The organism is Micromonospora sp. 15K316, assembly GCF_004348525.1.
Taxonomy (GTDB): domain Bacteria; phylum Actinomycetota; class Actinomycetes; order Mycobacteriales; family Micromonosporaceae; genus Micromonospora.
Genome location: NZ_SMKG01000019.1, coordinates 1 through 55404 on the forward strand (window position 1 = coordinate 1; position 55404 = coordinate 55404).

The window sequence follows — 55404 nt, forward strand, 5'->3', positions numbered from 1 at the left end:
GGTTGGGCCGGCCCCGCTTCCTGCTCTTTCGGCACCGACGAATGGCATGGATCACGACGATTCGCCGGGGCTCGGAAACTTAACCCATCATTGAAAACGTGAGCACCTGAGAATGCATCGGCCCGATAGGTGATGTTACTCGTCTTCCACGTCAATAGGCCCGCCTGAATAAGCTTCGACGAACTTAAGTTCGCGGAGTCGTTTCCGAGTCAGCCATTCGAGTCGCTGGGTCTGCAGGTGTAGGGTGCGACGTAAACCACCGCCACGGAGTTGGCGCTCGCTCACCAGTTGCGCAGTCCCTCCGGCATGTGCCGCTCGTCCAGCGATGCGCACATCTTCTTACCCAATCCGATTTTCCTTACCTTTTTCCTTCATTAATGGGCGGATGGGTCACGCTCGGATTCGTGCGCGACACATATGGGGGCGTCAAACGAGCGCCATCAGCGGCGTAGTGGTCTGATCAGTCAGACAGCCTTAGGGATTCCCAGGCAGATCGTACCATCCCGCTCGCAGTTCCTCAGGCCAGCACTGATTCTCGACGTAGTGTGTGAGGCGTCGGTCAATCTCGCGAACCCATTCGTTGCCCTTGGCTATTGCGTCGTTAGACGCTTTACTGGATTCCCGAACAACGCTGTGCGTCTCCATTAGCCACTCGAACACGTCGCCGATTTTTTCGAGTGAGAGCAGTTCCGGCTTCAGCTTTGCTATGCCCGTCATCCTCGGCTTCGCCGTCGAAAGAGCGAAAGCGGCTACGGATCGAGCAAGATGGAAACGCACATTCAATCGGTCCGGCCGAGTCATGTCTGAGTGAGAAGCGGCCAGATACTCGTCCACTCGCTTCATCAAGCTTATACAATTCAGGTAGGACGCAAAGTGAGCCTTAGAGTTAAACACTCTCTGGTACTCTCCATCCCGCACTAGTGCCGATGGGCGGGCTCGGGCCGAGTCTGGCGCGTGAAGCGCGATCGATGCGACAGCTTGAGCTAGCTCCAGCACTTCGACGATCTTTGCCCGGGGCTTTGTCTGATTTTTGTAGTAGTTCTTTTTCCGCTCGTAATAGAGGCCGTGCTTACCGAAAAACTCTTCAATATCGCGTTGAAAGGGCTCGGTGGCTCGAAGTGAAGCTACGGATACGCGATTCTGGCTGTTGGTGGCCTTGATGATCTGAGCGGCGAGCGATTCATTTGCGGCTTGGATCACCCGTACCAGCAACTGCCTATTGTCGTTATCTGATGAGCCCTGGGATTTCAATGCGATCGTGTGGAAGTGTTGAAAAATTGTTCGTGACGTTTGGTGACCGTTGACGATCTGAGGGTCTTCAATCTTCAGCTTTTTTCCGTTAGGTTGCAACCGCTTTGCCAAAATGGTGACACCGTTATTCAACCACCAGAAGTCAGCGAGGCTCTCATTGCCTTGCTTAAGAGACTCCGCTATCGCCTTGTTGATCGCGGTCGCGCCTTCAAACCCTCGAACATTCTCCTCAAAGATTTCGCCGCGCAGCTTTCCTTCTTCGTCGGTGATGAATTTGTAGTAGTCGGCCAGTGATACGAGGCAGACGAGTCCGCCCATCTCAGCGTTGATTGGCCCTTCGGAGACTCGCAGCTCCAATACCGCTGCTACGCGTTGCCGTGCTCGCGCATTTAACGAGCCAGCACCGACGAAGTCAATTTCCGGTGCCGCAACCGAAAACTCTTCCTTGATCTCCTTCTTGACCCGCTCGGCCTTCAGGAGAACTTTCTCGTTAGGTTCCTCCACCGACTTGGTAACGTAGCGAACGCGAACTGTCAGATCAGGGAATCGATCGGATGCGCGAACGAAGAGGGCTCTGAAAATTGCAAATCGTTCCAAAACCCTCTCGTTGAATTCGAGCCGAAGCGCGGGATTTTCCTCTAAGCGCAGGAGCAGAGGAAGATGGTCTATTAGCTTCTGAAGCGCTACCTCTTTGAACCCACGTTCGTTTTTGGCCTGAATAATTTCTAGCTCGATTTGCGGATTGTCGCGGCCTCCCGGGTCACTGTCGTCCTCCACCAGTTCACCATTGTAAAACGTGTACACCGCATCAATTCCGCCGTCGTCGGAGCCTTCTACGATCCCGTCCTCGATCTGTTGGTAAGAAAGGCCGTAAGGTCGAAGAATCGTATCGACAGCATTCAGGAGGAAGTATTCGTCGTCGGAAGCGTTTGGATGAGTCTCTTTCTTGCGTTGTTGAAGGCGAGCCTCCAACAGAAGGACTTCGTTCGGGGTGGAGGGCTGTGGACGCGACATCCGAGTGTCCCCTTGTGAATTAGAGGTAGGTCAACTATCGCTACGGCCAGCAGTGACCGCTCAACGTACCGCAGTCGAAAGGCTGTCTAGGGTCCGCGGCAGATCGCTTTTGCCCGGATGGGGCGTGAACATGCCGTATGCTTTAGTTATCAGTAACTGGAGGCGGCGGTCGTCGTGCAGCCCCCGACTCAGTTGAGCGACGGTTGAGAACCTGTGGTGCGAGTTCTCTGCCGCCGTGCTACTTCGGTCACTGTTTCCTGAACCAACTTGGCCGCTTGAGACGCGGGGAGATGTTCCCATACCCGTACGACAGTCCACCCGGCGGCCTTTAGGGATTCATCAACAGCAGCATCTCGAGCTCGATTGCGCTCCATCTTCTGATGCCAATATCCCGTTGGATCGGAGGGCATTCTTCCGTGTTGAGAACAGCCGTGCCAGAAGCATCCATCCACGAATACGGCCACTCTACGGCGCGTGAATACAACGTCAGGGCGCACGCTCCGTCCTGGTACGTTAAGACGCATGCCAACGCGGTATCGCATTCCATTGGCGAACAGTGCGCGTCGTAATGCGAGTTCGGGTTTGGTGTCTTTGCTTCGATTCGCCTTCATTGCGCGTGTAGCCGATGAAGGTGGCGGCGTTGGTGCAAGTCTTTCAAGCTTTGTCTGTGATTCCATGTTAAGAGCCGGAGAAGAGGTCATCAGGCTCCTCCACTACGCCTTCGGCTCCTTCGTTCTCGATTGGGCCGCCTAATGCTTCAAAGCGCCTTTTAGCCAAGGCGTTGAGCCGCTCGGTTTGGGTTACGAGAGTGCGACGCAGGCCCTTTGACACCTTCCGCTCGCTGATGTTCCTAGCAAGCAGTGAAATCGTCTGGGCGCGTCGAGCGATCCTCACGTCAGGATGGCTCCGATCGGGAAAGATCTCGTCGGGGATGATTACCCGGGTCACCGGCTCTGGCAGTTCCTGGAGAGCTCCCTCTGGGATGTCACCTTCGTTGAGAATTGCACCAAAGGCGCTAGCTGAGAGCAGCTGCCGGTACACGGTGTACTCGTAAGGGTCCAATGCGGCTTTTCGTTGCCTAGCTGGCATATCTCCGATATGCGGAAGCGACCACATGGAAATTGTGTGCACCTCGAAGGGGTCCAGGACATATTTGGCTACCGCGTCGGAACGTTGGCCAGTTAGATGCCGGCCCAGCCGGACGCCGAACCCCTCGGCCGTCTGGCCCACGTAGATTGGCTCGCGGTCGTAGTCGTAAAAGGCATATATGCCCGCCTTGGCCTGCCCGATGGTTTGGCTAGGACGCTGAGGGTCCGGCACCTTCAACGCTTGGGCGATGGCCTCGCGGATCGCTTGGACCTCGCGGGGGAGGACGTTCGTACCGAGGTCGATCTGGCGCGGCAACATGGGTGCCTCCGGGACAACGGGGAGTGATGTCCCGGAGAGGCTACCCGGCGCTCGTCACGCTGTCCGGCCGCAGGACCGGTAGGAGGTAGTTGTTACCGATCCATTCGATTACGTCTACCACCACGGCGTCGCCGAACCCGAAGAGCTGCTGGTTCGGCGTTCCAGCCAGGAGCTTGTAGTCGTGGGCACCCATGAGGTTGGCGTACTCGCGTGGCGTCATCCACCGTATTGCCTTGCTGCCCTTGCCGACGCGAACCAGAGCCTGCTTGCTCGACCCGCCGCCGGTGGTCCGGAGACACCCGGCGATACCGTCCTTGCGTAGCTCCCATACCGAGACGCCCTGCCGGGTGCGCCGGTAGGCGGTCCGGTGCGTGATGCTGTCGGCGGTGAGAAGGGCTTCGAACCGGGCCTTCTGGATCTCGCTCAGCGACTTGACGAACGCATCTACGCGGTCGTCGTTCCACCAGAGGCCGGGGTTGACATCCGCCTCAACGAAGCCTTCTAGGTCTTGCGGTCCCTCTGGCAACGACGGGAGGTTGATGTAGTGCATGCTGAGCGTCGCACGATGCTTTGCGTGAATGGCCTGCACCCAGGCTGGCCTTGTGTCGCTGGTCGGGGGGACCTCGGCTCGCGCGTGGGTCGGAAGTCTGTCCTTCTGGATGCCGATGATGAACATCCGTGGCCGTGATTGCGGCACGAAGTGCCGGGCATCGATCGCCAGGACATCCAGTGAGTAGCCGAACTCCGACAGGCGTCGCATGGCATCCTCAAGGTCCTTGCCCTTGTGGCTGGTCGCGAAGCCTTGGACGTTCTCAAGAAGGACCACCGACGGCCGTGGGCTCATGCCCTCCAAGATCCTGGCGAATTCCCAGAACATCCCCGACTGCTCGCCGACCAGACCGCGCCTGTTCCCGGCCAAGGAGAGGTCGATGCAGGGGAAGCTGCTGGTTGCTAGCTCGATACCCGTGGGTAGGTCGGCTGCCTCGACCTCGCGGATGTCCCGAACCTTGAAGTGATCGAAGGCGTCGGGGTAGTTGGCGGCGTAAGCATCGTACTTGGCCTGTTTGATGTCATTTGCCCACGCCACCTCGATCTGAGCGCCTTTCACACGCTCAAGGGCGGTTCGGACGAGTCCGATCCCGGCAAAGAACTCCGCGGCCCGGATGGGCGCACTCTCCATGCTTCCTCCCTCGCCCATCATCGCTGCAGCCTATAGGCGGCCTCGTCATGACCCCCCGGCGCGACACCCATCTGTGATGTTTCGATCATCCGTTCGACTGTTGGTGACCGCGTGGGTGCGGATCGCTGTGGCGCGTCTGCGCCGTCAACCTGGTCCGTCGACTGACCTGCCGGTGGTAGGGCTGCTGGCAACAGTGCCCGCCCTTGACGACGACTCCGGCCGTGTGGGCTGCGACTCGGACTAAAGTCCACAGCCGAGTCGGGGTGGGCGCGGACAGGTCGCGCAGCCGGCCAGGCGTCCGGCGGCGAGACCGTAGGCCAGCGGACGATGCTTGCGATGGTTGAAGTGCTCTTTCCAGGCTGCGTGGTGCTGGTCGGCTGGTTCATGGCACTCTTCTCGCTCCGGGCGGTACGGACGGTGACGTGCTTGCCCGAAGACTTCCGCATGCGTAGCCGTTGCGGGCACCCGTGACGCCAAATCGGGGTATCACGCCTGGGCGCTTGGCCGCGCCCGATGTCAGCCCGCCCGGTTGCTGCACTCCCACCGGCTTCCCTCGCGAGGTCGGTCCTCCTGCGGGCGCGCCGCCGGATGGCTATCCAGGCATCCCTCTCCGCCCGGCCATCTGAGTCACTTGGGGGCTGCCGGCCACTGCCTGGATTTCTGCGATCGGAACAGCTGGGCTCCCTTGGGCGATGCGGGTGTTGATGCAGGGCGTTGCGGCTTCTTGCCTCCGCGGCTCCTAGTGCTCAGCGACGAACGTGCCTTTGCCCTGCTGCCCTTCCACAAGCCCTCGGTCCCGAAGGATCCGTAGTGCCGCCTGCGCGGTCGACACGCTGACGCTGTACTGGTCGGCGAGCTGGGCATACGTGGGCAGCTTGTCTCCCACGGCCAGCTCTCCGCTGTTGATCTGCTCGGTGATTCCGTTGACGACACGTAGATAGTCCGCAGGTCGGTTGGGCATGTGATGGCACTCCTCGCTCGGCTCTCTGATTTGAGCACGAGGACCCCGCGAACTACAAGGAGCATGTTGACTTAGGTAAGTACGTCACCTAACCTCAGTGACGCGCAGTCCTCGCTCGGCAGCCTGGTGCTTGCGCTTGGGCGATTGCCCAAAGGTGTCGGGGCAGCGGCCGTGACAGATGTTGCTGCCTATCCAGGAGCTGTCCCGACACCTGCGCGGCCGAAGCCTGTTGGTTCGACGAGCGACTACGTGGCACTGGTCCGCAGAGACATCTAGCACAGCTCGCACCTATCGGGATGCGTGATGCGAACCGAAAGGCAGGCCCGGGGTGGGTGCTGGGCTCCGCCCGGTACGGACGCGCGGTCGGATCGGGCGACCCCGCCCGCCTCGGCACCCCAAGCGGTGACGGGATCCGTCGTCAGATGAAGGAGGGACATGGACGCGATCGAGGAGATCCTCGGAGAGCTACCACTACCGCCCTACGTGACCGCCGAAGACATCGGCTTCGCCGTCAAGGCGGTCACCGTGCACGCCGCCGAGCAGTGGCCCGACGGCCAGCGATGCCGCAACGACCACGCTGCACATCCGTGCCGGCTGCACCGCTGGGGCCGTCGAGTGTTGGACCAGCGCGGCCTCACCGACCGGCAGGTCCAGGTGCTGATCGCCGAGCAGGAGGCACCACAGCCATGATCTACGTGACCGGGGAGCGTCTTCAGCCGCCGCACGTCAGGCTGGCTTCGTTCGATCGCCGCTGGCGGGGGCTCGACCCGGCGCAGGTGCATGACTATCTCGATCGGGTCGCCGACGAGTTGGAACGCCTGCGCCGCGAGCTGACCACGGCGAACACTGAGGCCGAACGTATTCGCCAGGGGTTGCGCCAGTGGCAGTCGCGTCACAAGAGCTGCCACCATGCGCCCAACGGCAGGTGGCCGAGATGACGGTGCCCCGCTGGATCATTCACCTGCCCACCACGCTGACCAGCCTCGACGGCGTGCTCATCCTCACCACCGCTCTGCGTGAGTCGCTCGGTCACGTCACGGCCATCGACTTCGGGGAGACCACGCTCAGCGAGGAGGACAGTCAGTTTGTGCGTACCCGGATCTGGTGTGACGCCAGAGTCGACGACGGCGGCCGCTGCCTGCGGCGCGAGGGGCATGCCGGGCCGTGCGGCAGCGCCGGCGAGGAGCTGTCCCGATAGCTGCGACGGGTGGCGCCGAGGAGGCAGAACCCGTCGTCTGACGGATTCCATTACCCCGGCATCCACCAGCTGTGGCATCGGTCGAACTTCTCGCCGGTGCTACTTGAGGAGCACCTTCGGTGGGCTCGTGGTGGTGCCAGGCACCTGTTATCGGCGACGGAGCTCCGGGAAGGCTTGTTCGATGATCTCAACGAGCTGACGGGCGGACTCCGAGTTCAGCTGGATACTCTGACTCGATTTGCGCTCGCTGGCACGGTCGTCACTTCCGAAGGTGCTCAGGTGAAGCAGACGCTCCGAGCCGTCGTCGATTACGACGTGTTCACAGTCCACCTCTGTCGGATGTGCCTTGACTCGCTGCTGGGACGGCCCGAACGAACGTACGCGTGCCACAGATTCCTCCTCGACGCCAGCACGAATCACAGGGCAAAACTCATGATCTCCGCAGCAACGCGAGCAGGACAAGGTTCTGAACCCAACTGCCCTGCACAATGCTGACGGACGTAGCTTGGGCTGCCGGCCGCTGCGGGCGGCGCGACCAGCACGACGGCCCGTGCGGGGTGGCGGGGGAGTAGCTGCCGACGAGGCCACGTACTCACGCGTCTTTGCTGATTCGTCCGACGCGAGCGGGCGGGTTTGGCTGCGGTGTTCTGACGAGGACCAGAAACGTCGGCGCATTTTCCCAGGCCGGCTGGAGGGTGGTGATCGATTGCCAGCCCCAGGAGCGGTAGACGTTCCGAGCGGCGGTGTTGTCCGGGCGTACGAGAAGGGTGGCACGTTCCTCGGCTCGGCTGCTCATCAGCTCGTCATGCAGGGCCCGGGCGATGCCCTGCCGCTGCCATGCTCGGCGCACCAGTAGCTCGCTGATCGCGAAGGTGCGTCGCCCGTCTTCGCTCGTGAAGCCCTCGGGAATGGGCTTCTGAATGCCGTCCCACCACCGCGTGTCCGTAGGCAGCGGAAAGCCGTAGATGTAGCCGACGAGCTTTCCGTCGGTCGTCGCCGCCACGAGTTGCCACCCAGCCCTGGGCATGTGCATCGCGAGCTGGTGCCGGTATCGATCAGCGTTGTAGAGCGAGCCGTCCTCCGCGTGGGCGTCCAGGTATACGTCCACGAGCTGGTCGAGTAGATCCTCTGCCTGCTCCGCCGTGTAGTGCCGCACCTGCAGGTTTTCCAGCATCACACCAACGCCCTGTCGTACGCCTCGACGAAGTCGCGCGCCGGCGGGGCCGAACGACCTGCCACGGCGAGTCGGGATCTGACGTCTGCGAGGAGCCGGACTACCCGACCTGGTCGCACCTTACCTACCTCTGGCGGCGCTCTCATCCCTGTCAGCACTGTCTCACCCACCTCGTCGTGCTGACCCGCTGCCCGTGCGAGCTGCACGGTGTAGTAGACGCCGCTGTGATCCTTGCGACGGCTCTGCGTGATTCGCTCGGTCACGTCACGGCCATCGACTTCGGGGAGACCACGCTCAGCGAGGAGGACAGTCAGTTTGTGCGTACCCGGATCTGGTGTGACGCCCGGCTCGACGGCGGCGGCCGCTGCGGGCGGCGCGACCTGCACGATGGCCCGTGCGGGGGTGCGGAGTAGTAGCCTCCGGGAATGCCCGCCGCCTTGATCGACGACCTGCTGGCCGGTTTCACACCTGCCGAGCCGTACACCGCAGACTCCGCCGCCAGCGCGCCGCCGGCGCGCGGCGTGCACGTGGTCCTCGACGCGGGCACAGTCGTCTATGTCGGCTGGACGGGGAACCTGCGTCGCCGGCTGCGGCAGCACCTGACCGGCAGCCGGGACTCGTCGGTGCTGCACGAGCAGGTCGGCCAGCTCCTCGACACGCCGACCCGGGCGGCGACCGCCGAGGACATCGCCGACTGGCTGGGTCGGCGTGAGGTCCGCTGGCAGGAGACCGAGAACCCGGAGGGTACGAAGGACGCGCTGGTCCTGGCCCTCATGCCAGTCTTCAACCGTCAGGTGCCCAAGCCCCGCCGGACCACCTGACGGGTCGAGCTGCCGCCGAACCGGCCCGCACAAAGGACGGCCCGAAGGGACGCGGCAGCCGGGGCGCCACGGGCGCGCTACCAGCCCGACTACGCCACCCGGAGGCCGAGCAGGTCGGCGGTACGGTCCCAGAGGCGGGCCGCCAGCTGGGCGTCCGTGGCGTGCGGGTGCACCGGCCCGTTGGGCTTGAGGCAGTGGTAGTAGCCGCCGTTGGCCGTCTCCGGGTCCGGCATCGTGGCGAGGTGCACAAGCGGCGCGGCCCCCTCCGCGACGGTGGCCACCCGGCCCAGCAGGCGGTACCGGCAGAGCGCGGCGATCAGCGGGCTGTCCCGGTTGATCTCGGTGCCGGGCACCACGCCGGGGTGGAACGCCGTCGCGGTCAACCCGGTGCCCCGCGTACGGCGGGCCAGCTCGCGGGTGAAGAGAATGTTCTGCAACTTCGTCATCCCGTACCGGAGCAACTCGGATCGGGTACGCGCGCCTTCGAGGTCGTCGAGGTCGATGCCGGCGGAGCGGTTGGCCTTGCTGGAGGTGGAGATGACCCGGGCCGGGCCGGCGGTGGTGAGCCGGTCGAGCAGCAGGTTGGTGAGCAGGAACGGGGCCAGGTAGTTGACCTGGAACATCGTGTCGTGGCCGTCCTCGGTGCGGCTGCGCCGGGTCAGCACGACCCCGGCGTTGTTGGCGAGGACGTCGATGCGGGGGTAGCGGTCGAGCAGGGTGCCGGCGAGCGCGCGTACGTCGGCCAGCCGGGTGAAGTCGGCGACCAGGGGCTCGGCGCCGATCTCGCGGGCGACGGCTGCGGTCTTCTCGGGTGACCGGCCGACCACCGCCACGGTCGCGCCGAGCCGCACGAGTTGGCGGGCCGCTTCGGCGCCGAGGCCCGTGCTGGCCCCGGTGATCACGATGGTCCTGCCTGCCATGGGCCGATCGTTCACGGTATCCATCCTCGCGAATGAGAAGACGGCTCATCGTAGGAGATCGACCGGGGCGCCGGCCACCGACGTGACGGGCGTTTGAGACCTACAGCAGAGAGGGCGCCTGCCACCGGATCGGTGACAGGCGCCCTGGGAACGGCTCAGGTCAGCTGGTGCCGCCCGGCTGGACGACGCCGTTGACCTTCAGGGTGTACGGCGCGTACTGGGTGACCTGCTCGGTCGGCTCGTCGTAGGCGACCACGGCGACGACCTTCGGGAAGAGGCTCAGCAGGGCCAGCTGCACCCGGTTGAGGCTGAGGCTGGACTTGCCGTCGAACTCGAACTGCCAGGCCCGCGAGTGCTTCTCGTCGATGCCGATCAGGCGCACGTTCCAGTTGTCGACGGCGACCGGCTTGATCTCCGTGGGCGAGTCGAACGGGGCGAGGTCGCTGCCGTCACTGACCGTGGTGCCGCCGACGATGATGTCGTCGATCAGCCAACCGCCCTCGTTGACGCCGCCGTCGCTGAGGTAGCGGAAGCCGAGCAGGACGGACTTACCGGCGTACGCGGAGAGGTCGTAGCTGTGCGCCTCGAACCCGTTGGTGGTGCCGTTGACGCCCGGGCCGAGCGGCCCGTCGACGGTCTTGTCACCGGGGATGACGGTGTAGGTGGCGCCGCCGTCGGTGGAGACGGTGACGTAGCCGTAGTCGAAGCCGAACTCCGCGCCGTACTTGGCGACGAAGCGCAGCGTCGGGTCGGCGGTCGGCACGGTGACCGTGGTGACGGCATTCGCGTCGGTGTTGTTGCCGTTGCCGGAGAAGAGCACGGGGTTGCCCGCACGGTCCGGGTCGTTGTTCACCACGGTCCAGGCCAGCGGCTGCGCCGGCAGGGTCTTGGCGCCCTGGAACGACAGCGACCGCAGGTCACTACCGCGCAGCAGCTGCCCGTTGGCCTTCTGCAGCGGCACGTAGTCGGCGCCGTTCGGCGCCGCGCCCGGGGTGGCGTTCGCGGTCGGGTTCGCCAGGTTGACCGTGGAGCGCAGGCTCTTCGTGGTCACCCGGCTCTTCGACACGCCGAGCATGATCCCGCGGCGGGAGTCCCCGACGATCTTGTCGACCAGCGTCATCGTCTGGTAGTCGTGGATCACCTGGTACATGTCCTTGGCGCCCTCGGCCTTCAGCGCCGCCTTCAGGCTCGCCAGACCCTGCAGGTCACCGTCGTTGTGCAGGCGGTGGACGATGTCGTCGCCGTACCGGTCGTGCAGGAACTGGATGAACGCGTAGGCGTTGCCGTAGTCGGCCAGTACCGCGTTGGCGTTGGGGCTCTCGTCCCACAGGTTCAGCGAGTTCTCCGGGCCGCCGCAGTCACGCGGGTTCGCGTTGTACGGCGTCTGCACCGTGCCGAAGCCCTGCTGGCAGAAGAGGTGGCTGTCGGCGCCCGCGTCGAAGACCGTCGCCGTGGTGTCGACGTACCCGGTGATCGTCTGGGCGAAGTCGGAGAGGCCCTCGTTGAGCCAGACACCCTCGAACGGGTCGGTGTAGTACTGCGCCAGGTGCTGCCACTCGTGGGCGAAGGTGCCCTCGTAGCTGAACGGGCGCGCCGGACGGCTGGTGCACAGGTCGTCGGTCGGCTCGTTCGGCGGGTTCGCCCCGGTGCGGTGCAGCCAGTCGAACGCGTCGATGGTCATCACGTTGCGGTCGAACAGCTCGTTGAGCTGCGCCGAGAAGAAGCCGGCGACGTAGGTCGGCGCCTCCGGGAACTGGTAGAAGTTGTCGTCCCGGACGTTGTCGACCAGGGTGACGGTCTTGTTGCCCGCCCCGGTGTAGACGCCGCCGTTGCCGTCGGCGTCCGGCCCGACCTGGGCGTTGGTGCCGTCGCGGTCCGGCGGCCGGCTGAACGCCGCCGTCTCCTTCGGGTACATGTTGGTGTCGAACTCGTGGACGAAGTTCTGCACCTGCTCGTCGGTGATCTGCGTCGACGAGGCGACCTGGTTCCGGCAGTCGTTCGCCGGGAACGCGACGTCGTTGGCGACCCACACCTCGACGTTGTCGCCGACACCCCGCAGCGTGTAGTCCTTGCGGTAGTAGGTGCCCTCGATGTCGTCGAGCCCGAGCCACTGCCGGACGGTGCCGACCGCCGGCGTCTGCGCCGCGGCCTTGGCACCCGAGCGCGCCTGGGCGCGCGGCTGGTAGCGGGCCGGCGTGGCGACCTCGTGGCCGTCGACCTTGAAGTGCTTGCGCGCGAGTTCGCGGGTGTCGTCGCTGGGCCGGTCGTTCTTCGCAACCGGCTGGGCGGGAGCGGCCGACGCGGTGGACGCGGGAAGGACGCTGAGGAACGGTACGACGAGTGCGATGGCTGCGGCACCGGCTATCCGGGTGCGTGCCATGAGCCCCCCTTGGGTGTGCTGAATCCGGTGGACGGCGCTCCGTTGCAAGCCACCGGGATGTCATCCACGTTCGTACGCCGCTTGGTTGCCCTTGGCAATGACTTCCGCCCATGATCCACAGCACCGTCCACAAGGTAGGCCGAGCCCAAGCGTGCGTTGAGCCTGTCGTAAGCATCGAAGCATGTGAGAACGTTATTTCTTTGTGTGATCGCTTCGATGCAGGGGGTGAGCGGCATGGGGGTCGCCGGACAGCCGTCCCGGTGGTCGATCGAGAAGTTTGGACGAGAGCTGGCGCGGGACCTTCGATCCCGGATACCCAACGCTCTTCGCCGAGCGGTCGAGCTGGCGCAGGACGCCCGGAAGGCCTCCGCGCTGGACACCGACCATGCCTTCGGCCCGGTCCGCTGGAAACAGCAGTACGAGTCGCTGCACGAGCAACTGCGGGACCTGCCCGCCGTGACAGACGTTCATCCCCCTGGCACCCAGGTGCGCGTCACCATCTGCCAGGATCATTTACTCCTGCCCTGGCTGTACGCACGACGCCGCGGCGTCGACATGCGCAAGGTCGGCGGGCCGGTGAAGAGCCAGCTGGTTCGCGACCTGCTGATCCTCTTCGGCCCGAAGTCGGATTACGAAGAACCCACTCTGCCGGACATGCCGCTCAGCCCGGACGAGGCGCGCGATCGCACCCTCCTCCGCGAGGCGATCGAGCGGCTCACCCCTCGGCCGAAAGTGCTGCTCATCGGTTTCGCCTGCAACTCGGATGACGGGTTGCTCGCCGTCTCGTGGGGAGAGGCGGCGCTCGCGCCGGGCCGGAAACTGGAATGGGGTCCCGTCGAAGATCTGTCCACACCGAACTAATTCCGTACCACTTGTCACCTAGCTCGTCTCGCACAACCTTGCCGGGTGGTGTCCGACCAGCGCCCAACGGCTGCCGGATAAGCCCGCCTTAGACCACAGTTCGCCGCAGTGTCGATCGGTGTCGGGTAGATCGTTCCGTCTTGTCGGGAGGGTCAGGGCATGACTGCTTCCACTACTGGGCTCACCGGCTTCCGCCGGGCCGGCGCGATCGCCGCCGCCGCGCTGGCCGCGATCAGCCTCGGTGTCGCGCCGGGCGCGCGCGCCGAGGCCGCCACCGGCACGCTTCCCCTGGGTGACGTGGACCTGATCGAGGTCACCACCAGCAGCACCCTGGCCAAGGGCGTCACCCTGACCCGCATCGTGCGGGGCACCGAGCCGGCGCCCGCTGACCAGATCAACACCACCACACGCGGCCCGTGGGTCGTCAACGTCCTCACCATCGACCCGCGCAGGGCGCGCGGCCACCTGAAGGCCACCTACGGCCCGGACCTCGCCAAGGTCGAGAAGACCACCGATCTGGTACGCACCTCGGGCGCGCTGGTCGGCGTCAACGCCTCCTTCTTCACCTTCACCGCCAGCCAGCTCTACCCGGGCGACCCAGTGGGTCTGGGGCTGTTCGGCGGGAAGCTGCTCAGCGAGCCGGTCACCGACCCGGCCGAGGCGAACTTCATCGTCGACGCGAACACCAACAAGGCGATCACCGGCAAGCTGAGCTGGTCGGGCAGCGCCCGGAACCGGAAGACCGGGGCCACCCTGCCGCTGGAGTTCATCAACCACCCGCCGGTGGTCCCCGCGGGCTGCGCTACCCTCGCCGACCAGACGCAGTGCGCGCTGACCGGCGACGTCGTGCGGTTCACCCCCGAGTTCGCCGCCGCCACCCCGTCCGGCGCTGGCGTGGAGGTCGTGCTCGACAAGCGCGGCTGCGTGGTGCGTACCGCCACCACCCGGGGCACTGCGCTCGCCGCCGGGCAGACGTCGCTGCAGGCGACCGGCGCGGAGAGCGCCGCCCTGCTCGCCCTGGGGGCGAAGGGCTGCGTCGAGCAGACGTCGACAGTGACCGACCAGAACGGCGAGAAGCTCGCGCTGCGACCCGGCCTCTTCGGGGTTACCGGCCGGTACCAGCTGACCAAGGGCGGCCAGATCGTCGTGCCCGACGGCGCCCCCGGTGACAGCTTCTTCGGCCGGAACCCGCGCACCATCGCCGGCACCACCCAGGACGGAAAGATCGTGCTCGCCACCATCGACGGCCGGCAGACCACCAGCGTCGGCACCACCATGGACGAGACGGCGGCCGTCGCCCAGGCGCTCGGCATGACCGACGCGATCAACCTCGACGGTGGCGGCTCCACCACGATGGCCGTCGCCGGTTCCCTGGTCAACCACCCCGGCGGGTCCGAGCGGGCCGTCGGTGACGCGCTCGTCTACGTGGACGGCCGGTACCACAACGGGAACTGAGCCATCGGCACCAGCACGCGGGTGCGGCCGGCCTCACGTCGGCCGCACCCGGGCGTCGTTGCGGGACGTGACCTCCGGAGGCGGTCTCGACGGAGGTTTCGGTGCGGGTGGTCTGACGGGAACGCGATAGGCGCCGGGCGCGAATCCGACACGCAGCAGAATGAGGGGAGTTCACGCCGCCGTTGATCCCTGACATTCATGTCAGGGTGCCGATAGAACGGCGATTTCTTCGATCAGTCTCCGTCGATAGCGTGGCGCGCAAAGGCCGTCACGAAAGGCGGACGATGAGCTACCGAATCCCTTCACTGTCCCGGCGGCGCGTCCTGGTGGGCGTCGCCGCCGCGGCTTCGGCGGCGACTGTCGCCGGGGCGAGCGCGGCGCACGCCGCGCCACCCACTGCCCGCCCCGCGCAGCCCCTGGTCACCCGGGACCGCATCGCGGGCGCTCGCCTGACCAGCGGGCCGGTCCGCGTCGAGGCGGACTTCGCCGACCGGCTCGACGACTGGTTGGCGTTCTGGTCGGCCAACTCACCCCGCCGGTTGAGCAGCCCGGTGGAGGTGGACGGCGAGGCCGACGCCACCGGCGCGGCGTTCACGCTGCGTGCCATCCGGGTCGTCCGCGACGACCAGCCGGTCGAGGCGTTCACCGCCGGCCGGGTCGACGCCGCGCACCTGGCCACCCTCGCCAGCCTCCACCACCACTTCCCGCTGGTCGGCGTCGAGGCCGGCGGCGGGCTGCGGGTGACCGACGGAGCCGCCGGCTTCACCGGCGGGCCCGAGCAGCTGGCGTTCGCGGTCACCGCCTGCCGCGAACTGTGGGGTGTGCGTACGGCCGACTCCGCCGCGTGGCGCGACCAGGTCGGCGGGCGGCGGGCCGACGCGTGGGCGGCGTTCACCAGGGAGAGTCTGCGGCGCGGGCTGCGGACCGAAGCGTAACGACCATCGGAGGTAGACATGGCACGCAGCGAGTTCCGGTTCGTCGTGGACGGCGTCGAGCTGACCACCGAGCAGCAGAGCCTCATCGCCGGTGAGATCCAGAAGGCGGGGCTGAAAGCCCTCGCGGTCGCCGGCACGAGACTGACCAACCCGCTCTCCGTCGGGCACGCCAACCTGAAGCTGCGCCCCGAGTGGTACGGGCTCTGGGTCCTCGACGGCCCGTTCGCCGACGAGCTCGGCAAGAAGATCAACGACATCGGTTTCTGGGTGCAGCGGTGACCGAACCGGTCCACCGGCCGGACCCGCCGGAGCGGATGTGCCCGAGTACGCCCGCGGCCAACGCCACGGTCTTCCTCGGCATGATCACTCCGGCGGGTCAGGTCGCCTACGTCACCCCGCAGATGCCCGCCGACGTCGCCCTCGCCGCGGCCGATCCGGACCGGCCGGTGGAGTCGCAACTGCGTCTCGCCGGGCCCTGCGTCACCACCTCGTGCGGCTTCTGGACCGGCGCCCACTGCGGGCTCGGCGAACGCCTCGCCGCCTCGTACCAGGAGACCACCGGCGAGACCGAGGCCGACCTGCCGCGCTGCGCCATCCGGCGCAGTTGCCGCTGGTACGCCGAGCAGGGCCGCTCCGCCTGCGCCGCCTGCTCCTACGTGGTCACCGACGCCCGCTGACCTCCCGGCCGGCCGCCCACGGATCGGGGCGGTCTCCGGTCTCTCGCTCGACAGCGCTCCCCGTGTCGCCCGGGGGCGAGGGTCAGCACCTCGGATGCTTCAGAGCTGAATCGTTTGCGACATCAGGTGTCGGGCTGGCGCAAGGACGGTGTCGGGGTTGGTGCGAAGGACGGTGTCGGGGGCTGGTGCGCAAGAACGGGCCGTAGCCCGTCCAGTCGCTGCGCCCGAAGAGCGCCTGCGACAGCCCGTCCGTGATGCGTTCGCGACCTCAGCTCTGAAGGAGACGAGGTGGACGTCCCCGCGCGACCAGCCGGGACCTGCCATGCCGTTCTCCCGCAGCCCCGACCGTGGTCGGGGCTGCGGCGACCCGAGCCGCCGTCGACGGTCGGCCGGTCAGGCGCCCGGCGCCTGGTACTTGAGCTGCTGACGGGTGGCCTCGTCGACCTCCTCCGGCGTCAACAGGGGGGTGACCCGGGTGTCGACGCCACCGGCCGCCCGGATGGCGATGGCCAGCGCGGCCGCCGTCTTGTGGTCGGGCAGTTCACACACCACGTACGTGTCGTACTCGCCGAGGCCGAAGGAGAGCGACTCCACCCGACCGCCGAGATCCTCGATCGCCTTGGTCGCCACCTCGGCCCGCTTGCTGCCGCCGTCCTTCATCAGGCCCTTGATCCCGTCAAGGGTGAAGGTCGACCAGAGCAGGAACTTCGCCATCTCGACGTCACCTCTCACGCATCGGGCCGCCACGCGCGGGCACCGGGTCGGCGTACCACGCTCGTGGTCAGCTGCCCTGGCGCTGCACCCGTCCGCTGCCCTCGACCTTGGCCCGCCCCTGGTTCCGCTCCGAGCCGGAGGTGCCGGTCGCTGCCCGCAGGTGCCGGCGTTCCGGCGAGCGCTCCACCTCCGAGCCCTGCCGGCCCCGCGCGCCGCTGCCCGGATGCCGCCGGCCGCGCGCCGACTCGCCGCCAGGATCATGCTTGTTCGGCTTCTGGCTACCCATGGCCGGCGCGTACCCGGTCCGCCGACGGCTAGTCCTCCGCCGCGGCCGACGAGCCAACCCGCGCGCCCCCGGCCTCGCAACCGTGGCTCCCCTCCTCCGCTCGCTGTTTACCGATGCCCAGGCCGGGAATGGCCGGCTGGTCGGAGGTGCAGCCCCGGCACTCCGCAGGTAGGGAGGAGGGGCCAGCAATGCAGCAACGGATCGAGCACCACCGGGCAACCGTTGACGGCGTCGCCCACCACTACCTCATCGCGGGCGACGGTCCGACCCTGCTCCTCATCCATGGGTTTCCGCAGACCTCCCGCGAGTGGACGCCGCTGATCGAGCGTCTGGCGCCCCGGTTCCGGGTGGTCGCACCCGACCTGCGCGGCCTGGGTGGATTCCCCGGTCCGGCGGGCGGCTACGACAAGATGACCCTCGCCGCCGACGTTCACGGCATCGTCGAGCAGGCCGATGCCGATGGCCCCGTTCTCATCTGCGGCCATGACATGGGCGCGTACGTCGGCTTCGCGTACGCCCTGAGCTACCGCGACGAGGTCGCCGGTCTCGTCACCGTCGACGCACCGTTGCCGGGCACGGCACTCGGCGACAGCCTCTCCACCAATCCGCGTACCTGGCACATTCCGTTCCACTCAAACGTGGACGTGGCCCACCTGCTCATCAGCGGACGGGAGCGGGAGTACATCGACTACTTCGTCTCGTCCCGCAGTTACGACCGCTCCGCGATCACGCCGGAGGACATCGACTCCTACGCCGCCGCGTACCGGGCCCCCGGCGCGCTGCGGGCCGGCCTGGAGATGTACCGGTCCCTCGCCCAGGACAGCACCGACAACAAGGCGGCACTGTCCAAGGGCCGGCTGAGCGTCCCGGTCGTCGTGGTCGCCAGCGGCGTGACCGCCGTGCCGGACGCGCTCGAGGCGATGGCTGGGGAGATCGCCGAGCACCCTCGGGTGGAAATCGTCGCGCAGGCCGGTCACTGGATCCCCGAGGAGAAACCCGACGAATTGGCGAGGATCATCACCGACCTCGCCGGTGGGACCACGGAAGCCGCACGATGACCGGTCAGACCGCGGAGCTCATCTTCTGGCCGGGCAGCCTGGGCGAGCGCGGCTTCGAAGCGGTGCTGGACGCCGCGCAGGCCGGAGGCTTCGCCGCCGCGGCCCTCAGCCCGCTGATGATTCACAACCTGCTTGACTCCGGCCGGGACGGGCCGCAGCTGCGTGCCGAGGCCGCCGCGCGCGGCGTCCGCCTGGCGCAGCTCGACGGCGCGACCAGTTGGGCGCCGATCTGGTACGGAGAGGAGATGGCGGCTCCGCTGCGGGAACGGTTCGACTTCTCCGAGGACCGGATCCTCGACCTGGCCGAGGCCGCCGGCATGGATTCCGTCCTCGCCGCCGGAGCCTTCGACCCCGGCGCCGTGCCGCTGGACGAGCTGGTCACCTCGTTCGCGACGTTCTGTGACCGGGCCGCCGAGCGCGACATCCGGGTGGAGCTGGAGTTTGTGCCGTTCTGGGGCGTTCCGAGCCTCGCGGTCGCCTGGGACATCGTGCGCGGTGCCGACCGGCCGAACGGAAACCTGATGATCGACACCTGGCACCTGCTGAAAGGCTCGGCCGACCCGCAGGCCGCCCTGGCGCTGCTCCCCGACATTCCCGGTGAAAAGCTCACCGGTCTGCAACTGGCCGATGCGCTCACCGCGCCACAGGCCGAGACGCTCTACGGCGAGGGCCGCTTCCGTCGATTCCCCGGCGACGGTGAGTTGCCACTGGACCAGGTCGCCCGGCTGCTGCTCGACAAGGGTGGTCTCGTCCGCGTGGGAGCCGAGGTCTTCGGCGAGGCCGTGGACAGCCTGGACCCTGCGGCCGCGGGTGCTCGCGCGGCGGCCACCGTCACCGCGACGTTGGCGCGTGCCGCCGCATGAGCATCCCGAGCGCTGACCGCGCAGCCCCACGGGACACGAAGCGAGGAGACGGACGCGATAGCTCTGCCCTGACGGGCTGTCCCGCGCCGCCGACGCCGTAGCTCGACCGGCCCGCGCCGGAAGGTTGCCGGTAGGGTGCGGGCAGCGGCGAGTGGGGGTGAGGGCGCGTGCTGGCTGGGCTGACGTTGCCGCCCGCGGTGGAGGCGGAACGGGTCGTCGGGGCGGTCCTCGACGATCTGCGCTCCGGCGAGCACCGCGGCGTGGTCGTCGACTCGCCGCCCGGCGCCGGCAAGTCGACACTGGTCGTGCGGGCCGCCGCCGAGCTGGCCGAGGCCGGCGAGCCGCTGATCATCGTGGCGCAGACCAACGAACAGGTCGACGACCTCATCGACCGCCTCGCCCGCAAGGCACCCGAGCTGCGCATCGGCCGCCTCTCCGCCGCCGACTACCAGCCCTCGGAGCGGGTGCGGGACCAGGCGACGGTGCGGGTGGCCGCGAAGGTCGCGGACCTCGGCGACCCGGCCGTCATCATCGGTACGGCCGCCAAGTGGGCCACGGTCACCGAGGGCCGCTGGCCGTGGGCGATCGTGGACGAGGCGTACCAGATGCGGTCGGACGCCCTGCTGCGCGTGGCCGGCAGGTTCGAGCGCGCGCTCTTCGTGGGCGACCCCGGTCAGCTCGACCCCTTCTCCACCGTGGAGACCGCCCGCTGGACCGGCCTCAGTTGGGACCCGATGCAGTCCGCGGTGGCCGTGCTGCTGCGCCACAACCCCGACCTGCCCGTGCACCGGCTGCCGGTCTCGTGGCGGCTTCCTGCGTCGGCCGCGCCGGTGGTGGCCCGGGCTTTTTACCCCTTCACCGGCTTCCGCGCCGGAACCGGCCCGGACGACCGGGTGCTGTCGCTGACCGGGCCGGGGAGGGGGGACGCGGTCGACGCCGCGATCGAGGTGGCCGCCGCCTCCGGCTGGGGGCTCTACGAGCTGCCCGAGCGGCACACCCTGCGTACCGATGAGGAGGCCGCCGCGGCGTGCGCGGCGCTCGCGGTGCGGCTGCTGGAACGCGGCGCGGTCGCCGTCTCCGAGCATCGCCCGGAGGGTGCGCCGGTGACCGCCGACCGGATCGCCGTCGGGGCGGCCCACCGGGATCAGGCGGCGGCGATCCGCGCGCGGCTCGGCGCGGCCGGTGCGGGCATCACCGTCGACACCGCCAACCGGCTCCAGGGCCGGGAGTATGACGTGACGATCGTGCTGCACCCGCTCTCCGGCCGGCGGGACGCCACAGCGTTCCACCTGGAGTCGGGGCGGCTCTGCGTGCTGGCGTCCCGGCACCGGCACGCCTGCGTCGTGGTGGCCCGCGACGGGATCTCCGACCTGCTCGACGCGCACCCGTCGACCGAGCCCATGCACCTCGACGTGCCGGTCAAGTTCCCGGACGGCTGGGAGGCGAACCACTCGATGATCAACTATCTGCGGGAGCGTGGCCTGCGGAGCTGAGCCGCAGGCCACGCCCCCTGATCGGTCGGTCAGTGCCGGCCGACGAAGATGCCGATGCCGTTGGCGACCGCCCGCTCCGTACCGTCGGAGGGGTTGTTGCGGGCGGTGGCCGCCGACTGGCCCGGCTCCTTCACGGCGACCGTGGTGGAGCCGCCACCGTCGAGGTTCACGGCGGCGTCCGCGCCGAGCGTGCGCATCAGATCGGCCAGCTCGGCGATCGTGAAGCCGGCGCTGGCGGGCGCGCGGCCGGCCAGCGCGACCAGGTAGACCGTCCGGCCGTCGGCGCTGACGCCCGCCGAGCTGCGTACGGCGGCGGTCTTCGTGTCCAGACCGGCGAGCGGCTGCCCGTCCCGCAGGATCGGAGCGCCGCCGACCGCGAAGGTCAGCTTCGGCTTCCCGGCGGAGACGAGCTTCTCGTCCACCTTCACCCGGTCGCCGACGACCAGGTCGTCGAGCGCGTCCGCGCCGGCCTCGCGGCCGACCAGCACCTGCGTGTCGTCGGGGATCGCGCCCGTGCCGGGCGTGCTGCTCACCGAGGTAACCACGCCGTCGCGGACGGTCACCTCGTAGGTGTGGGTGCTGCACGGGTCGAGGCGGCTGGTGTCGCTGCCGCAGGTCGACCGGACCCGGTTGGCGCTGCCCCAGTCCGAGGTGAAGACGCCGACGCCGCCGACCGGCAGCGCGTACTGGTTGAGGCCGGCGAGGGTGATGGTGCCCTTCGCGGTGCGTACCTCACCGGCCAGGCTCAGCGTGTCGACGCGCGCCTTGCCGTTCACACCGACGCCGAAGACGTCGCGGGTCGTGGTGCCGGGGGCGAGTCCCGGGCCGAAGCGCTGGGCGTTCGGTACGGCGAACTTCAGGTCCTCGCCGTGGGCGATCTCCGGGCCGGAGGCCGAGCCGGTCGGCGCGACACCGGCGTGGGTCTCGCTGATGTTGAAGAAGTCGCCGTTCACCCCGGCGACGGCGCCCTGGTTGTTGGTCATCGCGGAGACGACCTGGCGCTGCGCCACGGCGTCGGGGTGCAGCAGGTCCAGGGAGACCTTGTTCTTGTGCAGGTCGGCGGTGAGCAGGTAGCCGACGGTGACGCCGCGCGGCGTGGCCACCTGGAACGAGCCGTACGTGACGCCCGGGGCGAGCTGCTCGGACGAGGTGAAGGTGATCGGGGCGTCCACCGATGGCGTGGCCGCGGGCGCGGCCTCGGCCTGGGCGGCGCCGGGCGCCACGAGTGTGCTCAGCCCGGCGGTGAGCAGCAGCGCCAGACCGGGGCGTACGAGGGTCGATGACCTCATCGCCGCTCCTCTCTTTCTCGGGATCCGGGTCGGTGCCCGGCGGGTCGAGCCGGCCCGGCCGAGGGCCGGACCAGCGGAGACGTCCCGATGAGCCGATCACGTACGGGTGAACGGGCGAGATGATCAAGCTGAACCGCGGGTGCCGTCTGCTGCCTCGACGCCGGTTACCGAGGGGGGCGACGGTCCGGTCAGGGCCGGCGGCGGTGGCGTTCGGAGGCCCGCGCGTGGGCGTGCCTGATCAGCCGCTCGACCTCGGCGAGGCTGCGCGGGCCCGGGTTGAGCACACACGCCCAGGCGGCCGTGCCGTAGACCGGGTGCGGCAGCACCTCGTCGAGCGCGCTGACGTCCACCGAGGCCCGTCGCTCGTCCGCCTCCGCCGGTGGGTAGCCGAAGATCCGGTGGAACTCGCGCCGGCCGAGCTCCAGGTTGAGCCGGAAGACGCCGGGCCGGTCGAGCCGGGACTCCTCGTCGAAGCCCGCCATGTCGCGCTCGCCGATCGTGGCGAACGGCTGGCGGCGGTCCGGGCCCACGTAGAAGAAGCGCCAGCCCCACGCCACCTCGGGGGCACCCGACTCCTCGGTGGCGACGAGCAGTTCGACGCCGGGCAGGGCGAGGATCCGCTCGGTGATCTCGTCGGCGGTGACTTCGTCGGTGTCGGGGGAGTGCGGTTCGGCAGTCATGGCCTAAACCGTATCGTTGAACCTGCGTTTGAGACTTTCGCCGGATGTTGAGCAGGAGACCTGCGTTGAACCCTCGAACCGCAGGACCCACCTACCGGCCCGTGGACCTCGCCCGTGAGCACGGCATCTCCACCCAGGCCGTACGCAACTACGAGCGCGACGGCCTCCTCCCCGCCGCCGAGCGCACCGCCAGCGGCTACCGGGCGTACACCCCGCTGCACGCCGCCGCGCTCCGTGCCTACCTGGCGCTCGTCCCCGCGTACGGCTACGGGGCCGCCGCCGAGATCATGCGGGCCGCGACCCGCGGCGACGTCGACGCCGCGCTGCGGGCCGTGGACCACGGCCACGCCCAGCTGCTGCGCGACCGGGAGACCCTCGACGCCGTCGAGGTGACAGTGGGCGTGCTCACCGCCGCGCCCACCGGGGATCGGCCCGCCCGGCCGCTGACCGTCGGCGCGCTCGCCCACCGCCTCGGCGTGACCCCGGCGACGCTGCGCAAGTGGGAGCGGGCGGGCATCCTGACCCCGGTTCGGGACCGGCCCACCCGGCAGCGCCTCTACGGCCCGGACGACGTGCGCGATGCCGAGCTGGCCCACCTGCTCCGCCGGGGCGGCTACCTGCTCGACCACATCGCGACAGTCATCCGGCAGGTACGCGCGGCCGACGGCCCCGGGCCGCTCGCCGCGTCCCTGGACGGGTGGCGGCAGCGGCTCGCCGCCCGGGGTCGCGCCATGCTGGTCGCCGCCGCCCGTCTCGGCGACTACCTCACGGCGGCCGAGCGCTGATGGTTCCGTTGAGTGCTCACCGGCCTCCAGCTACAGGGAAGGGGCCGGTTGCTCGGGTGGGCCCCCGCGGGCCCGGATGCCGTCCGCGACGGCGACGCCCAGCAGGACGAGTGTGGCGGTGAGGCCGGCCACCAATGCGGGTGCGAGCATCAGAGCGGGGCCGGCGACGATCAGCACGAGCAGCGCGACCAGTCGGGACGGTGACACCCGGCTGAACACCTCGTATTCGAACCGGGCTCGTCCGGCCATGAACAGCGCAGGGCCGCCGAGCATGATGCCGGCCAGCCAGGGCGTGGCGCGGTCGGCGGGGTGGGCGATGACGACTTCGAAACCAGCGGAGGCGACGACCACGCCGGCCACCATGAGCAGGTGGGTGTAGGGCGCGGACCGTACGAAGCCGCCCGGATCCCGGGAGGATTCGATGGTGGCTTGGAGCAGGGCGCCGGCGCGGTGGACGTAGATCTGCCACAGCAGCACGGTGGCGCCGAACGCGATCACGAGCGCCGCCGTACGGTCGGGCGCCACCCCGTGCTCGGCATAGGTCAGGGTGGTGACGAGGATGAGATCACCAAGGGCGAGAGTGAAGAATTGCTGGTAGCGCTCCGCCAGGTGGTCAGCCGCCACCCGGTACTGGGACAACGGCACCCGACCGAGCCGGGGCGTGGGGTAACGGAGCCAGGCTGCCCCGTAGTCGATGGCGAGCGCCGCGGCCCATAGCGAGCCCCGCGCCCAGCCCGTCACGAGCGCGCCGGCCAGCCACGGAACCGCGGACAAGGCGAACCAGAAGATGAACCGGCCGGCGTGCATTCGCGCCGCGCGTCTGCGTAGGGCGGCATTCAAGAAGATGCCACGCCCGACGTGGATCGCCACGTATGCGCCCGCGAAGACGAGCGCGTGATCGGAGAAGGCGGTGGGCAGCGCGCCTGCCATCAGGATGGTTCCGAGCATGGCCCAGAGCGTCATGACGAAGATGGGGGGCCGCTGCGCGTTGTAGAGGTCGGTTGCCAGTGCGGTGACGGACCAGACCCACCAGATCGCCATCAGCAGCACCGTGGTCTGGTAAGCCCCGGCCCAGCCGAGATTCTGCGCCAGGTTTCGCGACGTCAGGGCGAGCGCGGCGACGAACACCAGGTCCAGGAAGAGCTCCAGCAGGGTTGCCCGCTGTGGCCCCTCACCCTTCCGGGCCAAGCCCACCGCATGGTCGATCGTCATCAGTTCCCCGTCTACTGACTCCGGGTCTCGAGGGACTGGAGAGCGACCTGCGGCAGGCGAAACCGACCGAGTCGGGTGTCAAATCCCTGAATGACCTTATGTCGATAACACCGGGAAGGTTTCGTTATATTCATATCCGTGGTGGTCATAGCGCCACACGGATCGGCAGGGCGGCAACTGTGTGAGAGCTCGATCTGGTGCGGGTGCAGATCCCCGCGGTGAGGCGTACGGTGAGCTTGTCGCTCGGTTCCCCGGTTGCCGTCAGGTGCCGTCAGCAGCCCGCCCGAGCGTCCATCAATCGTCAATCCCGCGGCGACAGCTTGCTCGTCGTACCGGCTGATCGCCAATCACATCCCGGCCACCGGACCTGCCGGCCGGCATGTTCACGGCCTCCGTGCCTCCCGACCGTGGTGGGCTCCGAGCAGCACATCCGCACCGCCGTCCGGTCGTACGACCCTTCCGGGCGGCTTTCACAAGGGAGTATCGGATGAGGGTCGCCAGGCAGAAGATCGTCAGCATTCTTCGTCAACGCGGCCAGCAGGTCAGGGCCGACTGGGTCGAGCGCGAACTACCGGAGTTGGTGGACCTCGATGAGCATGCCGGGCTGCTCGCCACCCTGCGTCTCGATCCAGCGGATCTCGCCGGCGCATCCTCGCCGTGAATGTCGCTCTGCTCGCGCTGTGGGAAGATCCGCGACTCCAACCAGCATCGCCCCGCGCCGAGTAAGGGGCCCCTAACGTGGTCCGGTGCGCCGTTGTGCGACCTACGCTTCCTTTGGCGGACACGGCGTGCGGTGCGCTACCGGACGGTGCGTCTCGCGAAGGCCGGAGCAGGGCCACCGTGGCCCGAGCCCTGACGATCCGACCGTACTCGGGTGACGTCGGGTGGGACGGTGGCTCCGGCGGGCACGCACTGTCGGACGGTTCCGCTACGGTCGGTGGTCATGGACGCGCGGCGCGGCGAGGCCCTGATCGGGCGGGACCACCCGGCCGGCGTGCTGCGCGCCGAGCTGGACCGGACGATCACCAGCCACGGCGGTCTCGTCCTGGTCACCGGTGAGCCGGGCATCGGCAAGACGACCCTGGTCACAGCGGTGGCACGGGAGGCCCGCCAGCGCGGCGCGCTCGTGCTCGGCGCCGCCTGCTGGGATTCGGAGAGCGCCCCCGGCTACTGGCCGTGGGTGCAGGTGCTGCGGGGCCTGCGGCGCCACGCCGACGACTGGGCCGTCGCCCGACACAGCGCCGAACCGGCGCTCACCACCCTGCTCGGCCAGGCCACCGGCGGTCCCACCGACGCCGAGACGACCGCCGGCGGGGGAGACGGCCCGGCCCGGTTTGGCCCATCCGGCGCGGCGACCGGCGGCGGGAGCGACGACGCGGATCGGGAGACGTTCGCGCTCTACGACGCGGTGACCGCCGCGCTGGTCGCGGCCTCCCAGCGCCGGCCCGTCGTGCTGATCCTCGACGACCTGCACTGGGCCGACCCGGCCTCGCTGCGGCTGCTCGGGTTCGCCGCCCAGCACACCTGGTTCGAGCGGCTGCTGCTGGTCGGCACCTACCGGGACGCCGAGGTCGAGTCCGGCGAACACCCCCTGCGCCCGCTGCTCATGCCGCTGCTGGCGAAGGCGACCACGCTCACCCTCACCGGGCTCTCCCGCGACGAGGTCGGCGCGCTGATGACGCGCACCGCCGGGCGGGAGGCCGAGCCGGAACTCGTCGACGAGGTGCACCGGCGCACCGGCGGCAACCCGTTCTTCGTCGAACAGACCGCCCGGCTGTGGCGTGCCGGCGGCACGGTCGGCACGATCGCCCCGGGCGTACGCGAGGCCGTCCGCCGCCGCCTCGGCCAACTCCCCGGCCCGGTGGTCGAGGCGCTCACCGTCGCCGCCGTACTGGGACGCGGGTTCCACCGGCAGGTCCTCGCCGCCTGCGCCGCGAGCCCGGTGGCGCAGGTCGACCGGCTCCTCGACCACGCATCGACGGCCCGCCTCGTGACCGCCCGGGGCGGCGGCCGGTTCTCGTTCGCGCACGACCTCGTCCGGGAGACCCTCTACGACAGCCTCACCGACGAGGAGCGGCGGGCCCGGCACGCCACCGTGGTGCGGGCCGTCGACGGTTCGAGCGAGCTCGCCGAACGGCTGGTCCCCGCCGACCTGGCCCGGCACGCCTACCTGGCGGGCCCCGACCTCGACCCGTCCCGGGTCACCGAGCTGCTGCTCGCCGCGGCCCGCGACGCCGCCGGTCGGCTCGCGGTCGACGAGTCGCTGACGCACTTCCGCCGCGCGTTGGAGGTCGTCCGGGACGAGGGACAACACGTCCGGATCCTGATCGAGTTCGGCGAGCTGCTCTACCACTGCGGCACCAGCGCGGCCGCCGACCGGCACCTCACCGAGGCCGCCACCCTGGCGCGCTCGCTCGACGATCCGGCGTTGCTCGCCCGGGCCGTGCTCACCCTTCACCGGCACCGGGAGTACAGCAGCGGCCCAACGGCCTCCGCCGAGGAGCTGCTCCGGGAGGCGTACCGGCGGCTGATCGGCGAGCCGGACGACGGCCTCCCGGTCGCCATGCTGGTCACCGACCTGATCACGGCCACCGAGACGCTGGCCCGCCGGGGCCGCGACGACGAGGCGCTCACCTTCAGTCTCTGGGCCCGCCACGACACCACCTGGGGCCTCGGCACCGCGGCCGACCGGGCGGCCATCACCGCGGAGATCCGGGAGGTCGCCCGCCGGACCGGCGACCGGGAGACCGAGCTCTGGGCGACGTCGCTGCGCTGGGTCGCGCTGCTCGAACTCGGTGACCCGGGCTACCTCGACGAGCTGACCGCCTTCGTCGACGGGGCCGGCACCAGCGAGGTGGCCCGGCACCGGATGTCGGCGGCGATCGACGGCGGCATCATCGCCGGTCTCCGTGGCCAATTCGCCGAGGCGGACCGGCACTTCGCCGCCCTGGACGAACTCGGCGAGCAGGCCCCGACCGACTTCGCGTTCATGGTCCATCACCTGCGCTGGGCGCGGCTGCTGGTGCAGGGCCGCTACGGCGAGATCGACGAACTCCTCGACCGGCTCGACCCGACCGACTACCCCTACCTCCAGCTCGCCCGGGCCATCACGGCCGTCGAACGTGGCGACCACGAGACGGCCGTACGGATCACCGCCGGCATCGAGGCCACCGGCGTCACGTACGCCCGACCGGTGTCCCCGCTGTGGCTGCGGCTACGGGCGCAGGCCGCGGCGGCGGCGCGCGACCCGCAGCGCTGCGACGAGGCGCGGGCGGCCCTCAGCCCGTACCGGGGACAGTGGACGGTGGCGCTCTTCGGCTGCGACGTCGGCGGCCCGGTCGACCACTGGCTGGCCCTGCTCGACGCCGCGCAGGAACGCTGGGACGAGGCGATCGCCGGGTTCCGGGCGGCCCGTGCCGCCGCCGACTGGATGGGGGCCCGGCCTTGGTCGGTGGTGGCCCGCGTCGCGCTCGCCGAGACGCTGACCCGGCGCGGCCGCTCCGACGACGTCACCGAGGCGGCCACGCTGCGCGCCGACGCCCGGCGGGAGGCGGCCGCGCTCGACATGCGGCAGGTGCTCGACCGGCTCGCCGCCGAGCACCTGCCGGCAGCCGCGGCCGTCGGGCACCCGCTGGGAGGCGCGGCCGTCGGGCACCCGCCGGGAGGCGCGGCCGTCGGGCACCCGCCGGGAGGCGCAGCCACCGTTGCGCACCCGCCGGGAGGCGCGGCCGCCGACCCCGGCTCGGCGTTCGCGAGCAGTCCGCTCGGTGGCACCGAGGTTCCGGTCGTCGTCGTCGACGGTGGGCCGGGCGAAGCAGCCGCCCGCCGGATCGGGTCGAGCGGCGCGCCCGGCGCTGCCGGTGGCGGTCGGGTCCCGTCGACCGGCGGACCGCAGCCGGTCGGCGTCGCCGAGAGGGTCGGTGCCGAGGTCACCGGTGTCGACACCGCGGGCGGGCCGGCCCTGGCCGGGGCCGTCGGGCGGTCGAGTGGACCTGCCGGGGCCGGCGCCGGGGAGCGACCGGTCGACCTGCGCGTCGAGCCGTCGACGGCCGGCTACGAGTTCCGCCGCGACGGCGCGGTCTGGCGGCTCGCCTACGGTGGCGAGATCGTCCACCTGCCCGACGCCAAGGGGCTGCATGACCTGCATCTGCTGCTCGGCCGGCCGGGGGCCGACATACCGGCCGTCGAACTGCTCGACCCGGCCGCCGGGCCGGAGCTCGTGGCCGCCCGCCGCCTCGGCGGAGATCCGGTGCTGGACGACGAGGCGAAGGCCCGCTACCGGCGTCACCTGGAACGCCTCGACGAGGAGATCGATCGGGCCGCCGCCCGCGACGACGCGCGGAAGGTGGCGGGGCTGGAAGCCGAGCGGGGCGCGCTCCTCGACGAACTGCGCGCGGCGGCCGGGCTGGCCGGGCGCACCCGCCGCCTCGGCGACGAGGCCGAACGCGCCCGCAAGGCGGTGACCGCCCGGATCCGGGACACCCTGCGCAAGCTCGACGCCCGCCATCCGGCGCTCGCCGCCCACCTGCGCGACACCGTCGCCACGGGCGGCACCTGCCGTTACCTGCCGTCGGAGCCGCTGCCCTGGCGGCTGTGACCGGGTCCCCAACCGCGGGATCGCGCCTGGCCTACCGCGCCTGGCCCGCCGCGCGTCAGCGGCGGTGCTTGATCCACTCGGGATCCTTGAAGTCGGGGCATAAGAACGGGTCGGACCCCGCGACATCAATGAAGCCGAGTCGATCAAGCCGCAGCGTCGCCCGGCCCACGGGCAGGTCAGGCGAGACGGCGCGCTGCCCGGATGGGAGCGGCGGACGGTCGGGAGCGGCGGCTGGGCACAGCGACGGGCGGGCGCCGCGACAGTGGTCGCGGCGCCCGCCCGGTACCCGCGTCAGCGGCGGTTGTAGCGGTACATGGTGAGCGTGCCGAAGACGACCACGAAGCCGGCGCTCCACAACAGCAACCACATCGTGTTCGTCGGATCCGACTCGCCGGCCATCGCCGCGCGGACCGCCGCCACCAGGTGCGTGATCGGGTTGGCCTTCACGAACGCCTGGAGCCAGCCCGGCATGGTGCTCGGCTCGACGAAGACGTTGCTGAGAAAGGTCAGCGGGAAGAGCACCATCATGCTCACCCCCATCACCGACTTCTCGCTGCGCAGGACCAGACCGAAGAACGTCCAGACCCAGGAGAAGGCGAACGAGAAGACCACCAGCAGGCCGATCCCGGCGGCCACCCCCATCACCCCGCCGTCCGGGCGGAAGCCGAGCACCAGCCCGACGCTGAGGATCACCACGGCCGCCAGCACGTACCGGAGGACATCGCCGAAGATCATGCCGACCAGCGCGGCCGGCCGCCAGACCGGCAGCGTACGGAAGCGGTCGAAGATGCCCTTCTCGATGTCGGTGTTGAGCCCGACCCCGGTGTACATCGTGATCATGACGACGCTCGTCACCATGATGCCGGGCAGGAAGAACTGGAGGTAGTCACGCGGGCTGTCGGCGAGCGCACCGCCGAACAGGTACGTGAACATCAGCACCATGATGATCGGGAACGCCGTCACGTCGAAGAGCTGCTCCGGCACGTGCTTGATCTTCAGCAGCGCGCGCCAGCCGAAGGTCAGCGACGCGGCCAGCGCGCTCGGTCTCGCCGGCCGCTCGCCGGGGGCGAGGACGGTCGCCAGCGCCTCGGCGGACGGAACGTAGACGGACGGCGCGCGGCCGGTCGTGGTCGCCGCGTTGCTCATCGTGCTGCCTCCAGCTGCTCGTCCCGCTCGTCGGCCGGGACGGCGGGGTGATCGGTCAGGGCCAGGAAGACCTCGTCCAGGCTGGGCTGGCCGAGGGAGAAGTCGTCGACGACGATGCCGGCGCGAGTCAGGTCCGCCAGCGCACGGGCGGCCTGCTCGCTGGCGGCCAGGTCGTTACCCTCGCCGCCCACCCGGGCGGTGAGCGCGAGCGGGTCGGCTTCGAGCTGCACCGGTACGCCGAGCGCCGCCTGGAGCACCTTCTCGGCGTCGGGCCGCTGGGCCGCGTCACGCAGTCGCAGGTGGACGGTGCCGGAGCCGACCGAGGACTTCAGCTCGCCCGGGGTGCCCTCCGCGATCACCCGGCCGTGGTCCACCACCGCGATCCGCCCGGCGAGCTGGTCGGCCTCGTCGAGGTACTGCGTGGTCAGCAGCACTGTCGTGCCGTGCGACACCACCGCCCGGACGATCTCCCACACCTGGTTGCGGCTGCGCGGGTCCAGGCCCGTCGTCGGCTCGTCCAGGAAGAGCAGGTCCGGAGTGTTCAGGATGCTCGCCGCGATGTCGATGCGCCGCCGCATGCCGCCGGAGTACTTCTTCACCTGCCGGCCGCCCGCCTCGGTCAACCCGAACGCGGCGAGCAGCTGGTCCGCCCGCTCCCGGGCGGCCGGTTTGCGCAGCCCGAGCAGCCGGGCGAGCAGCACCAGGTTCTCGACTCCGGTCAGGTCCTCGTCGACCGAGGCGTACTGGCCGGTCAGGCTGACCCGGGCCCGGACCTTGTCGGCCTCGGCGACCACGTCGTGCCCGAACACCCGGGCCCGGCCACCGTCCGGACGTAGCAACGTGGCCAGCACCCGCACCGCAGTGGTCTTGCCGGCCCCGTTCGGGCCGAGCAGGCCGTAGACGGTGCCGGCCGGCACCTGGAGGTCCATCCCGGCCAACGCCCGGGTCTCCCCGAACGAGCGGGTCAGGCCCTCGGCCTCGATGGCCGGGCCGGTCGTGCGCTTACTCATCGTCCCTACCTTCCTATCTGCGTTCACGAGACGTAGGGCCGCGCCGCACGCGCGTCGCGCAAGGCGAGACCCCACCAGGTGAGCTGGTCGAGCAGGACGCGGGCGTCCTGGCAGAGCTGGTCGGCGCACTCCGGCGACGGCTCGCCGCCGAGCAGGTCGACGCCGACGACGTCACGCACCGTCGTCGCGTGCAGCGCGGTGAAGACCGTCCGGAGCTGGTCCACCGCGTGCAGGCCTGTCGAACGGCAGCCGTACGCCACGAAGCCGACCGGCTTGGCCTGCCACTCGTCGTACGCGTAGTCGATCGCCTGTTTCAACGAGGCCGGGAAGCTGTGGTTGTACTCAGGGGTGACCACCGCGAAGGCGTCCGCCCGCTCCACCTCCCGCGCGAACGACCGGATCGCGTCGGTCGGCTCCGCGGGATAGCGGGCGGGCAGGTCGTAGTCGGCGAGGTCGACCACGTTCACGGTCAGGTCGTCCCGGCCGGCGGCCTGCGCGACGAACCAGCGGGCGATCTCCTCGCCCGCCCGTCCCTCGCGGGTGCTGCCGATGATCACGGCGAGCCGCACGGGTCCCATACGTGCCCCCCTTCCGGCCTCTCGGATGCTCCACCCTCCTGGCGCGAGACGGCGGCCAGCGGCCGCCAGATGCGATCTAGCGGAAGTCCGACCGAATCGTCGGGCCGTGCCGTGGCGTTGTCGGTGGCATGCGGTTGACTGCCGGCCGACGAGGAGGGGGATGGGATGGCGCAGGTGCGGATCGCGCCGTGGAGCGAGGACGACCTGGCTCTGCTGCGACGGCTCAACGCTCCGGAGGTCCGCGCGCACACGGGTGGCTCGGAGACCGACGAGCAGGTGGTGTCCCGGCACGAGCGGTATGCGCGCTTCGCCGGAACGGGCAAGGGCTGCATGTTCACGGTGGTGCTGCCGGATGGGGAGAAGGTCGGCAGCGTCGGCTACTGGGAGCGCCAGTGGCGGGGTGAGCTGGTCTACGAGATGGGCTGGGCGGTGCTGCCCGAATGCCAGGGCAGGGGAGTGGCGACCGAGGCGGTGCGGGCGGTCGTGGCCGCGGCGCGGGAACGCCGTACCCACCGCTGGGCGCACGCCTACCCGTCGGTCGGCAATCCGGCCTCGAACGCGGTCTGCCGCAAGGCCGGGTTCACCCTGCTCGGGGAGATCGACTTCGAGTACCCGCCGGGGAAGTACATGCGCTCCAACGACTGGCGCCTCGACCTGACCGCACCCGCCGAGCCGGCCGGGGTGTGAGCCGGCCGGCAGCCGCGTCGTGAACCGACTGACCGCGTCATACGTGCCGGAGGTGACCTTGTTCAGTCAACTGGAGTAACGATGTCGCAGCCGGCCGATTCGCCGCATGGTCCGTACCCGAACTACCCGCCCGCACCGATGACGTACGGCCCGCCGCCGCAGCCGCCGTCCCGGACCACCTTCCTCCAGAAGGCGCTGATCGCCGTCGGCGCTGTCGTCGTGCTGCTCGGGGCGGTCTTCCTGGGCGTGGTCATCGCCACCCCGGCCGAGGAGGGCAACGCCTCCGCGGGCACGGGTGGGACGGCTCCGGTCACCGGGAGCCCGGCGCCGTCGCAGTCGGCCGGAGCGGACCCGGACGTGCCCGGCCGGGTGATCACCGTGGCCGCGCCGAAGACGCTCGGCGGCCGGCCGCTGATCGATCTCGGCACCAGCGACGGCGGTGTGTCCGAGGAGGCGGGGCTCCCGGACGACTCCGGGGTGCCGGAGGTGACCGCCACGGCACAGGGTCTCTACGGCGACATCGCGAAGCAGGACATCGTCATCGTCGACGCGGTGGCGTCGACCGGCGCCACCCGGGAGAGCCGCCTCTCCCTCTTCATCTCCGGGGTGACCAAGGGGCTCAACGTCGGCAACTTCACCGAGGCCGATCCGGGCCCGCTCGGCGGCCAGGCCTTCTGCGGAGACGGCAACATCAACGGCGTGCCGGCCGCCGTCTGCGTCTGGTCCGACAGCGGTAGCACGGGTGCGCTCATCCACTCGCTGCAGAGCCAGGAGAAGTTCCGGACGGAGTTTCCCGCCCTCCGCGCCGAGATCGAGCAGGCGTCCTGACCGTCGCCCGAAAAGGTGACGAGGGGGCCCGAGGGGCCCCCTCCGCGCTCGGCGGGTAGGCGAGGGTCCGGCCCGTCCGGCCGGGCCGCCGTCGACGAGATCGGGGAGCTGTCGAGCGCAGCTAGAGTTGGCGGATGCCGGACGGGAAGATCAGCGCCACCCGCGACCGCGAATCGAGCGGTACGGTGGCGGGCGGGTACGCGGTCGAGGTCACCGACCTGACCGTCACGTACGGTTCGACGACCGTCATCGACGGGCTGGACCTCCAGGTGCCCACCGGCGCGGTGGTCGCCCTCACCGGCGAGAACGGGGTCGGCAAGTCCACCCTGCTGCGCTGCGTCACCGGGCTCCAGCAGCCCTCCGGCGGCGCGATCACCGTCTTCGGCGAGCCGCCCGAGAGCAGTCCCGAGTTCTGGCGGCAGGTGGCGACCACGGTCGAGTCGCCGACCTGGTACCACGGCCTGACCCTGCGGGAACATCTCGACCTGGTCCGGGTGGCCAACGGTGGTGATCCGGCCGACGGGTGCATCGACGAGGTCTCCGGGCTGCTGGGCATCACCGACCTGGGCGACAGCCTGCCGATCACCCTCTCCTCCGGTCAGCGTCAGCGCTTCCTGCTCGCCGCGACGTTCGTACGCCCGAGCCGGCTGCTGGTGCTCGACGAACCGGAACAGCGCCTCGACACGGCGGCGAAGCGGGCGCTCGCCGCGCACCTGCGCGACTACCTGGCCGACGGCGGGACGCTGCTGATGGCCAGCCACGACGAGCAGTTCTGGCACGACGTCGGCGCGGACGAGGTCTGCCTGCGCCGGGCCGAGGGCTGAGCCGGTGACCACCACCCGCGCGCCGGCCCCCGCCCCGGCCGCTGCCGTCGACGTACGCCGCCACATCCGGCGGATGCGGGTCGCCGCCGTCGGCCGGGTGGACCCGAGCAGCGTCTACTGCGTGCTCCTCGCGATCGTGATGGCCGCGGCGCTGTTCGGGCAGCCGCTCGGCGTCATCGTCTGGCCGGCCGACGCCGCCGGGCCGTCGGTGCCGGCGCTGGTCGGCGCCGGCCTGGTGCTGCTGGCCTTCCTCGGTGTGCTCCGGCGGCTCGGCCCGGTGGTCGTCACCCGCGCCGACGCCACCTGGCTGCTGCCCGCTCCCGTACCCCGGCGAACGTTGCTCACCCCCGCGCTGCTGCTCACCGCGCTCTCGGCGACCGTAGTGGGCGGTCTGGTCGGGCTGGCCGTCGCCGGCCGGGTCGCCGAACGTCCCGCGACGTCGACCGTCGTCGTCGCGGGCGTCGCCGGGGGTGCCGCCGTCGGCCTCCTGCTGGCGCTGCTCGCGGTGCACGCCCAGACGCGGCCGCGAAACGGACGGGTCGTCGACCTGGCCGCGGGCACCGTCGCCGCGGCGTTGGTCGCGGTCGCCGTCGGCGAACAGCTGACCGGCGGGTACGCCCCACCGCGTGACGTCCTGCCCTCGGCGTCGACGATGCTGGTGGTGGTGGCGGCCGTGGCGTTCCCGCTCGCTCTCGCCGCCGTCGCCGGGGTGTGGTGGCGGCTGAACAGTTGGCCCACCCACCGGATCGCCGAGGCGTCCGCCTCGACCGGTTCGTACGCCGACGCGCTCTACGCGGTCGAGCCGTCGTTCCTCGCTGCGCAGAGCAGCCGCCGGTACTGGCGCAACCGCACCGGCATCCGCACCTCCCGGCTGCTGCGTGACCGTCGGGTGCCGCCGCTGACGGCGCAGGACCTGCTCCAGGTCCGGCGCAATCCGGGGCGGCTGCCCTGGCTGGTCGGCACCGCCCTGGCCCCCGCCGTCGTCGCCGACGGGCCGGTCTGGCTGCTGATCGGTGTCGTCCTGGTGGGCGCGCTCGCCGCCGCCAGCGTCACCGCCGAGGCGACCCACACCGATGCGTCGAACCCGGCCGCGCTGCGGCTGCTCGGGCTCACGTTCCGCCAGGTCTACGCGCAGCGGCTCGTGGTGCCCACCGGCGTCGCCGCCCTCTGGGGCGCGCTCGCCCTGGGCACGGTGCAGGCGACGGGGCTGCTCTCCGGCCCCTGGTGGGCGCTCGGCCTCGCGGCCGGTCCGGCGGCCGCCGTCGCCGCGCTCTACCGCGCGAAGATCAGCGCCAGCAGCGTCGGCAACATCTTCATCGACACGCCGCTGGGCGCGTTCCCCAGCGGCCTGCTGCTCTGGCTGGTCAACGGCCTGGACGTGGTGGCCGTGCTGGCGCTGCCGATGGTGATCGCCCTGGTGACCGCGCGGGCGCCGGAACAGCTCAGCTGGTCGTCGGTGCTCGTGCAGGCGGCGTTGTCGGTCGCCGGCTGCCTCGTGCTGCTGCTGCGCCGCTCCAGCGCCCGTACCGTCGGCGTGTAGGAGGCCGCGCAAACGCCTAGATCAACTCGGGTTCAAGGAAGTCGGGGTGACCGGGTGAGCCGGACCGCCCGACTTCACTGAAGTCGGGCGGCCACCAGCCGGGGCGGCTCAGGCGATCTTCTCCAGGGCGGCCGTGGCGAGCGGGGCGATCTTGGTGAGCAGCGCGGTCGCGGCGGCCAGGTCGCCGTTCCCACCCGACACGTCCACCTCCATCACGAAGTTGCCCCGCGTCACGAAGAGCGTGCACTGGTGCCGCGTCGAATTGCCCTTCAGCCGCTCACAGAAGGTGATCACGTCCGGCCCGTTCGGGACCGGGGGCGGCGACGGACGCACGATCGTCGAGGTACGGCCGTCGTTCGGCACCTCGTACTTCGTGCAGTTCTTCAGCACCGACCGCAGCTCGTCGGCGAGCTTGCGGCCGGGCACCTTCAGGTAGCCGACCACGTACTGCCGGATCCACACCGTGTCGCCGTCCCAGACCCGCTCCCGGTAGGCCGTCCGCTTGCGGTCCGACGGAAGGCTGTCCTCGCACAACGAGATCAGCTTCCAGGCGTCGCTGTTCTCCTCGGTGAACGCCGCCGTCTCCGGGTGGAACGTCGTGTCCAGCTCCAGCATCGCCGTCTTCACCCGGGTGCTCACCTGCGCCGTGGAGGTCGGTGCCGGCGGGGGCGGTGGCGGTGCGGGGGATTCCGGTGCGGCCCAGCGGGGCGCGCCCGCGGACACGCTCGGGCCGCAGGCCGCCAGAGAGATCAGGAGGAGCAACGACAGCAGGGGGAGCGGGGCACGGCGGAGCGACATCGCGGCCTTTCGTACACGAGGAGGGGGCCTGGTCCGGCCCCTCCTCTGTGCGCCGCCGCCCTGCCGGGCGTTACGTCAGGCCGGGATCCAGTCGAACGTGTCGGGGTGGTTGCCCTGCCGTCCCCCCTCGCCCCGATCGAGGGCGCTGATCCGCTCCATCGCGGCGTCGTCCAGCTCGAAGTCGAAGATGCGGAGGTTCTCCTCGATCCGGGCCGGGGTCGTCGACTTCGGGAAGATGATGTCGCCGCGCTGCACGTGCCAGCGGAGCACCACCTGCGCCGGCGTACGACCCACCAGCTCGGCGATGTCGGTGACCGTCGGGTCGTCGAGCACCTTGCCCTGGGCGATCGGCGACCAGCCCTCGGTGAGGATGTTGTGCTTGCGGCCGTAGTCGCGCACCTCGTCGTTGGCGAAGTACGGGTGCACCTCGATCTGGTTGACGGCCGGCACCACGTCGGCCTCGGCGGCCAGCCGCTCCAGGTGCGGCACCTGGAAGTTCGACACCCCGATCGACCGGGCGCGTCCGTCCCGCTGGAACTCCTCCAGCGTCTTCCAGGTCGACACGAAGTCCCCGTCGTAGCGGGTGGGCAGCGGCCAGTGGATGAGGAACAGGTCGACGTACTCCATCCCGAGCGCCGCGAGCGTCCCGTCGAACGCGCGGCGGGCGTCGTCCGGCCGGTGGGCCGCGTTGCTCAGCTTGCTGGTCACGAAGACCTCGCGCCGGTCCAGCCCGGAGGCGTGGATCGCCTGGCCGACCTCGGCCTCGTTGCCGTACATCTGCGCGGTGTCGATGTGCCGGTAGCCGACCTCCAGCGCCTTCGCGACCGCCGCTGCGGTCTCCCCCGGATCGACCTGGAAGACCCCGAAGCCGAGCTGCGGGATGGTGTTGCCGTCGTTGAGGCTGATGGCGGGAATCGTGTTCGCCACTGCGGCTCCTTCACACGTCGTCCGAAACGTCCGGCGTCCTCCGAAGAGACCGGACCTACCGATCAACTCCCATACCCGGTCGGGTCGCCGCCTCACACGATCCACCGAAGTCAGGAGGTTCCGGGTGCGAGTGCCGGGGCGGCCGACTCGCACCCTCGGTGTGTGGCGGTTTCTGGCGGGTAATGGCAGCCCGCACGTCGACCGTCGACACAGCGGCTAGGAGCGAGCGATGGCCAGACGACACACCTCCGCCGACGACCTCGCCTCCGTAGGCATCTCGGTCCTGCGTTGCGCCCTGGCGACGAACATCTTGTGGATCGGTGCGCTCAAGTTCAAGCAGTACGAGGTCGAGAACGACGAGCCTCTGGTCACGTCGAGTCCGCTGTTCTCGCGGCTCCGCCAGAAGCTGGGCGCACAGAAGCTCAACCGACTCATCGGGGTCACGGAGATCACCCTGGGCTCTCTCATCGCCGCGAAGCCGCTCGCCCCGAGAGCGTCGGCGATCGGTAGCTTCGGGGCGGTCGGGATGTTCCTCACCACGCTCAGTTTCCTGGCCACGACGCCCGAGGCCCGGCAGGAAGGGCAGGGGAGGTTGAGCCTCTCTCAGCTGGGGCAATTCCTGTTGAAAGACACAGTGCTTCTCGGTGCCGCTCTGCTGACAGCCGCCGATTCGCTGGGCGCGGCCCGCCGTAGCTGACCGCCCGCGGACGTGGTGACCCGAGCCGGCCGGCGCGGAAGATCACGATGAGCCGGCAAGCCATGGTTTCCGGCGGTCAGCCGGGAGCGTCGAAGAGCACCGGCCACGGACGCTGCGTCGACGCCGTCGGCGCGCCGACCGCCGGTTCGGCGTCGGCCAGCACCTCGGCGGCGACCTGCCCGAACATGGGCGCGGCCGGATGCGCGGAGCGCTCGGGCCAGACCGCGGAGGTGCGCTTCACCAGGGGCGTGTCGCTGATCGGCCGCCACGCGATCCGCGGCTCCCGGCGCGCGGTCGTGGCCGGCTCGATCGCCACCGCGCCCCCGGCCAGCACCAGCCCGAAGAGGAACTCCGGGTTGTGAGCCGGCCGGACCCGGGCGGGCGCGAACCCCTGCCGCCGGCACACCTCCAGCAGGTGGTCGTGCCAGCCGGGCGCGGTCGCGCGCGCCGCCGTCACCAGGTCCAGTCCGGCCAGCGCGGCCAGCGCCACCTCCCGCCCGCGGGCCAGCGGTGAGGTCCGCGGCAACAGCACCCCCAGCGGTACGTCGACCGGCGCGCCGAAGCGCAGCCCCTCCGCCTCGACCGGGTGGTGCGCCAGCCCCACGTCGAGCCGCCGCTCGGCGAGCATGCGCAGCTGCTCGCCGCTGGTCAGCTCGTGCAGCTCCACGTCCAGCCCCGGTGCCCGGTCGGCGAGCCGGTCCAGCAGGGCGTGCAGTCGTACGGCCGGTGTGTCCGGCGGCACCCCGGCCCGGAGTACACCGAGCGCGCCCGCGCGCACCTGCCGCATCAGGTCGCGTAGCCGCCCCTCGCCGGCGAGGAACTCCTCCGCCTCGCCGAGCAGCAGCTCACCGGCGGTGGTGAGGCGGATCTGGCGGCGGGAGCGGTCGAAGAGCTCCACCTCCAACTCCCGCTCCAGCCGCTGGATGGACTGGCTCAGCGGCGGCTGGGCCATGCCGAGCAGTTCGGCGGCCCGCCCGAAGTGCAGCTCGCGGGCGACCAGCACGAAGTGCCGCAGGTGTCGGAGCAGGTCCACGGGCCGGACCCTACGCCAGCGCGGTGCGGCGACCGGGTGCTCGTCCCGAGCGCGGACCGCCGTCCGAGGTGGATACCGTGCGGGAGTGGCAGTCGTGGAGCGTGTCGAGGGCGTCTTCGCCCGGGCGGGGGTGGAGGGCAACCTGCACGTGGTGGACCTCGACCACCCCGGCGAGGGGCGGACGCCGGTGGCCGGGAGGTCGCCGTCGGGGCGGACGAGCAGGTGGTGATCGCCTCGATCTTCAAGATCCTGCTCGTGTTGGAGTTCGCCCGGCAGGTCACCGACGGTCAGCTCGACCCGACCGAACGGGTCCTGGTCACCGCCGCGGACCGGCTCGGCGGCTGGGGGTTGGCCGGCTGCGACGACGACGCCGAGGTGTCGCTGCGTGACCTCGCCTACTTCGCCATGTCGGTGAGCGACAACACCGCCGCCGATCTGCTGCTGCGCCGGGTCGGTCCGGACCTGCTGCCGATGCTCGCCGCCGAGCTGGGACTGGCCCGGACCCGGATCGTCGGTGGGCCCCGGCAGCTCGTCGAGGTGATGCTCGCCGACGTCGGGGCGCGCACCGAGGCCGAGTTCGCGCGGATCTTCCCCACGCTGAGCGCCGAACGGGTCCGTGCCATGCGGGTCTTCGACCCGGAGCGGACCACCTCCAGCACCGCGCGGGACATCACCCGGCTGCTCGGCCTGATCTGGCGGGACGAGGCAGGCCCGGCCGCGGCCTGCGCCATGGTGCGCGGCTGGATGGCCCGTCAGCTCTTCTGGACCCGGCTGGCGGCCGGTTTCCCGCCCGGCGTCCGGGTGGCCGGCAAGACCGGCACCCTGCCCGGGTTGCACCTGGAGGCCGGCGTCGCCGAGTACCCCGACGGCGGCCGGTACGCGATCGCCGTCTTCGCCCGCACCCCCCAACTCGCCACCCGGCGGATCGACGTGGACCTGGCGATGGGGGAGACCGCCCGTACGGCCGTCGAGGCGCTGCGCGCGGAGTGAGTTTCCGGCGGCGGATGCGCCCTGGGCGTCGGCGGTGACCAGGTTTGATACCCGATGGCATATCGACCGGACGCCTCGCTGATCTTGGACGTGCGCCCACCGGCGCTGGTTGGCTCTGGTCGACCGATCGCCGAGTTCCAAGGGAGCGCACTCGTATGCCCAACCTCGACCGTCGCCGATTCCTTCGTGACGCTGCCGCCTCCACCGCCCTGGTCACCGCCGGTGGACTCGCCTCGACCTCGCTCGGCGCCCCGGCCGCCTCGGCGGCGCCCGCCGGTGCGGCTCGGCGCCGTCCCGGCCCGGTCAGCTTCCGCTGGTGGGGCACCGCCGGCTGGCGGGTCGACATCGGCGGCCGGACCGTCCTGGTCGACCCGTTCCTCAGCCGGATCGACACCGGGCTGTTCGCCGGTGCCTTCAAGGACTCCACTCCGCTGGAGGTCGACACCGCGGTGGTCGACAGCTACGTCGACCGCGCCGAGACGGTGCTGGTGACGCACACCCACTGGGACCACTTCATGGATGTGCCGTACATCGCCGGCCGCACCGGCGCCCGGGTCTTCGGGACGCTCACCGCGTACCACCTCGGGCTCGCGTACGGGGTGCCGTCCGGGCAGCTCAGCGCGGTCAAGGGCGGCGAGGTGATGGACTTCGGGGACTACACCGTCGAGGTCGTCGCCTCGCTGCACAGCCGTAACGGGTCCTACGCGGTGGCGTTCCCGGGAGTGCGGGTGAACCCGCCGGCGAAGCCGGCCACCATCGCCGACCTGCCGGAGGGCGACACCCTGAACTACGTCCTGCGGGTCGCCGATGGGCCGACCGTGTTCTTCATGGGCGCCAGCGACTTCGTGGCCCGTAACCTGACCGGCATCGCGCCGGACGTGGCCATGGTGGCGTTGAACAGCACCACGGTGACCGTCGACTACGTGGCCCGGCTGATGGCGGCGCTGGATCACCCGAAGGTCGTCGTGCCGGTGCACTTCGACAACTTCGAGACCGAGCTGCGCAACCCGCCCACCGTGGCGCCCGCCGACCGCACACGACTCGACCGGCTGATCGCGTCGGTGCGGGAGTCGTCTCCGCGTAGCCGGGTGCTGGTGCCCGAGTACGGCACCGCCTACCACTTCTGATCGGGGGACGGCGGGTGGTCACGGGGGTGCCCGACCACCCGCCGGATCGCCCGGTGGCGGGTTCCGCAGCCGCCCGCCGATTGCACGCAACTACGTAAGTTCGTAGTATCGACGTATGGCGGATGTGGAGCGGCGGCTGGCCGCGTTGGAGGCGCAGGTCGCCGACCTCGTCGAACGGTTGCCCGCGCGAGGAGAACCGGCGCCGGAGGTCCCCGGTGACACCTTCTGGGCGCTCGACGGGCTCAAGCAGCGCCTGCCCGAGGGCGGCGGCGGGGCCGTGCTCTACACCGGCGCCGTCCGCCTCGCCGACGAGCACTACGACTGGCAGTACGGCCGCACCGTCGACGCCGTCCTCGACGCCGACTGGACGGAGCTGGCCGGCACGCTGAGCGCCCTGGCCCATCCCGTCCGGCTCCGCCTGCTGCGCGAGATCCTCGGCGGGCGGCGCGGCACCGCCGAGCTGACCGAGATCGAAGGGCTGGGCACCAGCGGCCAACTGCACCACCACCTGCGCCAGCTCACCGCCGCCGGTTGGCTGCGCAACGCCGGCCGCGGCCGGTACGCCGTACCGGCCGAACGGGTCGTCCCGCTGCTCGCCATCCTCACCGCCGCTCGCCGCTGACCGAGCCACCGCCCCACCCGACCCGGACGGCGCCCCTCCCGCCGCCCGATCGACGGAAGGAGCACCATGCGCAAGCCGACCGCACTCACGCTCGCCGTCGGGCTCGCCGCCGCGGCGGCGGCGTTCCCCGTCGCGCCCGGCGCACCCACCCTCGGCGGGCGGCACACCGGAGACGCCGACCTGGCCGCCACCACCCGGGCCGCACTCGGCGACGGCCGGGGCTACCGCGGCCTCGCCGTCGCCCTGATCGAGCCCCACCGGGTGCGCACCGCCGGGCTCGGTGACCGGGCCCCCGGCGGCCCGCCCGTCGAACCCGGCACCCCGTTCGAGATCGGATCGATCGGCAAGGCGCTGACCGGGATGCTGCTCGCACACCGCGCCAGCGCCGGCGCGGTACGCCCGGACGACCCGCTGTCCGCCGCGCTGCCGCAGGTCACCGGGGCGACCCGCGAGGTCACCCTCGCCGAGCTGGCCAGCCACCGCTCCGGCCTGCCCCGGCTCGCCACCTCCCCGGCCGACCTGCTCACGACGGTCTGGACCAACATCACGGCCGGCAACCCGTACGCCCGGTGGAACACCGACCGCCTGATCGACGCCGCCGGCGACAAGCGCCCCGGCGACGGGCGCGGCGAGGTGCACTACTCGAACTTCGGGGTGTCGCTGCTCGGGCAGGCGCTCGCCGCCCAGGCCGGCACCGGCTACCCCGAGCTGCTCGACCGTGAGCTGCTACGCCCGCTCGGCATGACGCATACCGTGGTCGCCACCGACCCCGCCGGACTGCCGCCGGATCGGGCCACCGGCGCGAAGCTCGGCGGCCGGACCGCCGACCCCTGGCTGGGCAGCGGGTACGCCCCCGCCGGGATCGGGGTCTGGTCGACCGCCGAGGACCTGTCCCGGCTGCTCGTCGGGCTGCTCGCCGGCACCGCCCCCGGGGCCGACGCCGCCACTGCCCGCTTCACCGAGAACGCCCGCGACCGGATCGGCTACGGCTGGTTCACCAGCCGGTACGGCGACCGCGAGGTCACCTGGCACAACGGCGGCACCGGCGGATTCCGGTCGTACGCGGCGATCGAACGGGCCACCGGCCGGGGCGTGGTGGTGCTCGGCAACACCGAGCACGACGTCGACCGGCTCGGACTGCGCCTGCTCGGCGTGCCCGCCGATCCGGCCGAGGACGGTCGGGAGGTACCGCTCGCCGGTTGGGTCGGCGCCGCCGTCGCCCTCGGCTTCTCGCTCCTCGGCGGGGCGAGCCTGCTGCGCACGGCACGACGGATGCCCGACCGGCTCAGCCTCACCGGTGCCGCCGGCTGGGCCCTGCTCTACCTCGGCCTCGGGCACCGGCTCGGCAACTGGTCGCTGGTGCCCGGCTGGCTCTGGCCGCTGGGCGTCGGCCTGTCGGTCGCCGGGCTGGTCACGACCGCGCGCCAGTGGCGGGCGTTACCGACCGTCGCCGGAGCGCCGACGTGGCGGCGGTCGGCCTCCCTCGCCGGCTCGCTGCTCGTCGCCGTGCCCCTGCTCGTCGCCATCGCCGCCTGACCCCACCGGGTGCCCGGCCCGCGGTCGCCCGGACCCGTGGGTCGGGCCCGCCGGTCGGCCGGATCCGCAGGTCGGGCCTTCAACGGGCGGCCGGTCGACGAGGCGACCCCGGTCGCCGCCGTGCCCGGCCCGTCGCCGGCGGACACGAGGGGTCGGGTCAACCGGCCGCGCGAGTCGGCCGCCCGGCGCCGGGATCGGGTCCGGGCGCGGCCGGACCGACCAGTCCCGTCTCGTAGGCGACGATGACCAGCTGCGCCCGGTCCCGTACCGCCAGCTTGGTGAGCAGCCGCCCGACGTGCGTCTTCACCGTCGCGAGGCTGAGGTGCAGGTGCGCGGCCAGTTCCGTGTTGGAGAGCCCGCGAGCGATCAGGGTGAGCACCTCCCGCTCCCGCTCGGTCACCCCGTCCAGGCGGCGCGGCAGCGGCCGGGCCGGCTCCGGCCGCCGGGCGAACTCGTCGATCAGGCGCCGGGTGACCGTCGGCGCGAGCAACGCCTCACCCGCCGCCACGACCCGGACCGCGGCCAGCAGGTCGGCCGGCGGGGTGTCCTTGAGCAGGAACCCGCTCGCCCCGGCGCGCAGCGCGCCGTACACGTACTCGTCCAGGTCGAACGTGGTCAGGATGAGCACCCGGGTGCCCGCCGTCGCCGGGTCGGCGCAGATACGCCGGGTCGCCTCGATGCCGTCCATCTCGGGCATCCGGACGTCCATCAGCACCACGTCCGGGCGGTGCCGGGCCGCCAGCGCCACGGCCTCGACACCGGTCCCTGCCTCGGCCACCGTGGTGCAGTCGCCGGCCAGGTCGATAAGCACCCGGAAGCTGCCGCGCAGCAGGGCCTGGTCGTCGGCGATGAGCACCCGGATCATGCGACGGCCCGGTACGGCAGGCGGGCGGAGACCGCGAAGCCGCCACCCGGACGCGGGCCGGCCGAGAACTCCCCGCCGTGCAGCGCCACCCGCTCGCGCATGCCGGTCAGCCCGTGGCCGTACCCGCCCATCCGGACCGGCCGCCGGCCGTCGTCGACGACCTCCACCCGCACCTCGCCGGGCCCCACCACGACAGTCGCGTGGCAGGCCGCCGGGGCCGCGTGCTTCACCACGTTGGTCACCGCCTCCTGCACGATCCGGTACGCCGCCAGGCCCACCGACTCCGGCACCGCGTCCCCGTCCGCGACGTCCTGCCGCACGTCCAGCCGTACCTCCACCCCACCGATCGCCGCGCGGTCGGCGAGTTCCGGCAGCTCGCCGATGCCGGGCGCCGGAGCGTGCTCGGTGCCCTCGCGGAGCGCGCCGAGCACCCGGCGGATGTCGGTCAGCGCGCCCCGGCCGGTCCGCTCGATGACCCGCAGGGCGTCCCGCGCCTCACCCGGGTCGACGTCGGCGACGTGGTTGGCGACGGCCGCCTTCACCACGATCAAGCTCATCGTGTGGGCCACCACGTCGTGCAGCTCCCGGGCGACCCGCAGCCGCTCCTCGGTGGCCGCCTGCCGTACCAGTTGCTCGCTCTGCCGGGCGGCGAGCGCGCGTCGCTCCCGCATCGACCAGCCGACCAGCCAGGCCGGCGCGATCATCACCGCGGCGTAGCCGACCGCGCCGCCGCGGGTCCACAGGTCACCGGCGGTCGTCGCCAGCCCGACGCTCACCAGGACCAGGCAGACCGCGGCGTACGCCAGCGACCGGCGGACGGGCTCGGCGACGGCCAGCGTGTAGAAGGCCAGCCCGATCGCGACCGCCGGAGCGGCGGCGGCGAAGTTCGGGATGACCCCGGTCACCAGCGCCACGGTGGTCGTCGCGCTCACCGCGACGGCCACCGCGACCGGCCAGCGTCGCCGGACTGCCACCGGCAACCCGATGACCACTCCGGTGAGCACCGACACCCAGACCGGCTCGCGTACCCCGCCGTGCAGCGGGGCCTCCAGCGCCGCGTACGCGCAGAGCGCCGCACCGAGCACGACGGCCAGCACACCGTCCACCAGGTACAGATCGATCGGCCGTGGCGGCCGGGTAAGCAGGTGGGTGCTCACCTGGGCAACGGTAACCGGAGACCCGGCCCGGCGCGTCCACCCGAGGCCCGTCATCCCCCGGGATGACGCCGGGCCGCTCGGCGTCCCCCGGATACGCCCCGGGCACCATGCGCAAGTGCGGTCCCCGGCTCGACGCGCCGGACAGCCCCCAGCGGGCACCGTGGCCGCATGACGACACAGACAGTCACACTGGTCGGGCTCCGGGCGGTGTACGGCTCGGGCAACCGGCGGGTGACGGCGCTCGACGGCGTGACGACGAGCTTCGCCGAAGGCACGTTCACGGCGGTGATGGGCCCCTCGGGCTCCGGGAAGTCCACTCTGCTGCACTGCGCGGCGGGGCTGGACCGGCCGGTGGAGGGGAGCGTCACCGTCGACGGGATCTCCCTCGACCGGCTCTCCGAGGACGACCTGACCCGGCTGCGCCGGGACCGGATCGGCTTCGTCTTCCAGTCGTTCAACCTGATCTCGTCGTTGACCGCGGCGCAGAACGTCGAACTGCCGCTGCGGCTGGCCGGCCGGCGCCCGCCCACCCGGGACGTCGCCGCCGCCCTCGCCGCCGTCGGGCTCACCGACCGGGCCGGGCACCGGCCGGCCGAGCTCTCCGGCGGCGAGCAGCAGCGGGTGGCCGTCGCCCGGGCGCTGATCACCCGGCCGGCGGTGCTCTTCGCCGACGAGCCGACCGGCGCGCTGGACAGCGCCACGTCCCATCAGGTGCTGCGCCTGCTGCGGGGACTCGTCGACGACCACGGGCAGACCGTGGTGATGGTGACCCACGACCCCGCCGCCGCCGCGTACGCCGACCGGATTCTCCTGCTCGCCGACGGCCGTCTCGCCGACGAGCTGACCGGAGACCTCACCGCCTCGTCCGTCGCCGCCCGGATCGCGGCCACGACCGCGGAGCCGGCATGGTGAGCGTCAGGCGTTCCACCGGTGCGTTCGTCGCCGTCGCCATCGGGGTGGCGCTGGTCGCCGCGACCATGCTGCTGCTCGCCTCGGGGCGGCCGCAGACACCGGAGCGGCTGGCGCGGGCGGCCGTCGTCGTGGCCGGCCCCGAAGCGGGTAGCCCCGCCGATCCCTTCCCACCCGACCGCCCGTGGTCCGCGTCGAGGACGGCCGAGCTGGTCGCCCGGCTCGCCGCGCTGCCCGGCGTCGCGGCCGCCGTGCCGGACCGCACCTTCTACGCCCAGCCCCTCGTGGACGGTCGTCCGCCACAGCTCCACGGCCAGCGGCAGGACGCCCACGAGGGGCACGGATGGTCCAGCGCCCGACTCGGCGGGCTGACGTTGGCGGCCGGTGCCCCTCCCCGCCGACCCGGCGAGGTGGTCGTCGACACCGCGCTCGGGCTACGCCCCGGTGCTCCGGTGACCCTGCTGACCGCCGCCGGCGGCCAGCCCTACACGGTCACCGGTCTGCTCGACGCGCCCGGAGTGCACGTCGCCGACGAGGTCGCCACCGCTCTCGCGCCCGGCGTCCGGGCCATCGGCCTGATGCTCTCCCCGGACGCCGATCCCGAGCGGGTCGCTGCCGCCGCCCGTGAGGTGCTCGGCGGCGACGGCCGGGTCGTCACCGGCGACGGGCGGGGAGTGCTGGAACCGCGCGGGGACGCCCGTACCCGCTGGATCGGCATGCAGGTGCTCACCGCCACCGCCGCCCTGGCCGGCTTCGTCACGGTCTTCGTGGTCGCCGCGACCTTCGCGTACACGGTCGCGCAGCGCCGCCGGGAGCTGGCTCTGCTGCGCGCCGTCGGCGCCACCCCTCGGCAGCTCCGCCGCCTGCTCTACCGGCACGCGCTCCTGGTGGGCGCCGGTGCCGCGCTCGCCGGCCTGCTGGCCGGTGCCGCGCTCGCCCCGCTCCTGGGCCGGCTGCTGGTCGACGTCGGGTTCGAGCCGTCGACGTTCCGGGTCCGGTACACCCTCTGGCCGATCGCCGTCGCGCTGGCGACCGGGCCGGTGGTGGCGTTGCTGGCCGTCTGGACGGCGGCCCGGCGGGCGGCGCGGGTACGACCGTTGGAGGCCCTGCGCGAGGCGGCGGTCGAGCAGCGGCCGCTCGGGCCGCTGCGCGCGACGGTCGGAGGGCTCCTCGTCGCGGCGGGCGTGGCGTTCGGGTTCGCGACCGCCCTGGCCGGCGACCCGCAGCAGGGCGCGGACCGCGCCCTGCCCATGGTGATGGCGCTGGTCACCGGCGCCGCCGTGCTGGCACCGGTCTTCGTCGGTCCGGTGACGGCCCTGCTCACCCCGACGGTACGGCGGCGGGGCGGGGCGATCTCGCTGCTGCTGCGTGCCGGCGCCCGGACCGCCGCCCGGCGGTCCGGGGCGACCGCCGCGCCCGTGCTGCTCACCGTCGCCTTCGCGGTGCTGGTGTCGGGCATGATCCGCACGTCCACCCCGGTGTACGCGACGAACCGGATCAACGCGGTGAACGCGGAGTGGGTGCTCCTCCCGGACCGGGCTCCCGGCCTCTCCGACCAGGCGGTCGAGGCGGTCTCCGGCGCGGCGGTGCTGCCGACCACCGTCTTCGTCGACGGTGACACCGCTGCGGAGCCGGTCCGTCCGCTGACCGCGCTCGGCATCGACCCGGCGACGTTCAGCGCGGCGAACCGCATGCTCACCGTGGTCGCGGGCTCCCTCAGCGACCTGCACGGCGAGGGCACGACGGTGGTCAAGGCCTCGCTGGCCGGTACGACCACCCTGCCCGACCGGCCCTACCCGGTGGTCTTCGCCGACGGGGAGCGGGTGCCGTTGCGGGTCGTCGCGGTGGTGAGCGACGACTCCTTCCCCGGCGACCTGCTCCTGCCCCGGGCCGCCGTCCGGGGGCACGACCCCTCCGCCCTGACCGACGCGGTCTACCTCAGCTCTCCGATCGCCCCACCGGCCGGGGCCCGGGTCGTCGACGTCGCCACCTGGGCCGCCGAGGTGGATCGGGCCGAGGACCGGCTGGTCTGGCTGGCCACCCTGCTGCTGATCGGGGTGACGGCCGGCTACGGCGGGATCGCCGTGGTCAACACGTTGCTGATGGCGGCCGCCGGCCGGGCGCGCGATCTGCGGCTCCTCCGGCTGGCCGGGGCGACCCGGCGGCAGGTCGTACGGCTGGTGGCCGTGGAGTCGGCGCTGGTGGTGGCGGTCGGCGCGGCGCTCGGCGGGGTGGTCGCGCTGGTCGGGCTGCTGAGCATCCGGGCCGGGCTGGCCGAGCAGGTCGGCGCGCCCGTCGACCTCGTCGTCCCCTGGTCGGTGGTGGGTGGCGTCGTCGGCCTCTGCCTCCTGCTCGCGCTCGCGTCGAGCGGGTTGCCGGCCTGGCGGCTGCTCCGCCGGCGGTCCACTGTGCACGTCGAGTGACGAACCGGAGGCGTCACCCAACTGAGCGTCGCCGTTCCGCCCGGTCCCGGCAGTCACCGGGACCGGGCGGGGGCGTCTCACCGGCGGTCGGGCTCCGGCCCGGTCGGCGTGGGTCGGTCGGCGGTGGGCAGGACGGCCCGCCCGGTCAACCGCCAGTACTGCCGGCGCTCCTCGTCGCGCACCACCACCCCGAGCCGGCCCAGCTCCCGGCGCAGCTTCCGGGCGTCGTCGCGGCGATCCCGTTCGAGCGCCCGCTCCCGGGCCCGCAGCAGCGCGTCCGCGCCGGCCGGCAGCCCCGGCAGATCGGGCACCCAGAGCCGGTACGCGCCCCGGTGCGGGTCCTCCTCCGCCCACGGCCAGCCGTGCGCGCGGAACGCCGCCCGCAGCCGGTCCCGGTTCAGCTCCGAACGCTCCCGCAGCAGTTCCCCACCGTCGCCGTCGAGCAGCACCAGGTCGCCGCCGTCGACGAGGACGACGCGGACCTGCTGCCGGGGTATCTCCTGCTGCTTGCCGTCCCGGCGCAGGGCGACCCGCTCCCGGTCGACGGTCACGGTGAGCCGTTCGGCGGTGCCGGCCCCGGCGAGCAGCACGCCGACCACCACCCCGACCGCCGCCGCGCCGAGGCCGACCTGCGGCTGCGGCAGCCGCGACACCGCCTCGAACAGACCCTTCCACGGCACCCAGGGCAGGCCGGCGATCCACCCCGCCCCGGCGGCGAGCAGCCAGCCGGCCCCGGCGCCGAGCGGCGGGAAGCCGCCCCACATCAGCACCAGCTCGGCCGCCCCGCCGCCGACCCTGGTGCGGGAGTCGCCGGACATGGTCAGGCCACCTCGCGGCGCAGCGTCCGGACCAGGCCGAGAGCCAGCGGTACGACCACCCAGAGCAGCAGGGAGACGCCGAGCCGACCCCACTGCTCGCCGGTCATGGAGTCGCTCAGCAGCGGCTCCATGGTGCGGCCGGTGTCCAGCCACCCGGCCGCCCGTTGCAGCGCCGGCACCAGCCCACCGACTATCGACCACACGGTGGGCAGCAGCAGGTACGTGACGATGGCGAGCGGGGTGTTGAGCAGCAGCAGCCCGAAGCCGACGCCCATCAGCACGTTGACGAGCTGGAACACCAGCGAGTGGAGCAGCAGGGCCCCGCCGAGCTCCCACCGGCCGGCCCCGCCGGTCACCCCGGCGACCAGCGTGCCGGCCGCGGCCACCGCCAGGCTGATCACCACCGACGCCAGGGTGGCCACCACCACCGCGGCGAGCTTCGCGCCGACCACCCGCTCCCGGCGGGGCACCAGGGCGTACGTGACGAGCGCGGTCCGTTGGGACCACTCGGCCGTGATCGAGAGGATGCCGAGCACGGGCAGGAGCACCCCCACCGGCAACAGTGACGGCACGAAGAAGTTCACGAACGTCTGTTCCGCGTCCTCGGCGTAGCCGAGCTGGAGGGTGACGATGACGGCGGTGGTCAGCCCGATGATGATCAGCAGCCAGAGCCCGGCCCGGGTGTCGGCGAGCTTGCGCAGCTCCACCGCGGTGAGCCGCAGCAGCGACGGCCGCCGTACGCCGGCACGCGGCGCGGGCGCGACGTGGCTCGCGTGGGGTGCGGTGGTGGTGGTCACTTCCCGGCCTCCTTGGTCGATTCGGCGGTGAGGGTGAGGAAGAGCTGTTCCAGCCCACCGCCGGCCGGGCGCAGCTCGGTCAGCGCGACCCCGGCGTCCGCGGCCGCCTGCCCGACGGTCCCGGTCTCGGCGGGCACCAGCAGCCCGTCGGCCGTGTCCCGCGCGGCGAGCCCGGCGGTCTCCAGGGCGTGGCGCAGCGCCTCGGCGTCGCGGGCCCGCACCAGCGTGCCGTTGCCGGCGAGCAGCTCGGTCTTGTCTCCCTGGGCCACGACCCGGCCGCCCCCGATCACCACCAGCCGGTCCGCGACCGCCTCCACCTCGCGCAGCAGGTGGGAGGAGAGCAGCACGGTGCCGCCCCGGTCCGCGAAGTCGCGCAGCAGGCCGCGCATCCAGAAGATGCCCTCCGGGTCGAGCCCGTTGGCCGGCTCGTCGAGGATCAGCACCCGTGGGTCACCCAGCAGCGCCAGCGCCAGGCCGAGGCGCTGCCGCATGCCCAGCGAGTACGCCCGGACCCGCCGCTTCGCCGCCGCCGAGTCGAGTCCGACCAGCTCCAGCCTGGCGGCGACCTCCCGCCGGCCCAGGCCCATGGTGTGCGCGGCGACACCCAGCGCCTCCCGGCCGGTCCGCCCGGCGTGCTGGGCCGAGGCGTCCAGCAGTACCCCGATCTCCCGTCCCGGGTTCTCCAGGTCCCGGTAGGGGCGTCCGGCCGCGGTGGCCCGGCCGGTGGTCGGCGGGGTCAGGCCACAGATCATCCGCAGGGTGGTGGACTTGCCCGCCCCGTTCGGTCCGAGGAATCCGGTCACCGTGCCCGGTTCACAGCGGAACGACACGTCGTCGACGGCCTGGTGCCGGCCGTACCGCTTGCTCAGGTTCTCCACGCTGATCATGCGTCGAGCCTGCGCGAGCCACCCGGCTGCCCGCAGCGGCCGGCGGTCGCCGTTCGCCGCGACCTTGGTCTACGCGAGGGTCTCGACTTTGGTAGCTGGCTGGCCTGCGTCCGGGCTGCCTAGCATTGACACGTGACCAGCGCCGTCGTGCCGGACCACCCCTGGCTGCTGCCGGGGGCGCTCGCCGTGCCGACCGAGCGGGGCCGTTCCCGCCCCCGGCGCACCACCCGGGACTGGATCGTCGACGGCCTCTGCTTCCTGATCTCCCTCTTCTGGGTCCTGGTCGTCACCCTCGACGCCGCCGCGCCGAACCCCGAGATGACCGCCCCACCGCCGCACGACTGGATGATCGCGGCGGACGCGCTGGTCGGTCTGGTCTGCTGCGTGCTGCTCTGGTTCCGCCGGCGCTGGCCGGTCGGGCTGGCCGTCGCCACCCTGCCGTTCACCGCGTTCTCGATGGCCGGGGCGATCCCGCTGCTGATCATCTTCTTCACCGTGATCGTGCACCGGCGTACGGCGATCGCGTTGGCGATGACGGGCGCGGGCATCGGCACCAACTTCCTCCTCGCCTACCTGCGGCCCGAGCCGGGCACGCCGTACTGGGCGTCGATGGCGTGGGGCATCCTGCTCAGCGGGATGGTGCTGGCCTGGGGGATGTTCGTGCGGGCCCGCCGGCAGCTGGTCGTGTCGCTGCGGGAGCGCGCCGAACGGGCCGAGGCGGAGCAGCAGTTGCGGGTGGCGCAGGCCCGCCAGCTGGAGCGCACCCGCATCGCCCGGGAGATGCACGACGTGCTCGCGCACCGGATCTCGCTGCTCAGCCTGCACGCCGGTGCGCTGGAGTTCCGTCCGGACGCGCCGCCGGACGAGGTGGCGAAGGCCGCCGCCGTGATCCGCGGCAGCGCGCACGCCGCGTTGCAGGACCTGCGCGAGGTGATCGGCGTGCTGCGCGCGGAGACCGGGGTCGAGGAGGATCCGGAGCGTCCGCAACCCACCCTGGCGGACCTGCCGGCGCTGATCGAGGAGTCCCGGGCGGCCGGGGTGCGGGTCAACGCCACTCATGGGGTCGCCGACACCGAGGCCGTTCCGGCGGCGGTCGGACGCAGCGCGTACCGGATCGCGCAGGAGGGGCTGACCAATGCGCGTAAGCACGCTCCCGGCGCCGTGGTGACCGTCGGCGTGGCCGGCGGGCCGGGCGCGGGGCTCAGCGTCGACATCCGCAACCGGTGGCCGGTCGGTGGGGCGACCGGCGTGGAGATTCCCGGCGCCGGCACCGGGCTGGTCGGCATCGCCGAGCGGGTCACCCTGGCCGGCGGCCGCCTCGAGTACGGGCGGGACGAGACCGGCGACTTCCGGCTGGCGGCGTGGCTGCCGTGGCCGGCGTGACCGGTCCGGGCCGGGCCGCCATGGACCCCTCGGGCCCGGCCGCGCCCGGCGGGTCCGAGGAGGCGTCGGGCCGCGAGCCGGTCCGGGTGCTGATCGTCGACGACGATCCGCTGGTCCGCGCCGGATTGTCGATGATCCTCGGCGGCGTGCCGGACGTACGGGTGGTCGGGGAGGCCGCCGACGGGGGCGAGGTGCCGGCCGCGGTCGCCGCGGGCCGGCCCGACGTGGTGCTCATGGACATCCGGATGCCCCGGCTGGACGGGCTGGCCGCGACCGAGGCCCTGCGCGCGCTGCCGGACCCGCCGGAGGTGCTGGTGCTCACCACCTTCCACGCCGACGAGCAGGTGCTCCGGGCGCTGCGCGCCGGCGCGGCCGGTTTCCTGCTGAAGGACACCCCGCCCGGGGAGATCGTGCAGGCGGTGCGCCGGGTGGCGGCGGGGGAGGCGACCCTGTCCCCGGCGATCACCCGCGCGTTGATCGCACACGTCACCGGCGCCGCGCCCGCGCCGGTCGGGGCCGATCCGCGTCGCGAGCGCGCGCTGCGGCTGCTCGCCGCGCTCAGCGAGCGGGAGCGGGAGGTGGCCGTCGCGCTCGGCCGGGGGCGGACCAACGCGGAGATAGCCGCGGAGCTCCACATGAGCGTGGCGACCGTGAAGGCGTACGTCTCGCGGCTGCTGACCCGCCTCGATCTGAACAACCGGGTGCAGGTGGCCCTGCTCGTGCACGACGCCGACCTGGTCTGACCACCGGCTGCCGCACATCATCCGGAACCTCACGGCTGAGGTTGACACTCATCCGTGTTCCAAGTTTGAGGGTTCCGGCGGTGGTGGCGTGGACGGTCTCGTGGGACGTGGGCGGGAGGTCGGTGGCTACTGGACCCGGACCAACGACCCGGAGATCGATCTCGTCGGAGCCGATCGGGGGCCGGTCGCCGAGCAGATCACCTCCGTGGGCTCGGTCAAGTGGTTGGAGCGGCACCCCTTCGACGCGCACGACCTGGGCCGACTGCTGCAGCACCGGTCCCGGCTGCCGGGCGCGGACGAAGACCTCGCCCTGGTCGCGGTGTCGCGCGGGGGCGTGGCCACCGAGGGTGTCCGGGCGCTGCCGCCGGAGGAGTTGCTCGTCGCCTACTCGGATTGAACTTCTGCTCGGCGTCTGCCGTACCACTGGCCGAGGATGCGGGTGTGGTGTTCCGCCGCGCCCCTGCCGAGCTGCGGGAGGCCTGCCGTGCGTGTTGGTGAGCAGTCGACGGACCCCATCGACCTGGTGCTGGGCGAGGTGCCGGTGCCGGCGCCGCTGACCCCGGAGGACATCCGGCTCGCGGTACGGGCGGTGGTGGTGCACGCCGCGGAGGAGTGGCCGGCCGGGCCGAAGTGCCGCAACGACGGGTCGGCCTACCCGTGCCGCCTGCACCGCTGGGGGCGCCGGGTGCTGCTCGCGCACGGCCTCAACGACCGCCAGGTCGACGCGGTGATCCGGCACGGCAACCCGTTCGTCCGGGTGCCCTTCCCGTTCACCGCCACCGGCCCGGCCCGCGACGACCGGACCGCCCCCCGTGCGGCGCTGCCCACCCCCGTCACCGCGCCGCGCTGGCCCCGCGCCAGCTGAGCCGGGGCGTCCGGCCCGCCCCCGGGGCGGGCCGAGCCACGCGGCCCGCCTGCCCCGGCGGGCTGCACGGTCTCCCCGGGTGGCGAGACGCCGGCCCGGCGCGGGGTCCCCCCATCCCCCGCACCGGGCCGGCGTCGCTCCGGCGTGGCTCAGCCGATCCCGCAGTCCGGCGCGGACCAGCTGGTGCTGTTGCGAATGCCGTCGTCGTTGTTCTCGCGGCGCGAGTCGACGTGCACGTGGTCGTCGTGGTCCGGGTAGCCGGGCCCGAAGATTCCGCTGAAGCCTCTGCTGCGGGCGTCGCGGGCGACCTCGCAGAGCGAGGAGGTGCGGGACACCACGTCGGCGGAGGTGCCGTAGAGGTGCTGGCTGTCCGACGCGCCGCCGACCTGGTTGTTGCAGGCCCGGCTGCGGAAGCCGCTGGTCACGTAGAGCGGCTCGTCCCCGAGGCTGCGCCGCATGGCCTCCAGCTTCCACATCGTGCGCAGCGCGTTCTGCCGGGTCTCGTTCGCCGAGAGCGGGCCCCCGCTCCACCCGCCCCGGCCGCAGCCGTCGTCCAGCTCGCTGTAGCTGAAGTGGCGGGGTGTGCAGTCGTTGTCCTGGAGTTCGTAGAGCTTGGCGTACGTCTCGGGGCCGGCGACGCCGTCCACCCGCAGCCCGTACGCCTGCTGGAACCGCCGGACCGCGGCGTGCGTCTTGGGTCCGAAGATGCCGTCGGTCTCGACGATGTCCCGGTTGCCGGCCCAGCCGGCTACCCGGATCTGCAACTCGCGCACGTCGGAGCCGGACCGCCCCTGGTAGAGGTTGCGGTTCCACGTGTAGCAGCCGTCGGCATGGGCCGCTGGCGCGGCGACCACCGCGGCGATCGCGGCGCCTGGCAGAGCCAGCGCGAGAGCGACGGCAGCCCGCTTCAGGGTGTTTACGCGCACAGAAGTCCTCCCGATAGGAGCGTGAATGGGGTGGCCTTCGGGACATTGACCGGGGCGTCCCGCGATTTCCACCCTGG

Annotated in this window: 56 protein-coding genes and 1 pseudogene; 32 read left to right on the forward strand and 25 right to left on the reverse strand. The window is 71.4% G+C overall.

Going from position 1 to position 55404, the window contains the following annotated elements:
- Positions 1 to 474: 474 nt before the first annotated feature.
- From E1211_RS07180 to E1211_RS07200, 5 genes are all read right to left on the reverse strand, one after another.
- Positions 475 to 2265, reverse strand: a complete 1791-nt coding sequence (locus E1211_RS07180) for an AIPR family protein (RefSeq protein ID WP_132346685.1) — start codon at positions 2263 to 2265, stop codon at positions 475 to 477.
- A gap of 188 nt (positions 2266 to 2453) precedes the next feature.
- Positions 2454 to 2966: a very short patch repair endonuclease gene (locus E1211_RS07185; protein ID WP_371686132.1), complete on the reverse strand. Its 513-nt coding sequence runs from the start codon at positions 2964 to 2966 to the stop codon at positions 2454 to 2456.
- On the reverse strand, positions 2944 to 3672 hold the full coding sequence (locus E1211_RS07190) for a GIY-YIG nuclease family protein (protein ID WP_132346687.1): 729 nt from the start codon (positions 3670 to 3672) through the stop codon (positions 2944 to 2946). Before E1211_RS07190 ends, E1211_RS07185 begins: the two co-directional genes overlap by 23 nt.
- 40 nt (positions 3673 to 3712) lie before the next feature.
- Positions 3713 to 4852 (reverse strand): DNA cytosine methyltransferase, encoded by a 1140-nt coding sequence (locus E1211_RS07195; RefSeq protein ID WP_207915289.1) that lies wholly within the window; start codon positions 4850 to 4852, stop codon positions 3713 to 3715.
- A 739-nt stretch (positions 4853 to 5591) separates the two neighbouring features.
- On the reverse strand, positions 5592 to 5813 hold the full coding sequence (locus tag E1211_RS07200) for a winged helix-turn-helix domain-containing protein (RefSeq protein WP_132346689.1): 222 nt from the start codon (positions 5811 to 5813) through the stop codon (positions 5592 to 5594).
- Between the two features lie 435 nt (positions 5814 to 6248).
- Between E1211_RS07200 and E1211_RS07205 the strand changes: the two genes are divergently transcribed.
- From E1211_RS07205 to E1211_RS07215, 3 genes are read left to right on the forward strand one after another with little or no spacing between them, the layout of a single operon-like run.
- Positions 6249 to 6503, forward strand: a complete 255-nt coding sequence (locus E1211_RS07205) for a hypothetical protein (RefSeq protein ID WP_132346691.1) — start codon at positions 6249 to 6251, stop codon at positions 6501 to 6503.
- Positions 6500 to 6751, forward strand: coding sequence for a DivIVA domain-containing protein (locus tag E1211_RS07210; protein WP_132346693.1), 252 nt, complete (start codon positions 6500 to 6502; stop codon positions 6749 to 6751). The genes E1211_RS07205 and E1211_RS07210 overlap by 4 nt, the downstream gene beginning before the upstream one ends.
- The gene (locus E1211_RS07215; protein WP_132346695.1) at positions 6748 to 7011 is read left to right on the forward strand and encodes a hypothetical protein; all 264 of its coding nucleotides are present in this window, start codon (positions 6748 to 6750) and stop codon (positions 7009 to 7011) included. The genes E1211_RS07210 and E1211_RS07215 overlap by 4 nt, the downstream gene beginning before the upstream one ends.
- A gap of 592 nt (positions 7012 to 7603) precedes the next feature.
- On the opposite strand, the gene E1211_RS07225 is transcribed toward E1211_RS07215, so the two are convergent.
- Positions 7604 to 8185: a GNAT family N-acetyltransferase gene (locus E1211_RS07225; RefSeq protein WP_132346699.1), complete on the reverse strand. Its 582-nt coding sequence runs from the start codon at positions 8183 to 8185 to the stop codon at positions 7604 to 7606.
- Positions 8186 to 8361: 176 nt separating this feature from the next.
- Here E1211_RS07225 and E1211_RS33870 point away from each other — a divergent pair.
- Together E1211_RS33870 and E1211_RS07235 are read left to right on the forward strand one after the other, a co-directional pair.
- Positions 8362 to 8595 (forward strand): annotated as a pseudogene (locus E1211_RS33870) (hypothetical protein); the annotation flags it as partial.
- Positions 8596 to 8610: 15 nt separating this feature from the next.
- Positions 8611 to 9006, forward strand: coding sequence for a GIY-YIG nuclease family protein (locus tag E1211_RS07235; protein WP_132346703.1), 396 nt, complete (start codon positions 8611 to 8613; stop codon positions 9004 to 9006).
- Between the two features lie 89 nt (positions 9007 to 9095).
- On the opposite strand, the gene E1211_RS07240 is transcribed toward E1211_RS07235, so the two are convergent.
- Together E1211_RS07240 and E1211_RS07245 are read right to left on the reverse strand one after the other, a co-directional pair.
- Positions 9096 to 9926, reverse strand: coding sequence for an SDR family NAD(P)-dependent oxidoreductase (locus tag E1211_RS07240; RefSeq protein WP_132346705.1), 831 nt, complete (start codon positions 9924 to 9926; stop codon positions 9096 to 9098).
- Between the two features lie 160 nt (positions 9927 to 10086).
- Positions 10087 to 12306, reverse strand: coding sequence for an immune inhibitor A domain-containing protein (locus tag E1211_RS07245; RefSeq protein ID WP_132346707.1), 2220 nt, complete (start codon positions 12304 to 12306; stop codon positions 10087 to 10089).
- 216 nt (positions 12307 to 12522) lie between these two features.
- Here E1211_RS07245 and E1211_RS07250 point away from each other — a divergent pair, with 216 nt between their 5' ends.
- The 5 genes from E1211_RS07250 (at position 12523) to E1211_RS07270 (ending at position 16234) form a co-directional block, all read left to right on the forward strand.
- Positions 12523 to 13167, forward strand: a complete 645-nt coding sequence (locus tag E1211_RS07250) for a hypothetical protein (protein ID WP_132346709.1) — start codon at positions 12523 to 12525, stop codon at positions 13165 to 13167.
- Between the two features lie 159 nt (positions 13168 to 13326).
- Positions 13327 to 14622, forward strand: a complete 1296-nt coding sequence (locus E1211_RS07255; RefSeq protein WP_132346711.1) for a phosphodiester glycosidase family protein — start codon at positions 13327 to 13329, stop codon at positions 14620 to 14622.
- Positions 14623 to 14906: 284 nt separating this feature from the next.
- The gene (locus tag E1211_RS07260; RefSeq protein ID WP_132346713.1) at positions 14907 to 15557 is read left to right on the forward strand and encodes a hypothetical protein; all 651 of its coding nucleotides are present in this window, start codon (positions 14907 to 14909) and stop codon (positions 15555 to 15557) included.
- An 18-nt stretch (positions 15558 to 15575) separates the two neighbouring features.
- A complete protein-coding gene (locus tag E1211_RS07265) occupies positions 15576 to 15836 on the forward strand; it encodes a hypothetical protein (protein ID WP_132346715.1) in 261 nt (86 codons plus the stop codon).
- Positions 15833 to 16234: a hypothetical protein gene (locus tag E1211_RS07270; RefSeq protein ID WP_243709389.1), complete on the forward strand. Its 402-nt coding sequence runs from the start codon at positions 15833 to 15835 to the stop codon at positions 16232 to 16234. The genes E1211_RS07265 and E1211_RS07270 overlap by 4 nt, the downstream gene beginning before the upstream one ends.
- A gap of 393 nt (positions 16235 to 16627) precedes the next feature.
- Here E1211_RS07270 and E1211_RS07275 read toward each other — a convergent pair whose 3' ends face one another.
- Together E1211_RS07275 and E1211_RS07280 are read right to left on the reverse strand one after the other, a co-directional pair.
- Entirely contained in the window at positions 16628 to 16948 is a 321-nt protein-coding gene (locus tag E1211_RS07275) for a GYD domain-containing protein (RefSeq protein ID WP_132346717.1), read from the reverse strand.
- A gap of 67 nt (positions 16949 to 17015) precedes the next feature.
- Complete coding sequence (locus tag E1211_RS07280) at positions 17016 to 17234, reverse strand: hypothetical protein (RefSeq protein WP_132346719.1); 219 nt, start codon at positions 17232 to 17234, stop codon at positions 17016 to 17018.
- A 188-nt stretch (positions 17235 to 17422) separates the two neighbouring features.
- Between E1211_RS07280 and E1211_RS07285 the strand changes: the two genes are divergently transcribed.
- The 3 genes from E1211_RS07285 to E1211_RS07295 all read left to right on the forward strand — a co-directional run bounded on the left by E1211_RS07285 (position 17423) and on the right by E1211_RS07295 (position 20648).
- A complete protein-coding gene (locus E1211_RS07285; RefSeq protein WP_165947199.1) occupies positions 17423 to 18292 on the forward strand; it encodes an alpha/beta fold hydrolase in 870 nt (289 codons plus the stop codon).
- Complete coding sequence (locus E1211_RS07290) at positions 18289 to 19155, forward strand: sugar phosphate isomerase/epimerase (protein WP_132346723.1); 867 nt, start codon at positions 18289 to 18291, stop codon at positions 19153 to 19155. The genes E1211_RS07285 and E1211_RS07290 overlap by 4 nt, the downstream gene beginning before the upstream one ends.
- A 170-nt stretch (positions 19156 to 19325) precedes the next feature.
- On the forward strand, positions 19326 to 20648 hold the full coding sequence (locus tag E1211_RS07295; RefSeq protein WP_371686133.1) for an AAA family ATPase: 1323 nt from the start codon (positions 19326 to 19328) through the stop codon (positions 20646 to 20648).
- 29 nt (positions 20649 to 20677) lie between these two features.
- Here E1211_RS07295 and E1211_RS07300 read toward each other — a convergent pair whose 3' ends face one another.
- Both E1211_RS07300 and E1211_RS07305 read right to left on the reverse strand, forming a co-directional pair.
- Complete coding sequence (locus E1211_RS07300) at positions 20678 to 21937, reverse strand: phosphodiester glycosidase family protein (protein WP_132346725.1); 1260 nt, start codon at positions 21935 to 21937, stop codon at positions 20678 to 20680.
- A 188-nt stretch (positions 21938 to 22125) separates the two neighbouring features.
- Positions 22126 to 22617: a DUF6194 family protein gene (locus tag E1211_RS07305; protein ID WP_132346727.1), complete on the reverse strand. Its 492-nt coding sequence runs from the start codon at positions 22615 to 22617 to the stop codon at positions 22126 to 22128.
- Between the two features lie 65 nt (positions 22618 to 22682).
- Here E1211_RS07305 and E1211_RS07310 point away from each other — a divergent pair, with 65 nt between their 5' ends.
- Complete coding sequence (locus tag E1211_RS07310; protein ID WP_243709391.1) at positions 22683 to 23402, forward strand: TioE family transcriptional regulator; 720 nt, start codon at positions 22683 to 22685, stop codon at positions 23400 to 23402.
- 30 nt (positions 23403 to 23432) lie between these two features.
- On the opposite strand, the gene E1211_RS07315 is transcribed toward E1211_RS07310, so the two are convergent.
- Complete coding sequence (locus E1211_RS07315) at positions 23433 to 24614, reverse strand: low temperature requirement protein A (RefSeq protein WP_132346731.1); 1182 nt, start codon at positions 24612 to 24614, stop codon at positions 23433 to 23435.
- Between the two features lie 487 nt (positions 24615 to 25101).
- Between E1211_RS07315 and E1211_RS32375 the strand changes: the two genes are divergently transcribed.
- Together E1211_RS32375 and E1211_RS07320 are read left to right on the forward strand one after the other, a co-directional pair.
- A complete protein-coding gene (locus tag E1211_RS32375) occupies positions 25102 to 25275 on the forward strand; it encodes a hypothetical protein (protein ID WP_165947200.1) in 174 nt (57 codons plus the stop codon).
- Positions 25276 to 25557: 282 nt separating this feature from the next.
- Positions 25558 to 29211, forward strand: coding sequence for an AAA family ATPase (locus tag E1211_RS07320; protein ID WP_132346733.1), 3654 nt, complete (start codon positions 25558 to 25560; stop codon positions 29209 to 29211).
- Between the two features lie 291 nt (positions 29212 to 29502).
- Here the strand turns inward: E1211_RS07320 and E1211_RS07325 are convergent, their stop codons facing one another.
- The 3 genes from E1211_RS07325 to E1211_RS07335 are packed head-to-tail and all read right to left on the reverse strand — an operon-like array spanning position 29503 to position 31945.
- Positions 29503 to 30357, reverse strand: a complete 855-nt coding sequence (locus E1211_RS07325; protein ID WP_132346736.1) for an ABC transporter permease — start codon at positions 30355 to 30357, stop codon at positions 29503 to 29505.
- Positions 30354 to 31367, reverse strand: a complete 1014-nt coding sequence (locus E1211_RS07330) for an ATP-binding cassette domain-containing protein (RefSeq protein WP_132346738.1) — start codon at positions 31365 to 31367, stop codon at positions 30354 to 30356. The genes E1211_RS07325 and E1211_RS07330 overlap by 4 nt, the downstream gene beginning before the upstream one ends.
- A gap of 23 nt (positions 31368 to 31390) precedes the next feature.
- A complete protein-coding gene (locus E1211_RS07335) occupies positions 31391 to 31945 on the reverse strand; it encodes an NADPH-dependent FMN reductase (protein WP_132346740.1) in 555 nt (184 codons plus the stop codon).
- Positions 31946 to 32110: 165 nt separating this feature from the next.
- Here E1211_RS07335 and E1211_RS07340 point away from each other — a divergent pair, with 165 nt between their 5' ends.
- The 4 genes from E1211_RS07340 to E1211_RS07360 all read left to right on the forward strand — a co-directional run bounded on the left by E1211_RS07340 (position 32111) and on the right by E1211_RS07360 (position 35824).
- Entirely contained in the window at positions 32111 to 32632 is a 522-nt protein-coding gene (locus tag E1211_RS07340; RefSeq protein ID WP_132346742.1) for a GNAT family N-acetyltransferase, read from the forward strand.
- A gap of 81 nt (positions 32633 to 32713) precedes the next feature.
- On the forward strand, positions 32714 to 33460 hold the full coding sequence (locus E1211_RS32380; RefSeq protein WP_165947201.1) for a hypothetical protein: 747 nt from the start codon (positions 32714 to 32716) through the stop codon (positions 33458 to 33460).
- Between the two features lie 134 nt (positions 33461 to 33594).
- Positions 33595 to 34284: an ABC transporter ATP-binding protein gene (locus tag E1211_RS07355; RefSeq protein ID WP_132346748.1), complete on the forward strand. Its 690-nt coding sequence runs from the start codon at positions 33595 to 33597 to the stop codon at positions 34282 to 34284.
- A 4-nt stretch (positions 34285 to 34288) separates the two neighbouring features.
- The gene (locus tag E1211_RS07360) at positions 34289 to 35824 is read left to right on the forward strand and encodes a DUF6297 family protein (protein WP_132346750.1); all 1536 of its coding nucleotides are present in this window, start codon (positions 34289 to 34291) and stop codon (positions 35822 to 35824) included.
- A gap of 108 nt (positions 35825 to 35932) precedes the next feature.
- Here the strand turns inward: E1211_RS07360 and E1211_RS07365 are convergent, their stop codons facing one another.
- Positions 35933 to 36463, reverse strand: coding sequence for a hypothetical protein (locus E1211_RS07365; RefSeq protein WP_132346752.1), 531 nt, complete (start codon positions 36461 to 36463; stop codon positions 35933 to 35935).
- Positions 36464 to 36697: 234 nt separating this feature from the next.
- Positions 36698 to 37549: an aldo/keto reductase gene (locus E1211_RS07370; protein ID WP_207915290.1), complete on the reverse strand. Its 852-nt coding sequence runs from the start codon at positions 37547 to 37549 to the stop codon at positions 36698 to 36700.
- Between the two features lie 229 nt (positions 37550 to 37778).
- Between E1211_RS07370 and E1211_RS07375 the strand changes: the two genes are divergently transcribed.
- Positions 37779 to 38246, forward strand: coding sequence for a YkgB family protein (locus E1211_RS07375; protein ID WP_132346754.1), 468 nt, complete (start codon positions 37779 to 37781; stop codon positions 38244 to 38246).
- A gap of 76 nt (positions 38247 to 38322) precedes the next feature.
- Here the strand turns inward: E1211_RS07375 and E1211_RS07380 are convergent, their stop codons facing one another.
- Complete coding sequence (locus E1211_RS07380; protein WP_132346756.1) at positions 38323 to 39279, reverse strand: LysR family transcriptional regulator; 957 nt, start codon at positions 39277 to 39279, stop codon at positions 38323 to 38325.
- An 85-nt stretch (positions 39280 to 39364) separates the two neighbouring features.
- Here E1211_RS07380 and E1211_RS33290 point away from each other — a divergent pair, with 85 nt between their 5' ends.
- The 5 genes from E1211_RS33290 to E1211_RS07400 all read left to right on the forward strand — a co-directional run bounded on the left by E1211_RS33290 (position 39365) and on the right by E1211_RS07400 (position 43554).
- On the forward strand, positions 39365 to 39508 hold the full coding sequence (locus E1211_RS33290) for a hypothetical protein (protein ID WP_243709392.1): 144 nt from the start codon (positions 39365 to 39367) through the stop codon (positions 39506 to 39508).
- A complete protein-coding gene (locus tag E1211_RS07385; RefSeq protein WP_243709393.1) occupies positions 39505 to 40269 on the forward strand; it encodes a serine hydrolase in 765 nt (254 codons plus the stop codon). Before E1211_RS33290 ends, E1211_RS07385 begins: the two co-directional genes overlap by 4 nt.
- A gap of 155 nt (positions 40270 to 40424) precedes the next feature.
- Complete coding sequence (locus E1211_RS07390) at positions 40425 to 41396, forward strand: MBL fold metallo-hydrolase (RefSeq protein WP_132346758.1); 972 nt, start codon at positions 40425 to 40427, stop codon at positions 41394 to 41396.
- A 115-nt stretch (positions 41397 to 41511) separates the two neighbouring features.
- The gene (locus tag E1211_RS07395; protein WP_132346760.1) at positions 41512 to 42018 is read left to right on the forward strand and encodes a helix-turn-helix transcriptional regulator; all 507 of its coding nucleotides are present in this window, start codon (positions 41512 to 41514) and stop codon (positions 42016 to 42018) included.
- A 66-nt stretch (positions 42019 to 42084) separates the two neighbouring features.
- Positions 42085 to 43554 carry a serine hydrolase gene (locus E1211_RS07400; protein WP_132346762.1) on the forward strand — a complete coding sequence of 490 codons (1470 nt, stop codon included), beginning with the start codon at positions 42085 to 42087 and terminating at the stop codon, positions 43552 to 43554.
- A 157-nt stretch (positions 43555 to 43711) separates the two neighbouring features.
- Here E1211_RS07400 and E1211_RS07405 read toward each other — a convergent pair whose 3' ends face one another.
- Positions 43712 to 44419 (reverse strand): response regulator transcription factor, encoded by a 708-nt coding sequence (locus E1211_RS07405; protein ID WP_132346764.1) that lies wholly within the window; start codon positions 44417 to 44419, stop codon positions 43712 to 43714.
- On the reverse strand, positions 44416 to 45576 hold the full coding sequence (locus E1211_RS07410; RefSeq protein ID WP_243709394.1) for a sensor histidine kinase: 1161 nt from the start codon (positions 45574 to 45576) through the stop codon (positions 44416 to 44418). Before E1211_RS07410 ends, E1211_RS07405 begins: the two co-directional genes overlap by 4 nt.
- Before the next feature lie 168 nt (positions 45577 to 45744).
- On the opposite strand from E1211_RS07410, the gene E1211_RS07415 reads away from it, so the two are divergent.
- Both E1211_RS07415 and E1211_RS07420 read left to right on the forward strand, forming a co-directional pair.
- Positions 45745 to 46488 (forward strand): ABC transporter ATP-binding protein, encoded by a 744-nt coding sequence (locus E1211_RS07415; protein WP_132346768.1) that lies wholly within the window; start codon positions 45745 to 45747, stop codon positions 46486 to 46488.
- A complete protein-coding gene (locus E1211_RS07420) occupies positions 46482 to 48908 on the forward strand; it encodes an FtsX-like permease family protein (RefSeq protein ID WP_132346770.1) in 2427 nt (808 codons plus the stop codon). The genes E1211_RS07415 and E1211_RS07420 overlap by 7 nt, the downstream gene beginning before the upstream one ends.
- A gap of 77 nt (positions 48909 to 48985) precedes the next feature.
- On the opposite strand, the gene E1211_RS07425 is transcribed toward E1211_RS07420, so the two are convergent.
- The 3 genes from E1211_RS07425 to E1211_RS07435 are packed head-to-tail and all read right to left on the reverse strand — an operon-like array spanning position 48986 to position 51410.
- Positions 48986 to 49726, reverse strand: coding sequence for a hypothetical protein (locus E1211_RS07425; protein ID WP_243709395.1), 741 nt, complete (start codon positions 49724 to 49726; stop codon positions 48986 to 48988).
- A 2-nt stretch (positions 49727 to 49728) separates the two neighbouring features.
- A complete protein-coding gene (locus E1211_RS07430) occupies positions 49729 to 50523 on the reverse strand; it encodes an ABC transporter permease (RefSeq protein ID WP_132346772.1) in 795 nt (264 codons plus the stop codon).
- Positions 50520 to 51410 (reverse strand): ABC transporter ATP-binding protein, encoded by an 891-nt coding sequence (locus E1211_RS07435; RefSeq protein ID WP_132346774.1) that lies wholly within the window; start codon positions 51408 to 51410, stop codon positions 50520 to 50522. Before E1211_RS07435 ends, E1211_RS07430 begins: the two co-directional genes overlap by 4 nt.
- A gap of 132 nt (positions 51411 to 51542) precedes the next feature.
- Here E1211_RS07435 and E1211_RS07440 point away from each other — a divergent pair, with 132 nt between their 5' ends.
- The 4 genes from E1211_RS07440 to E1211_RS07455 all read left to right on the forward strand — a co-directional run bounded on the left by E1211_RS07440 (position 51543) and on the right by E1211_RS07455 (position 54401).
- On the forward strand, positions 51543 to 52793 hold the full coding sequence (locus tag E1211_RS07440) for a sensor histidine kinase (protein WP_132346776.1): 1251 nt from the start codon (positions 51543 to 51545) through the stop codon (positions 52791 to 52793).
- Positions 52794 to 52813: 20 nt separating this feature from the next.
- On the forward strand, positions 52814 to 53536 hold the full coding sequence (locus E1211_RS07445; protein WP_132346798.1) for a response regulator transcription factor: 723 nt from the start codon (positions 52814 to 52816) through the stop codon (positions 53534 to 53536).
- 88 nt (positions 53537 to 53624) lie between these two features.
- On the forward strand, positions 53625 to 53933 hold the full coding sequence (locus E1211_RS07450; protein WP_132346778.1) for a hypothetical protein: 309 nt from the start codon (positions 53625 to 53627) through the stop codon (positions 53931 to 53933).
- Positions 53934 to 54020: 87 nt separating this feature from the next.
- Positions 54021 to 54401, forward strand: coding sequence for a hypothetical protein (locus E1211_RS07455; protein ID WP_243709396.1), 381 nt, complete (start codon positions 54021 to 54023; stop codon positions 54399 to 54401).
- Between the two features lie 149 nt (positions 54402 to 54550).
- On the opposite strand, the gene E1211_RS07460 is transcribed toward E1211_RS07455, so the two are convergent.
- A complete protein-coding gene (locus E1211_RS07460) occupies positions 54551 to 55327 on the reverse strand; it encodes a M15 family metallopeptidase (protein WP_132346780.1) in 777 nt (258 codons plus the stop codon).
- Positions 55328 to 55404 lie beyond the last annotated feature (77 nt).

Bases quoted from the DNA above. Each gene is read 5' to 3' on its own strand.
- E1211_RS07180 (WP_132346685.1), bottom strand. From the start codon at position 2,265: ATGTCGCGTCCACAGCCCTCCACCCCGAACGAAGTCCTTCTGTTGGAG.
- E1211_RS07185 (WP_371686132.1), bottom strand. From the start codon at position 2,966: ATGACCTCTTCTCCGGCTCTTAACATGGAATCACAGACAAAGCTTGAA.
- E1211_RS07190 (WP_132346687.1), bottom strand. From the start codon at position 3,672: ATGTTGCCGCGCCAGATCGACCTCGGTACGAACGTCCTCCCCCGCGAG.
- E1211_RS07195 (WP_207915289.1), bottom strand. From the start codon at position 4,852: ATGGAGAGTGCGCCCATCCGGGCCGCGGAGTTCTTTGCCGGGATCGGA.
- E1211_RS07200 (WP_132346689.1), bottom strand. From the start codon at position 5,813: ATGCCCAACCGACCTGCGGACTATCTACGTGTCGTCAACGGAATCACC.
- E1211_RS07205 (WP_132346691.1), top strand. From the start codon at position 6,249: ATGGACGCGATCGAGGAGATCCTCGGAGAGCTACCACTACCGCCCTAC.
- E1211_RS07210 (WP_132346693.1), top strand. From the start codon at position 6,500: ATGATCTACGTGACCGGGGAGCGTCTTCAGCCGCCGCACGTCAGGCTG.
- E1211_RS07215 (WP_132346695.1), top strand. From the start codon at position 6,748: ATGACGGTGCCCCGCTGGATCATTCACCTGCCCACCACGCTGACCAGC.
- E1211_RS07225 (WP_132346699.1), bottom strand. From the start codon at position 8,185: ATGCTGGAAAACCTGCAGGTGCGGCACTACACGGCGGAGCAGGCAGAG.
- E1211_RS07235 (WP_132346703.1), top strand. From the start codon at position 8,611: ATGCCCGCCGCCTTGATCGACGACCTGCTGGCCGGTTTCACACCTGCC.
- E1211_RS07240 (WP_132346705.1), bottom strand. From the start codon at position 9,926: ATGGCAGGCAGGACCATCGTGATCACCGGGGCCAGCACGGGCCTCGGC.
- E1211_RS07245 (WP_132346707.1), bottom strand. From the start codon at position 12,306: ATGGCACGCACCCGGATAGCCGGTGCCGCAGCCATCGCACTCGTCGTA.
- E1211_RS07250 (WP_132346709.1), top strand. From the start codon at position 12,523: ATGCAGGGGGTGAGCGGCATGGGGGTCGCCGGACAGCCGTCCCGGTGG.
- E1211_RS07255 (WP_132346711.1), top strand. From the start codon at position 13,327: ATGACTGCTTCCACTACTGGGCTCACCGGCTTCCGCCGGGCCGGCGCG.
- E1211_RS07260 (WP_132346713.1), top strand. From the start codon at position 14,907: ATGAGCTACCGAATCCCTTCACTGTCCCGGCGGCGCGTCCTGGTGGGC.
- E1211_RS07265 (WP_132346715.1), top strand. From the start codon at position 15,576: ATGGCACGCAGCGAGTTCCGGTTCGTCGTGGACGGCGTCGAGCTGACC.
- E1211_RS07275 (WP_132346717.1), bottom strand. From the start codon at position 16,948: ATGGCGAAGTTCCTGCTCTGGTCGACCTTCACCCTTGACGGGATCAAG.
- E1211_RS07280 (WP_132346719.1), bottom strand. From the start codon at position 17,234: ATGGGTAGCCAGAAGCCGAACAAGCATGATCCTGGCGGCGAGTCGGCG.
- E1211_RS07285 (WP_165947199.1), top strand. From the start codon at position 17,423: ATGCAGCAACGGATCGAGCACCACCGGGCAACCGTTGACGGCGTCGCC.
- E1211_RS07290 (WP_132346723.1), top strand. From the start codon at position 18,289: ATGACCGGTCAGACCGCGGAGCTCATCTTCTGGCCGGGCAGCCTGGGC.
- E1211_RS07300 (WP_132346725.1), bottom strand. From the start codon at position 21,937: ATGAGGTCATCGACCCTCGTACGCCCCGGTCTGGCGCTGCTGCTCACC.
- E1211_RS07305 (WP_132346727.1), bottom strand. From the start codon at position 22,617: ATGACTGCCGAACCGCACTCCCCCGACACCGACGAAGTCACCGCCGAC.
- E1211_RS07315 (WP_132346731.1), bottom strand. From the start codon at position 24,614: ATGACGATCGACCATGCGGTGGGCTTGGCCCGGAAGGGTGAGGGGCCA.
- E1211_RS32375 (WP_165947200.1), top strand. From the start codon at position 25,102: ATGAGGGTCGCCAGGCAGAAGATCGTCAGCATTCTTCGTCAACGCGGC.
- E1211_RS07320 (WP_132346733.1), top strand. From the start codon at position 25,558: ATGGACGCGCGGCGCGGCGAGGCCCTGATCGGGCGGGACCACCCGGCC.
- E1211_RS07325 (WP_132346736.1), bottom strand. From the start codon at position 30,357: ATGAGCAACGCGGCGACCACGACCGGCCGCGCGCCGTCCGTCTACGTT.
- E1211_RS07330 (WP_132346738.1), bottom strand. From the start codon at position 31,367: ATGAGTAAGCGCACGACCGGCCCGGCCATCGAGGCCGAGGGCCTGACC.
- E1211_RS07335 (WP_132346740.1), bottom strand. From the start codon at position 31,945: ATGGGACCCGTGCGGCTCGCCGTGATCATCGGCAGCACCCGCGAGGGA.
- E1211_RS07340 (WP_132346742.1), top strand. From the start codon at position 32,111: ATGGCGCAGGTGCGGATCGCGCCGTGGAGCGAGGACGACCTGGCTCTG.
- E1211_RS32380 (WP_165947201.1), top strand. From the start codon at position 32,714: ATGTCGCAGCCGGCCGATTCGCCGCATGGTCCGTACCCGAACTACCCG.
- E1211_RS07355 (WP_132346748.1), top strand. From the start codon at position 33,595: ATGCCGGACGGGAAGATCAGCGCCACCCGCGACCGCGAATCGAGCGGT.
- E1211_RS07375 (WP_132346754.1), top strand. From the start codon at position 37,779: ATGGCCAGACGACACACCTCCGCCGACGACCTCGCCTCCGTAGGCATC.
- E1211_RS07390 (WP_132346758.1), top strand. From the start codon at position 40,425: ATGCCCAACCTCGACCGTCGCCGATTCCTTCGTGACGCTGCCGCCTCC.
- E1211_RS07395 (WP_132346760.1), top strand. From the start codon at position 41,512: ATGGCGGATGTGGAGCGGCGGCTGGCCGCGTTGGAGGCGCAGGTCGCC.
- E1211_RS07400 (WP_132346762.1), top strand. From the start codon at position 42,085: ATGCGCAAGCCGACCGCACTCACGCTCGCCGTCGGGCTCGCCGCCGCG.
- E1211_RS07405 (WP_132346764.1), bottom strand. From the start codon at position 44,419: ATGATCCGGGTGCTCATCGCCGACGACCAGGCCCTGCTGCGCGGCAGC.
- E1211_RS07415 (WP_132346768.1), top strand. From the start codon at position 45,745: ATGACGACACAGACAGTCACACTGGTCGGGCTCCGGGCGGTGTACGGC.
- E1211_RS07420 (WP_132346770.1), top strand. From the start codon at position 46,482: ATGGTGAGCGTCAGGCGTTCCACCGGTGCGTTCGTCGCCGTCGCCATC.
- E1211_RS07425 (WP_243709395.1), bottom strand. From the start codon at position 49,726: ATGTCCGGCGACTCCCGCACCAGGGTCGGCGGCGGGGCGGCCGAGCTG.
- E1211_RS07435 (WP_132346774.1), bottom strand. From the start codon at position 51,410: ATGATCAGCGTGGAGAACCTGAGCAAGCGGTACGGCCGGCACCAGGCC.
- E1211_RS07445 (WP_132346798.1), top strand. From the start codon at position 52,814: ATGGACCCCTCGGGCCCGGCCGCGCCCGGCGGGTCCGAGGAGGCGTCG.